The following is a 55,245-nucleotide window of genomic DNA, read 5'->3' as shown; positions in this document are numbered from 1 at the left end:
CATGATTAGAGTGGGACAAGGATTCGACGTGCATCAACTGGTGGAGGGCCGCCCGTGCATCATCGGGGGCGTGACCATCCCGTACGAGAAAGGCCTTCTCGGCCATTCCGACGCCGACGTCCTATTACATACGATCAGCGACGCGATTCTCGGGGCTTTGGGCTTGGGGGATATCGGGAAGCATTTTCCCGATACGGATCCGGCGTTTAAGGATGCCGACAGCGTGAAGCTGCTCGAGCATGTCTGGGGGCTGGCGAAGGAGCGAGGTTACAAGCTGGGCAACGCCGACGCGACGATCATCGCCCAGGCGCCGAAGATGGCGCCGTACATTCCGGCAATGGTCGCGGTTATTGCGCGCGCGCTCGAATGCGACGAGTCGCAGATCAACGTCAAGGCGACAACGACAGAGAGGCTCGGCTTCCCGGGCCGCGGCGAAGGCATCGCTTCTCAGGCGGTCGTGCTGCTGTTGAAGGAGTAAGTTTAGCTCGGCGCATCCGCTGAAGGCCAGAAAAGTGTCTCGGCTGCTCGGAGTGGGGGAAGGGCGCGTCGGTTGAAGGCCAGAAAAGTGCCTTGGGGTTGAGTGTCGGCAATGCGTGGGATGAGGAATAACGTATAACGCTCGAGCACAACGCCATATATACACGATTGTTCAAGGAGGAACGGATTATGTCCACTAAAGTCCGCGTACGTTATGCGCCGAGCCCAACGGGGCATCTGCATATCGGCAACGCGAGAACCGCTATTTTCAACTACTTGTTCGCCCGTCATCACGGGGGAGAGTTCATTATCCGCATCGAGGATACGGACGTTAAGCGCAACGTCGCGGGAGGCGAGGAAAGCCAGCTTAAGTACTTGAAATGGCTCGGCGTCGATTGGGACGAGAGCACCGACCGTCCAGGAGAGTACGGGCCGTACCGTCAGACAGAACGACTCGACATTTACCGCGCCCACACGCAGCAGTTGCTGGATCGTCAGCTTGCTTATCCGTGCTACTGCACGGAGGAGGAGTTGGAGCGGGAGCGCGAGGAGCAATCGGCGCGCGGCGAGACTCCGAAATATTCGGGCAAATGCCGTCATCTGAGCGCGGAGGACAGAGAGAAGCTGGCGGCGGAAGGCCGTGCGGCGAGCATTCGTTTTACGGTGCCGGCGGACCGGACTTATACGTTCCAGGATATCGTCAAAAGCGAAATTTCGTTCAAGTCGGAAGACTTCGGAGATTTCGTCATCGTCAAGAAGGACGGCATCCCGACATACAACTACGCGGTAGCCGTCGACGACCATCTGATGGCGATCTCGCACGTGCTGCGCGGCGAGGATCACATCACGAACACGCCTCGTCAACTGATGATCTACGAAGCGTTCGATTGGACGCCTCCGGTATTCGGGCACATGACGCTGATCGTGAACGATCAACGCAAGAAGCTGTCCAAGCGCGACGAATCCATCGTGCAGTTTATCCAGCAGTATGAAGAGCTGGGCTACTTGCCCGAAGCGCTGTTCAACTTCATTACGCTGCTCGGTTGGTCTCCTGAGGGAGAAGAGGAGATTTTCGGCAGGGAGCAGCTTATCGAAATTTTCAACGCCAATCGTCTGTCGAAGAGCCCGGCGGTATTCGATACGGCCAAGCTGAGCTGGCTCAACCAGCACTACTTGAAGCAGGCGGAGCCGGAGCGGGTGCTGGAGCTGTGCCTTCCGCATCTGAAGGCGGCCGGACGTCTGCCGGAGGCGCCAAGCGAGCAGGAGCAGCAGTGGGCTTCCGCCTTGGTGACGCTGTTCCGCGACCATCTGCGGTTCGGGGCGGAGATCGTCGCTCTGTCCGATCTGTTCTTCCAGGAGAAGCTGGTCTTCGACGACGAGGCGAGCGCGGTGCTGGCGGAGGAGACCGTGCCGACCGTGCTGCAAGCGTTCCGCGAGCAGATCGAGGCAGCTGGCGAGGAAGGCTTCACGATCGACAATATGAAGGCTCTGATCAAGGCGGTGCAGACCGCGACCGGAGTCAAAGGCAAAGGTTTGTTCATGCCGATCCGCGTTGCATTGACCGGACAGACGCACGGACCGGACCTCAACGGCACAATCTGGCTGCTGGGCCGGGACAAGGTGCTGAAGCGTCTGGCTGAGCGGCTGTGAGGCGAGAAGGCGATTTTGGCAGGCTTGCGCCGGTTTGCGAAGTGGCGAGGGAGCAGTATTAGTGGTTTGCGGGACCGTTAAGTCGGCGAGAATGCGGAAGTCTGGCAAGAGAACGGTCTGGCAGACCGCTAAATGCTCCGACGGGACTTTTTTCGTTTGATTAACGGGGATAGCATAGGCCCGAGCCCGGATAAAGTCCCGCGTCTTGTCACGGGTACGGGGTTGGGATATACTTGAGCTATATCGAAAACGTGCGACGAACAGGAGAGTAAGTTTTGCTGCAGAATGCACAGAGAGGGCGGCCATGGGCTGAAAGCCGCCTCGTTCTCGCAAAGCCGAAATGCGCCTGGGAGCTGCGCCGCCGAGCGGACGACCGGCAGGGAATGCGACGATGGTCGCGTTTGCCGCGTCTTCGTTAAGCGGTGCCGGGGGGATTCCCGTTACCGATCCGTAGAGGAGCAGGCATGCCGAATTACGGCGCTTGCTTAAGCAGAGTGGGACCGCGTCACGACGTCTCTGCAGCGATTATCGCTGCAGAGACTTTTTTTTATAGAGAAAGAGCAGGGGGGATGGGTCATGGGGATATGGCGTACGGTCAAGTCGGACATCGAGGCGGTATTCGAGAATGATCCCGCGGCCAGAAGTTGGTTTGAAGTCGTCTTTACGTATGCGGGGCTGCACGCGATATGGGCTCACCGCGTCGCGCAGTTTTTTTACCGCCGCCGGTTGTATACGATCGCCCGCATCATCTCCCAGGTCAGCCGTTTCTTCACCGGAATCGAGATTCATCCCGGGGCGAAGCTGGGCCGCAAGCTGTTCATCGACCACGGCATGGGCGTCGTCATCGGCGAGACGTGCGAGATCGGGGAAGAGGTCGTCATCTATCAGGGAGTGACGCTCGGAGGTACGGGCAAGGAGAAGGGCAAGCGCCACCCGACGATCGGCAACCGGGTCGTCATCGCTTCCGGAGCGAAAGTGCTCGGATCGTTCACGGTCGGGGATAATACGAATATCGGAGCCAACTCGGTCGTGCTGCGGGAAGTGCCGCCGAACAGCACCGTCGTCGGCATTCCGGGGCGCGTCGTCAAGCGCAACGGCAAGAAGATCGGCGACCGGCTCGACCATACGAATCTGCCGGACCCGCTCATCGAGACGTTCCGGTTCATGCAGAAGGAGATCAACGATCTCAAGGCCGAAGTTGAACGGCTCAAAAAGGGCGGCCAGGCGGACGTTCGTCCCTCGGACGGCGGTCCCGGACAACCGCAGCCGCGCAGCTCGTCCGAATACGAGCATCTGGGCGCGGAAGACGATTCCGGGCATGCCGGGAACGCGCGCGATCTCGTGCACTCGCCGGAACTAGAGAAGAAAAGGAGCTAAATCAAACGTGAACTTGAAAATATACGACAGCATGACCAGGGACTTGCAGCCTTTCGTCCCGCGCGAGCCGGGAAAAGTGAATATGTACGTATGCGGGCCGACCGTGTACGACTACATTCATATCGGCAACGCAAGGCCGGTTATCTTCTTCGACGTCGTGAGACGCTATCTGGAGGCGATCGGCTTCCAGGTCAACTACATCGTGAACTACACGGACGTCGACGACAAAATGATTCGCAAAGCGGCAGATATGAACATTACGGTGCCAGAAGTGGCGGAGAAGTTCATCGCCGCCTTCAAGGAAGACCGCGAGGCGCTCGGAGCGCTTCCTCCTACGGTGTCGCCCCGGGTAACGGAGACGATCGACGAGATCGTCGAGTTCATCCGCGAACTGGTCGAGCAGGGCAAGGCGTACGAGAGCGCGGGGGACGTGTACTTCCGCACGTCGACGTTCCCCGATTACGGGAAGCTGTCCCACAAAAATCTCGATGAATTGCAGTACGGCATCCGCATCGACGTGGACGAGCGCAAGGAAAATCCGCAGGACTTCGTCTTGTGGAAAGCGGCCAAGCCGGGCGAGATTCACTGGCCGAGCCCGTGGGGAGACGGCCGTCCGGGCTGGCACATCGAATGCTCGGCGATGGTGCGCAAGTTCGCGGGCGATACGCTCGACATACACGGAGGCGGCCACGACCTCCAGTTCCCACACCACGAGTGCGAGATCGCGCAGTCGGAGTCGCTGACGGGCGAGCCGCTGTCGCGCTACTGGATGCACAACGGCTTCGTGAACATCAACAACGAGAAAATGTCCAAGTCGCTCGGCAACGGCGTTAACGTTCGCCAGCTTCTTAAAGGTACGAGCAAGTATGCGATCCGTTATTTGATGCTGGCCACGCACTATCGCAGCCCGCTGAACTTCAGCGACGAGACGATTCGTCAGGCGGCCAACAGCGTCGATCGGCTGACCAACTGCCGCGACAACGTGAAGCACAGGCTGTCCACGGTCGCCAAGGGCAATCTCTCCCTGGCCTCCGATGCGGAGCTGAAGGCCCGTCTGGAACAGCTGCGCGCCGATTTCCACTCCCGCATGCAGGACGACTTCAGCACGCCGGACGCGATTACGGCCTGGTTCGGCGTCGTATCCGAAGCGAACGCGTATTTGCAGCGGGAAATCGTCAGCGAGACGGATCTGCTGTTCATCCGCGAGCTGATCGGCGAGATGAACGGCATTCTCGGCTTGCTCCCCGAAGAGACCGACGCGGAGCTGCTGGACGAGGAAGTGGACGCTCTGATCGCGGAGCGGACATCCGCGCGGGCGAACCGCAATTTCGCCAGGGCGGACGAAATTCGCGATTTGCTGGCGGAACGGGGCATCGTGCTGGAAGACACCCCGCAAGGCATCCGCTGGCGCCGCAAATGACGAGCCGCGCTCCAACGTCCGCCGTTCCGCCCGTCATTGCGCCGGTCGTCCCCTCGGACGTTCCGGTCAAGCTGCTGTCCCCGATCGTGCTCGCTTACGTGGGCGACGCCGTGTTCGAGGTGTACGTCCGCCAGCGGCTGATCGCGGGCAGCAGCCGCAAGCCGCACGAGCTGCACCGCGCGGCGACGAAATACGTCTCCGCCGCCGCGCAGGCGAAGCTGCTGCAGCGGTGGGCGCCGCTGCTTACGGAGGAAGAGGCCGACATCGTGCGCAGAGGGCGCAACACGAAGTCCGGTCAGCCTCCCCGCAATGCCGATCCCGCGGACTATCGCCAAGCGACCGCGCTGGAGTGTCTTGTCGGCTATCTGTATTACGAAGGGCAGAAAGAGCGCTTGGAGCAGTTGATGGAGCTGGCTTTCGCCGCCGAAACTGAATAAGCGCATTAAACGATAAAGGAAGATGGAAATGGGCAACAAAGATCCGAGATCGCCGGAAAGCCGTTCCGCTCAGGGCGGGAAGCCTGCAGCCAGAGGCAAGGGAGGGCGCAGCCTCGGCGGCGGCAACCCGCCTTGGCGAGGCGATCGCAAGGAACAGAGACCAGACGCGCGGCCGACGCGCGGCGTTCAGCCGACCGAGCACGACGATGAGCGGTGGAGCGAAGAGAGCGCGCTTAAGGGCGAAGAAGAGTACGTCGCGGGCAAGCACCCCGTTCTGGAGGCGCTCAAGGCGGGCCGCTCGATCAACAAAATATTCGTCTCCGCGCAGGCGCAGCGCTCTCTCGTGCAGCCGATTATGGAGGAGGCGAAGGCGCGCGGCATCGTCGTTCAGCAGGTGGACAAGAGCAAGCTCGACCGGCTCGTCCCCGACATGCAGCACCAGGGAGTCGTCGCCCAAGCGGCGGCCGTAGCCTACGCCGACGTGGACGAACTGCTCGCCCGCGCAGCCGAGCGGGGCGAAGCGCCGTTCCTCGTCCTTCTGGACGAGATCGAGGACCCGCACAATCTGGGCTCCATCCTGCGGACGGCAGATTGCACCGGCGTGCATGGCGTCATCGTGCCGAAGCGGCGCAGCGCCGGCCTGACCGCGGTCGTCGCCAAGACGTCGGCCGGAGCCGTCGAGTACGTCCCGGTCGCCAGAGTCGCGAATCTCGTGCAAACGATGGAGAAGCTCAAGGAAGCGGGACTGTGGATCGCGGGAGCGGACGTCGGAGCGCAAGAAGGGTTCTACGACACGAATCTGACCGGCCCGCTCGCTGTCGTGATCGGCAACGAGGGACAAGGCTTGTCCAGGCTCGTGAAGGAGAGATGCGACTTTATTCTGTCGCTGCCGATGGTCGGCCGGATCAATTCGCTGAACGCGTCCGTAGCGACGGGAGTCATTCTGTACGAAGTCGTCCGCCAGCGCGGGCAAGCGGCGAAGAGCGGGGATTCCCCGTCGCCGGTGTCCCCTACCGGTCATGCGTGAAGGCAGGACGTTCCAGAGAGAGGACGTTCTGCTCGTCGACGGCTATAACGTGATCGGGGCGTGGCCTGAGCTAAGCGCGCTCAAAGACGAGAAGCTGGAGGATGCGCGGGATCGGCTGCTGGATATGCTGTCGGACTACCAGGGCTACGCGGGACTGATCGTCATCGTCGTTTTCGATGCGTTCCGCGTGCCCGGCACCGGCAAGGAGTACCGTCCGCGCAAAAAGTTCAGCGTCGTCTACACGAGAGAGAAGGAGACCGCCGACGAATGCATCGAGCGGCTCGTCGGAGAGTGGCTGTCCGTCAAGCGCAATGTCTACGTCGCCACATCCGATCTCGTCGAGCAGCACGTCGTCTTCGGGCGCGGGGCGCTCCGTGTGTCGGCGCGCGAGCTGAGGCACGCGGTCCGGCAGAGCAGCGTCGATATCCGGACGGCCATCAGGAACGATCATCGGCTGAAGAAAAATCCGTTGGAAGGCATTTTGCCGGAGGACGTCCAATCGCGATTGGAGCGGATGAGACGGGGACTCAAAGATTCGTGACGGATTATAAGGGAAAATGTCGAATCGTGGCTTTAATTTACAATTTTACCATTCCCGCTTGAGGGCGAATAACGGCAAATCCATTGACGCTATGCGTCAGATCAAGTATATTGATAATAGTTTGGTAGAGTAAGAGGTTCCAGTACGCCAATGCAGACCGGAGGGATGTTCGTGAGCGTCGACTTGGAGAGACTGGCAACGCTTGAGTACGACTTCAGGGCCGACGAGGACATCGTTGAATTCGTTCGCTTGGGAGATAGCGGAGCGTTGGAGTACCTCATTCATAAATATCGCAATTTCGTGCGCGCCAAGGCGCGATCTTACTTCCTCATCGGCGCGGAGCGGGAGGATATCGTTCAGGAAGGGATGATCGGCCTCTACAAGGCGATTCGCGACTTCAAGGGCGACAAGCTGGCTTCGTTCAAGGCTTTCGCGGAGTTGTGCATCACCAGGCAGATCATTACCGCGATCAAGACGGCTACCCGTCAGAAGCATATTCCTCTGAATTCCTACGTTTCCCTAGACAAGCCGATCTACGACGAGGACTCGGACCGAACGCTGCTCGACGTCATCTGCGGCTCCAGGGTGTGCGACCCGGAGGAGATGATTATCAACCAAGAGGAGTTTTACGGCCTCGAGGACAAGATGACCGAGATATTGAGCGATCTGGAGCGCAAGGTGCTGATGCTCTACTTGGATGGCCGCTCCTATCAGGAAATCGCGGTTGATCTGGACAGACATGTGAAGTCGATCGACAACGCCCTGCAGCGCGTCAAGCGCAAGCTCGAACGGTACTTGGAGATTCGCGACATAGGCAGTTAGCACTGATCCGATACATCTATATGCAGTAAAGCACAAGCAGCCAATCCGAAGCTGCTTTTTTTACGGCCTTAAGGGCCAAACCGAAAGGAGCCGGGTGGAAAATGGAAACGATAAAAGGGCTGTTTATCGGCGGCGGATGGCGGGAAGCGGGACGTTGCGAGGAATTGCGTTCTCCCTATACGGGGGAGGTCGTCGCTAAGGTTCCCTCGGCTGACGAGCAAGAGACGCGCGAAGCGATTGGCGCCGCATGCGAAGCGACGGGTGCAATGGCCGCCATGCCGGCGCACGAGAGGGCGGCCATTCTGGAGCGGGTCGCGGCGCTCCTCGACGCCCGGTCCGAGGAGGCGGCTCGCTTGATCGCGCTGGAAGCGGCCAAGCCGATCAAGGCGGCGCGGGCGGAGATCGCCCGCACGGTGCAGACCTACAAGTTTGCCGCCGAGGAAGCGAAGCGGATCGGCGGGGAGACGATTCCTCTCGACGCGGCTCCGGGAGGGGAAGGTCGATTGGCGTATACGGTGCGCGAGCCGCTCGGCGTCATCGGGGCGATCACGCCGTTTAACTTCCCGTTTAATCTGGTCGCGCACAAGGTCGGACCTGCGATTGCCGCCGGCAATACGGTTGTGCTGAAGCCGGCCGAGCAGACGCCTCTGTCGGCGCTGTATATCGCCGGGCTGTTCGCCGAAGCCGGGCTGCCCTCGGGCGCGCTGAACGTCGTTCCCGGACATGGCGAGGCAGCAGGCGCGGCGATCGTCGAGGACGAGCGGGTCGCGATGATCACGTTCACCGGAAGTCCCGAGGTGGGCAAAGTCATCCGGGCGAGAGCCGGACTCAAGCGCGTCACCTTGGAGCTCGGCTCCAATTCGGCGCTGATCGTCGACAAGGACGCCGACCTGGACGCGATCGTGCCGCGCTGCGTGACCGGCGCTTTCTCCAACCAGGGCCAGGTATGCATTTCGCTGCAGCGCATCTACGTTCACGAAGAGATCTACGAGAGCTTCGTCCGCAAGTTCGCCGAGGCGGCCAAGCGATTGAAGCAGGGAGATCCGCTTGATCCGGAGACCGATCTGTCCGCAATGATCTCCGGGCGGGAGACCGAAAGGGCGCTGAGCTGGATTCGGGAAGCGACGGACGGCGGCGCGCAAGTAGCGGCGGGCGGCAGCGTCAGCAACGGCGTGCTGGAGCCGACCGTCCTTACGGAGGCGGGACGGGAGATGAAGGTGTCGTGCCGCGAGGCGTTCGCCCCGATCGTCGTGATCGGCAGCGTGAAATCGGTCGACGAGGCGATCGACGAGGTGAACGATTCGAAATACGGTCTGCAGGCGGGCATCTACACGTCCGATTTGTTCACGGCGCTTCGCGCGGCGGAACGGCTGAAGGTGGGAGGCGTCATGATCAACGACATTCCGACCTTCCGCGTCGACCATATGCCGTACGGGGGCGTCAAGGAGAGCGGCACCGGGCGCGAGGGCGTCAAATACGCGGTCGAGGAAATGACGGAAACGAAGCTGGTCGTCATCAACAAGCGCTTAAAATAGGCGGATTGGACGCTTGCTATGAAAATATTTTTCCGGGGCCGGCGATTAAATAGAACGAAAACAGGAAGAATGGTATTAACCGATGCCAGACATGCCCAGACGGTTTTCGTTGACATCGATTTGCCCCTGTGATAAATTATTTTAGTAACCTTAACGTGGTTTCTTATGCGCTGGCTCTGAATCATCGGCGAAACACCAGGAATTGTTGTCTTGATGGCTTGCCATCGGCCGACGATTTCAAACTCAGCCTTGGTTCGCCAAGCTGGAGTTTCCGCTGAATGGTTGTATTTTTATGAAGTCATGATCCCGGGAGGTGGAAGGGATGCGGGTGATCATCACGCTGGCTTGCACAAGCTGCAAGCAACGGAACTACACGTCGAGCAAGAACAAACGGACTCACGCCGATCGCATCGAGTTGAAGAAGTTCTGCAAATTTTGCAATGAACATACTCCTCATCGCGAGACGCGGTAACTCCTAGGAGGTATGAACGTGACTTTCCTGGCTAAAATGAAGCAAAACTTTGGGTCCTTTTTTTCGTTTTTTGCCGATAGCTGGAACGAACTAAAGAAAGTCCGTTGGCCCAACCGGAAAGAGCTTGTCAGCTACACGATCATCGTCATTGTGACCGTGGTTCTGGTAACGATCTACTTCTGGGTGCTGGACATCGGTATTTCATCCCTCGTCGATATGATCATCTGACGCAGGAACCAAAGGTGGCTTTTCCATGGAGAAAAGATGGTACGTAGTCCACACGTACTCCGGGTACGAGAACAAGGTTAAGGCGAACCTGGAGAAACGCGTGGAATCTATGGGTATGCAAGACAAAATCTTCCGCGTCCTCGTGCCGATGGAAGAGGAGATCGTCAACAAGGACGGCAAGAAAAAGACGGTTATGCGCAAAGTGTATCCGGGCTACGTCCTCGTGGAGATGATCCAAACGGACGATTCTTGGTACGTGGTCCGCAATACGCCGGGAGTTACCGGCTTTGTCGGCTCCACCGGATCGGGATCGAAGCCGACGGCGCTCTTGCCTGACGAGGTGGAAGGAATTCTGCGTCACATGGGCATGGACGAGCCGAAGCCGGTCATCGATTTCGAACTGAAAGAGAACGTCCGCGTCAAGGTCGGGCCTTTCGCCAATTTTGTCGGGTCCGTGGAAGAGATTCTCGCCGACAAGAGCAAGCTGAAGGTGCACGTCAACATGTTCGGCAGGGAAACCCCGGTTGAGTTGGATTTCACTCAAGTGGAGAAGATATAAGTATCTTTGCAGTTCGGGTTTCTTGAAAGAGCGGGAGGGACGAGAGTTCCGTTAAACCGCATTATGGGTCAGGGAGGTGTGCAACATGGCAAAGAAAGTGATCAAGCTGGTTAAGTTGCAAGTTAACGCGGGTAAAGCTAACCCTGCGCCGCCAATCGGTCCTGCGCTCGGTCAAGCTGGCGTTAACATCATGCAATTCTGTAAAGAGTTCAACGCTCGCACGGCGGATCAAGCCGGCCTGGTAATTCCGGTCGTCATTTCCGTATACGAGGATCGTTCCTTCACGTTCGAGACGAAAACTCCTCCGGCAGCGGTACTGCTTCGCGTAGCGGCGGGAATCCAAAAAGGTTCCGGCGAGCCGAACAAGAAGAAAGTCGCTACGGTTAAGCGCGCGAAAGTTCGCGAGATCGCCGAGCAGAAGATGCAAGACTTGAACGCGGCTTCCGTTGAAGCTGCAATGCGTATGGTCGAAGGTACGGCCCGCAGCATGGGCGTTACGATCGAAGACTAATCGCCTTGACGGCGGTTTGACGCGTCCGCACGGACGCGCTAGTGGGAGGGACAATCTGCCGTTCCCTGCAGAGGGATCGCGGATTGGAACAGACCGTTACTACCACAAAAGGAGGAGAACAACTTGGCTAAACACGGTAAGAAATTCAGAGAAGCCGCCAAGCTGATCGACCGCGACGCTACCTACGAATCGTTGGAAGCGATCGAGCTCGTGAAGAAAGCGGCAACGGCCAAATTCGACGAAACTGTCGAAGCTGCCGTCCGCCTCGGCGTTGATCCGAGAAAGCAAGACCAAGCGGTGCGCGGCGTAGTCGTCCTGCCTCACGGCACCGGCAAAACGCAACGCGTCCTCGTATTCGCGAAAGGCGAGAAGCTGAAAGAAGCTGAAGCTGCTGGAGCGGACTACGTAGGGGATGCTGACCTCATCAACAAAATCCAACAAGGATGGTTCGAGTTCGACGTCTGCGTCGCGACTCCGGACATGATGGGCGAAGTAGGTAAGCTCGGCCGTATTCTCGGGGGCAAAGGCTTGATGCCGAACCCTAAGGCTGGAACCGTAACGAACGACGTTGCGAAAGCCATCCAAGAGATCAAAGCCGGTAAAATCGAATACCGTCTGGACAAAGCCGGACAAATTCACGCTCCGATCGGTAAAGTTTCGTTCGACGCTGACAAGCTGAACGAGAACTTGAAAGCTCTGATCGACGCGCTGAACCGCGCTAAACCAGCTTCTTCCAAAGGGATTTACCTGAAGAACGTCTCGATTTCTTCGACGATGGGACCAGGCGCTCGCGTTAACGCGGCGGCATACCGCTAATCCTTCTGGCAGAGATGGCAACAAACGGTCTTTGACATCGGACCGCTTTAGTGGTAGTCTGATGAAGCTGACAAACGAATATGGATACCGTAGACCGTAGGTGCTGGGCGCATTGCCAAGCTTAATTTCCTACCGAGGTGTGTGAATAGAACTTTTCTTGTATGCCGGATGCCTAGCGCATCCGCGTGTAGAAGCGAGATCGCGTCATGCCTCCGCACAGTCTGCGGAGGCATTTCTTATGCCTCTGAGATCGTACGTGACGATATACGGTGTTATCCAAAAATCATAGGAGGTGCACACAATGGCAAATGCGAAAATCATTGCAGCGAAACAGCAAGAGGTCGACGCGATCGCAGCGAAGCTGCGCGAGAGCAGCAGCACGGTCATCGCCGATTACCGCGGTCTGAACGTGGCTCAAGTTACGTTGCTTCGGAAACAATTGCGCGAAGCCGGCGTTGAATTCCAGGTGTTGAAGAACTCCCTGGTCAGCCGCGCTGCCGCAAGCGCGGAACTGAGCGATCTGGACGCCGTGCTGACCGGACCGACTGCAGTTGCATTCGGTGCTGATGCCGTAGCTCCAGCTAAGATTCTGAGCGACTTCGCCAAGAAGAACGACGCGCTGAAGATCAAAGGCGGTATCGTAGACGGAGTATTCTACGACGCGGCTCAAGTGAAGGCGTTGGCGGATCTTCCGTCCCGCGAAGGCTTGCTGTCCATGCTGCTTAGCGTACTTCAAGCTCCTGTTCGCAACTTCGCCCTCGCTGTCAAAGCGGTGTCGGAGAAGAACGAAGCGAGCGCGTAAGACCTTTTCGAACGAATTATCAAAAAATAAGAAGATCCCAGTGATCTCAATACATGGAGGAACATCAAATGAGCAAAGAGCAAATCTTGGAAGCCATCAAAACGATGACTGTTCTCGAACTGAACGATCTGGTAAAAGCAATCGAAGAAGAATTCGGCGTAACGGCTGCTGCTCCTGTAGCGGTAGTTGCAGGCGGCGCTGCTGAAGCTGCTGCTGAGCAAACTGAGTTCGACGTTATTTTGGCCGAAGCTGGCGCTTCCAAAATCAACGTTATCAAAGCGGTTCGCGAAATCACGGGCCTCGGCTTGAAAGAAGCAAAAGACCTCGTAGACAACGCTCCGAAGCCGATCAAAGAGAAGACTTCCAAAGAAGAAGCCGACGCTATCAAAGCTAAGCTTGAAGAAGCCGGCGCTAAAGTAGAAGTAAAATAAGAAGCGGGACCTCACAAACCCCTTGAAGATTTTCTTCGAGGGGTTTGTTCATGCGCAAAGTTGATCATGCTTAGAGAAGGCAGCCTGACCGGTGTGCGGAGGAGTACAGAATGAACGATCATTACTATTCGGCCAAACCCAAATCGCAGAGCGACCGGCGCTCGTTCGAAACGACGCTGCGCGGCGTTCGTCTGAAGTTGACTTCGGACGCGGGCGTGTTTTCGCGGGACGGGGTGGACTACGGAAGTCGGGTGCTTATCGAGCATATGGACATTCCCGCGGATGCGCGGGTTCTGGATATCGGCTGCGGATACGGCCCGATCGGTCTCGTTGCGGCCCGCCTTGCGCCGCAAGGACATGTCAAGCTGATCGATATTAACGAGAGAGCGGTCGAGCTGGCTGAAATGAACGCCAGAGCGAACGGCATAGGCAACGTATCGTTCGCCCGAAGCGACTTGTACGAAGCGGTACAGGACGACAGCTTCGACGTCATTCTGTCCAATCCGCCGATTCGCGCGGGCAAAGCCGTCGTGCACCGGGTGTTCCAGGAAGCCTTCGAAAGGCTGAATCCCGGAGGAGAGCTCTGGATCGTCATTCAGAACAAGCAGGGAGCTCCCTCGGCGAGAGCCAGACTGGAAGAAATTTTTGGCGAGGATGAAGTCGCGGAAGTCGCCAAGGATAAGGGATTTCGGATTTACAAGGCCAAAAAGACGAAAAGTGAATAAAAAATTTGACTTGACATTTTCGCTATGGTATTATTAAAAAATGTCAGTATTAGGATGGGCTAATTGTCTTCAACACAAAAGCCAGCAAACTCCGGTTCTTTTCCCAGGAATAAAATCGCATCGAATGGCGTATAATGGGTTTGTTTTGGGGTAAAGGCAGGATGAGTTGCCATTGTGCCGCCAACCGGCGCATAAGTGGCTTTTCTTTATTTATGTGTTGAAGCAGACTTAAGGGGTGAGGTTAAGTTGGCAGGACATCTTGTTCAGTATGGCCGCCGTACGCGGCGCAGCTACGCCCGCATTAATGAAGTGTTGGACGTTCCGAACCTGATCGAAATCCAGCAGCAATCGTACCAGAAATTTTTGGACGAGGGTTTGCGGGAAATTTTTCAGGATATTTCGCCGATCTCCGATTTTACGGGCAACTTGGTGTTGGAGTTTATCGACTACAGCCTGGGAGAGCCCAAATATTCGGTAGACGAATCTAAGGAACGCGACGTCACCTTCGCTGCTCCGCTTCGCGTGAAAGTGCGGTTGCTTAACAAGGAAACCGGCGAAGTGAAAGAGCAGGAAGTGTTCATGGGCGATTTCCCGCTTATGACCGAGACGGGCACGTTCATTATCAACGGCGCGGAACGCGTTATCGTCAGTCAATTGGTGCGCTCCCCAAGTGTCTATTTCAGTACGAAAGTGGATAAGAACGGCAAGAAGAATTACACCGCCACCATCATTCCGAATCGCGGAGCCTGGCTTGAGCTTGAGACGGATGCTAAAGATATTATATACGTGCGGATCGATCGTACGCGGAAAATTCCCGTAACGGTGCTTCTTCGCGCGCTCGGCTTCGGTACCGACGCGGAGATTCTCGATCTGCTCGGGCAAGACGATTTTATTCGCAACACGCTCGAGAAGGACAACACGGACTCGACCGAGAAAGCGCTCATCGAAATCTACGAGCGTCTTCGTCCGGGCGAACCGCCTACGCTCGAGAACGCGCGCAGCTTGCTGATCGCCCGCTTCTTCGATCCGAAGCGCTACGATCTGGCGAACGTCGGCCGCTACAAGGTCAACAAGAAGCTGCACATCAAGAACCGCCTGTTCAATCAGCGGCTCGCCGAGACGCTTGTCGATCCTTCGACGGGCGAGATCATCGCCGAAGCCGGTCAGATGATCGATCGCAGGCTGCTTGACCAGATTCTTCCGATGCTCGAGAAGAACGTCGGCTTCAAGAACTATCGCGTCGCCGGCGGCATTCAAGAGACGGAAGACATTCCGCTGCAGACGATCAACGTGTTCTCCCCGGTGGAAGACGGCAAAGTCGTGAAGGTCATCTCCAATGGCATTATCGACAAGGCCGTGAAGAACATCACGCCGGCGGATATTATCGCGTCGATCAACTATTTCATGAACCTGCTGCAAAGCATCGGCAACACCGACGACATCGACCACTTGGGCAACCGTCGTCTGCGTTCCGTCGGCGAATTGCTGCAGAACCAGTTCCGCATCGGTCTGTCCCGGATGGAACGGGTCGTTCGCGAACGGATGTCGATCCAGGACCAGAACGCGATCACGCCGCAAGCGCTGATCAACATTCGTCCGGTCATTGCGGCGATCAAGGAGTTCTTCGGATCTTCCCAGCTGTCGCAGTTTATGGATCAGACGAACCCGCTGGCCGAGCTGACGCACAAGCGCCGTCTGTCCGCTCTCGGACCGGGCGGTCTTACGCGGGAACGCGCGGGCTTCGAAGTACGGGACGTTCACAACTCCCACTACGGCCGCATGTGTCCGATCGAGACGCCGGAGGGACCGAACATCGGTCTGATCAACTCGCTGTCGTCGTTCGCGCGGATCAACGAGTACGGCTTCATCGAAGCTCCGTACCGCAAAGTCGATCCGAACACGAACCGCGTCACCGAAGAGATCGTCTACATGACCGCGGACGAAGAGGATAACTACATTATCGCGCAAGCGAACGCGTTGCTGAACCCGGACGGTACGTTCCAGGAAGAGAACATTATCGTTCGCTACAACAAGCAGACGGACAACATCCTGACGATGCCGAGCGATCGGGTCGACTACATGGACGTTTCTCCGAAGCAAGTCGTATCGGTCGCGACGGCGATGATTCCGTTCCTCGAGAACGATGACTCCAACCGCGCGCTGATGGGTTCGAACATGCAGCGTCAAGCGGTTCCGCTGCTCATTCCGGAAGCTCCTTTCGTCGGAACGGGCATGGAGCACAAGTCGGCCAAGGACTCCGGGGTATGTATTGTATCCAAATACGACGGATATATCGAACGGGTGTCTGCCAATGAAATCCAACTGCGCCGCGTCGAGATCATCGACGGCAAGGAAGTCAAAGGCGACATCGTCAAATACAAGCTGCAGAAATTCATGCGTTCCAACCAAGGAACGTGCATTAACCAACGTCCTCTCGTTCGCCGCGGCGACGTGATCAAGAAAGGCGACATCATGGCGGACGGTCCTTCCACGGACACCGGCGAGCTCGCGCTGGGCCGCAACGTCGTCGTTGCCTTCATGACGTGGGAAGGTTACAACTACGAGGATGCGATCCTGCTGTCCGAGAAGCTCGTACGCGAGGACGTCTACACTTCGATCCACATCGAGGAGTACGAGTCCGAAGCGCGCGATACGAAGCTCGGGCCTGAAGAGATTACGCGCGACATCCCGAACGTCGGCGAGGACGCGCTTCGCAACCTTGACGAGCGCGGCATTATCCGCGTCGGCGCGGAAATCAGCGCAGGAGACATTCTCGTCGGCAAGGTTACGCCGAAGGGTGTAACGGAGCTGACGGCGGAAGAGCGCCTGCTGCACGCGATCTTCGGCGAGAAGGCGCGCGAAGTGCGCGATACGTCGCTGCGCGTTCCTCACGGTACGGACGGCATCGTCGTCGACGTCAAAGTGTTTACGCGCGAGAACGGCGATGAGCTGCCTCCGGGCGTCAACCAGCTCGTTCGCGCCTATATCGCCCAGAAGCGGAAAATTTCCGAGGGCGACAAAATGGCCGGACGTCACGGAAACAAAGGGGTTATCGCCCGCATTCTGCCGGAAGAAGATATGCCGTTCCTGCCGGACGGAACGCCTGTACAGGTCGTTCTGAACCCGCTGGGGGTTCCTTCCCGGATGAACATCGGGCAAGTGCTTGAGGTCCACCTCGGCATGGCATGTAAGCTGCTCGGCATTCACGCCGCTACGCCGGTATTCGACGGCGCATCCGAACATGACGTCTTCGACACGATGGAAGAGGCCGGCATGGCCCGCAACGGCAAATGGCGCCTGCGAGACGGACGCACGGGCGAATTGTTCGAACGCGAAGTTACCGTCGGCGTCATGTACATGATCAAGCTGGCGCACATGGTCGACGACAAGATTCACGCCCGTTCCACAGGTCCATACTCGCTCGTTACGCAGCAGCCTCTCGGCGGTAAAGCCCAGTTCGGCGGCCAGCGCTTCGGGGAGATGGAAGTATGGGCGCTCGAAGCTTACGGCGCGGCATACACGCTGCAAGAGATTTTGACCGTCAAATCCGATGACGTCGTCGGTCGCGTCAAAACGTACGAATCGATCGTCAAAGGCGAGAACGTGCCGGAGCCGGGCGTTCCTGAATCGTTCAAAGTACTGATCAAAGAGCTCCAAAGCTTGGGTATGGACGTGAAAATCCTGTCCGGCGACGAGCAGGAGATCGAAATGAAGGAAATCGACGACGAAGACGATTCCGCGGGAGATAAGCTGAATCTGAACCTCGAAGGTTCCGAAGTCGGCGTCGAATAACTTTAGGATCCGAAATCTTAGCAACGATGAAGGAGGGCTTGCTCCTTGTTAGACGTCAATAACTTTGAGTTTATGAAGATCGGTTTGGCTTCCCCCGACAAGATCAGATCGTGGTCCAGAGGCGAAGTCAAGAAGCCGGAGACGATAAACTACCGGACGCTGAAACCGGAAAAAGAAGGCTTGTTCTGCGAGAAGATTTTCGGACCGACCAAGGACTGGGAATGTCATTGCGGCAAGTACAAGAGAGTGCGTTACAAAGGCGTCGTCTGCGATCGCTGCGGCGTCGAAGTCACGCGGGCGAAAGTGCGCCGCGAGCGGATGGGGCATATCGAGCTGGCCGCTCCGGTATCGCACATCTGGTATTTCAAGGGCATTCCTAGCCGTATGGGGCTGGCGCTGGATATGTCTCCTCGTTCCCTCGAGGAGATCATCTACTTCGCTTCCTATGTCGTAACGGATCCGGGCGACACGCCTCTCGAGAAGAAGCAATTGCTCTCCGAGAAGGAATACCGCAGCTACCGCGACAAGTACGGCTACGCGTTCCATGCAGGCATGGGCGCGGAAGCGGTCAAGAAGCTGCTGCAGGACATCGATCTCGACCGCGAGCTGGAGACGCTCAAGGAAGAGCTGCGCACGGCTCAGGGCCAACGCCGCAACCGCGCGATCAAGCGTCTGGAAGTCATCGAATCGTTCCGCAACTCCGGCAACCTGCCGGACTGGATGATCCTCGACGTGCTTCCGGTTATTCCTCCGGAGCTGCGCCCGATGGTTCAGCTGGACGGCGGACGCTTCGCGACGAGCGACTTGAACGACCTGTACCGCCGCGTCATCAACCGGAACAACCGGCTGAAGCGCCTGCTCGACCTCGGAGCTCCGGACATCATCGTGCAGAACGAGAAGCGGATGCTCCAGGAAGCCGTCGACGCCTTGATCGACAACGGCCGCCGCGGCCGCCCGGTAACGGGCCCGGGCAACCGTCCGCTCAAATCCCTCAGCCACATGCTGAAAGGGAAGCAAGGCCGTTTCCGTCAGAACTTGCTCGGTAAACGGGTCGACTACTCCGGACGTTCCGTTATCGTTGTAGGTCCGAGCCTGAGAATGTACCAATGCGGTCTCCCTAAGGAGATGGCGCTGGAACTGTTCAAGCCTTTCGTCATGAAAGAGCTGGTGCTCAAAGGTCTGGCCCACAACATCAAGAGCGCGAAGCGCAAAGTCGAACGCGTGAGCCCCGAAGTGTGGGACGTGCTGGAAGAAGTCATCAAGGAACACCCGGTGCTTCTGAACCGCGCTCCGACGCTGCACAGACTGGGCATCCAAGCTTTCGAGCCAATTCTGGTCGAAGGCCGCGCGATCAAGCTTCACCCGCTCGTCTGTACGGCGTACAACGCCGACTTCGACGGCGACCAGATGGCCGTTCACGTGCCTCTGTCGGCAGAAGCCCAAGCGGAAGCGCGCTTGCTGATGCTGGCCGCGGGCAACATCTTGAACCCGAAAGACGGCAAGCCGGTCGTTACTCCGTCTCAGGATATGGTACTCGGTTGCTACTATCTGACGATGGACAACAACAAGGCTTACGGTTCCGGATTCAAATTCGCGAACGTCAACGAAGCGGTCTCCGCTTACCAACGCGGTACGGAAGGGGTTTCCCTGCACGCACGCGTCGTTATTCCGGTGAAAGAGCTGAAGAAGAAAACCTTCACGCCGGAGCAGCAGGAAGCGCTCATCGTCACGACGATCGGCAAAATCATTTTCAACGAAATTTTCCCGGACACGTTCCCTTACATCAACGAGGCGACGAAAGAAAACCTCGTTAAAGGTACACCGGATAAATATTTCATCTACGAAAAAGGCGCGGACATCTCGAAGTTTATCGAGGACCCTGCCGTTCCCGGAGCCGTCGGCAAAGAGTATCTGGGCAACATTATCGGCGAATGCTTCCGCATTTACCATACGACCCAGACGTCGGTCATCCTGGACAACATCAAGCAGCTCGGCTTTACGTACTCGACTCGCGCGGGCATTACGATCGGCGTATCCGACGTTATCGTTCCTCAGGAGAAGCAAGAAATTCTGAAGAAGTCGGAGGAGCGCGTCAAAGTCGTTACGACCCAATACCGTCGCGGTTTGATCACGAACGAAGAACGCCGCGATCGCGTTATCGAGATCTGGAGCAAGACGAAGGACGAGATTACGGACATTCTGATGAAGTCGATGGATCGTTACAACAGCATCATGCTGATGGTCGATTCCAAGGCGCGGGGCAACAAATCGCAGATCACCCAACTGGGCGGTATGCGGGGTCTGATGGCCAACCCGTCCGGACGGATCATCGAATTGCCGATCAAGTCGAACTTCCGCGAAGGTCTGACGGTCTTGGAGTACTTCATCTCCACCCACGGCGCGCGGAAAGGTCTTGCCGATACGGCTCTTCGTACCGCCGACTCGGGTTATCTGACTCGTCGTCTCGTCGACGTCGCTCAGGACGTAATCGTTCGCGAGGACGATTGCGGCACGGATAAAGGCATTACCGTCTCCCGGATCGAGGACGGCAAAGAGGTCATCGAAGATCTGTTCGACCGGATCGAAGGCCGCTACGCGTTCGAGACGATCCGTCATCCGGAGACGAAGGAAATCATCGCGCATCGCAACGATCTGCTCGATACGCCTAAGGCCGAAGAGATCGTTCGCGCGGGCATCAAGAGCATTCAGATTCGTTCCGTGCTTAGCTGCCGCGCCCGTCATGGCGTATGTAAGCTCTGCTACGGACGCAACCTGGCGACAGGCAAGCAAGTCGAGATCGGCGAATCGGTCGGTATCATCGCCGCTCAATCGATCGGCGAACCGGGAACGCAGCTCACGATGCGTACGTTCCACACCGGCGGCGTCGCCGGAGACGATATCACCCAAGGTTTGCCGCGTATTCAGGAGCTCTTCGAAGCGCGCAATCCGAAAGGTCAAGCGATCATCTCCGAGCTCGACGGCGTCATCAAGGAAATTCGCGAGACGAAGGATCGCCGCGAGATCGAATTGCAGGGCGGAGCGGAATCGAAGATCTATCCGGTCAGCTACGGCTCCCGCATTCGCGTTGTCCAAGGCCAGCAGGTCGAAGCGGGCGACGAATTGACGGACGGCTCCATCGATCCGAAAGAGATGCTGCGCATCAAAGGTATTCGCGGGGTGCAGAACTACATTCTGCAAGAGGTTCAGCGCGTATACCGGAACCAGGGCGTTGAGATCAACGACAAGCATATCGAGGTCATGATCAAGCAGATGCTTCGCAAGATCCGCATCGTCGATCCTGGCGACACGACGCTGCTCCCTGGAGCATTCGTCGACTTGCACGAGTACGAAGCGGCTAACCGCGAAGCGATCCTGTCCGACAAGGAGCCGGCGGTTGCCCGTCCGGTACTGCTGGGCATTACGAAGGCGTCCCTCGAGACCGATTCGTTCTTGTCTGCGGCGTCCTTCCAAGAGACGACCCGCGTTCTGACCGATGCCGCGATCAAGGGCAAGGTCGACCGCCTGCTCGGCCTCAAGGAGAACGTCATTATCGGGAAGCTCATTCCGGCAGGTACCGGGATGGCTCGTTACCGCAACATCAAAGTCGTCTCCCCGTTTGACGAGCAAACGGACGAAACGGCGGAGCTGGAACCGGTCGGCGTGGAATAACATCAATTGTCACAGAAGCGGATACCGGCAGCGGTATCCGCTTTTTTTGATGGATGGCGTGTCCAGCAAGCACGCATCTTCTAGCCAGCGAGAGTCTGGTTGCGGGAGGACCAAGCCTACGCGTAAGAAGTCGAAGAGTCTAAGGCGATTGAGTCGTGTTGCAGCCGGCAAACGGAGGGCTGGCGAGTCTGCAACCTCGCTCAGCCGTGTTGCAGCGGCAAACGGAGGGCCGGCGAGTCTGCAACCCTGCTCAGTCGTGTTGCAGCCGGCAAACGGAGGGACAACGAGTCTGCAACCTCGCTCAGCCGTGTTGCAGCCGGCAAACGGAGGGCTGGCGAGTCTGCAACCTCGCTCAGTCGTGTTGCAGCGGCGAGCGGTGGACCAGCGAAGCTTGCAGGTCGGCCGTATCGGGTTAAAACAGCCGCGTGGCGAATGTTCTAACGGTAAGTCGGCTGCATCGGCTTCGATTGTTGTTGCATTTTATTTCTGAAACGCTCTAGTCGAACAACGGCGCGCCAACGGGACGCCGACGGAGACGGAAGAGGAAGGAGGCGTCTTCATGCCAAATAAGCCGATCGTCCGGCTTGAGGAAGTCCGGCGAAGCTTCGCCGGTCGCATCGTGCTGGACAAGCTGTCGCTGGAGATCGGGCGGGGGGAAGTCGTTGCCTTGCTCGGGAGCAACGGATCGGGCAAGAGCACGTTGCTCAAGGCGCTAAGCGGACTGAGCGCCCTGGACGGAGGCGCCAGATTGGCGAGCATACCGCCGAATCGCATCGGATTTGCGCCGGACGGCTTCCCCAGGCTGCGTCACTCCGCGAGGGAATATTTGCTCGCAATGGCGAAAATCCGCGGTATGGAGCCGCAGGCGGCGAACGGGATCATCGACAATCTGTTCGAGCTGTTTCGGCTTCAATCGACAGAGAGGCAGCGGCTCGCAGATCTCTCCAAAGGAAATCTGCAGAAGGTTAATCTGATGCAGGCGCTGCTGGGAAGCCCGGAATTGCTTCTGCTCGACGAGCCGTTGTCGGGGCTGGATTCGCGAACGCGCGCCGAACTGACGGACGTTCTGCTGCAGCTTAAGGAAGAGGGCGCGACGATCGTCTTCTCGACGCACGAGCAGATGCTCGTAGAGCGACTCGCGGATCGGGTTGTACGGCTTCGGGACGGGACTGCAGAGCAGACCGCCGTTCGAGCGGGCTCTGTGCCGTGCAAAATCGCGGAGTTCGAGTTGGCCGACGAGGAGACGGATCGGGTGTGCGCGGTTTCGGATGGGATCATTGCGAGGTATAGAATAAGAGGAGGCTGGGGCTGCCGCATCGAAGCGGTCCGGTGCGACGCTTTCCTTCGCGCCGTTCTGGCGGCGAACGGATCGATTCGCTCGGTTCGGAACGCCGATGGGGACGCCGAACGCCGGCCGTTCGTTGATGGGGGATAATCGATGCTGGGCATTATGGCATTCTCGTTTAAGCATTACACGCGGACTTATAGATACGTCGGACCGATGCTGTTTTTCGGAATCGCACTGTTTTTTATTTATAGCGTCGTGCCCAATCCCGTCATGCCCAGCTATTCGTTAACGGCGACCTTGACGTTCCTCTTCGCCGCTTGGCTCGGCTTCGGTTACGTAGACGCGGAAGATGTGACGCAGCAGATGATCGGCTCGCTTCATGCGGGAGGACAGACGAAATACTACGCCGCGCGAGCGTCGGTGATCGCCTTCTGGACCGTCTGCTTGTCCGTCGTCGCCGTCGCGTATCCGATTCTGTTCGACAAATTCGACAGGCAGCCCGAGACCGGAGAAGCGCTGGCCGCGTTAATTGGCCACGCCGGACTGGGAATGGTTGGGGCGGCAGTCTCCTATCTGTTTACCAGCAAGCTCGTCCCGAAGCTCAGCTATGCGATCATAGGACTCTTGCTGACGGTCGCCCTATCGTTGGCCGCAGGAGGCATTGCGGATGCGCTGCCCGGTTCGCTGGCGGGGTTGATCTGGCTGCTTCCGCCCGTATTTCCGTTAATGGACGCGTTCAACCGGCACGAGGAAATCTCAGCAGGTTACCAATCTATCGTCCTTGCCGCTCCGTGGGCGTATGCGGGCATCCTGTTCGGTCTCTTTCTTAAACTGATGGACCGGAAAAAAATGTAGTCGGCGCGGAGGACAAGCATCTTCGCAAAGCGGAAATCTAGGTTCTTGACACAGCATTTTCGAAGTGATAATATGTTCTAGTGTGTGCCAGAGGTACGTCGTTCAGACGTGCCGAGACCGGTGCGGACTTAGGCGATGGTGAGCTATTATCGGCCGTTGATTTATCGAGCCGATTGAGAATAGGAATAACGGGTTTGATGCGGTTGCCGCGGATGCGGGTGTTCCGGTCGAGCCCTTTCTCGCCTCTCAAAATGAACCACCTGGATCTGTGGGCTTCGCAGTTCGCGTCGATCCGATCGCTTATTTTTCTTATTTGTACCCATCATGGGAAGGGGGTGGCAGCATGCCAACAATCAACCAGCTCGTTCGCAAAGGACGTCAATCGAAGGTCGTAAAATCGAAATCGCCGGCGCTTCAAAGAGGTTTCAACGCTCTCAAACGCGTGGAAACGGATCTGAGCGCTCCTCAAAAACGCGGGGTTTGCACCCGTGTAGGTACGATGACGCCGAAGAAACCGAACTCCGCTCTTCGTAAATACGCTCGTGTTCGTCTGACGAACCGCGTAGAGGTGACCGCCTACATCGGAGGAATCGGCCACAACCTGCAAGAGCACAGCGTCGTTCTTGTTCGTGGAGGCCGGGTTAAGGACCTTCCGGGTGTTCGTTACCACATCGTTCGCGGAGCTCTGGATACCGCTGGAGTGAACAACCGCAAACAAGCTCGTTCCAAATACGGAACGAAGAGACCGAAAGTCAAAAAATCCTAATCCGCAAGGGGCGGCTAAGCCGGCCCGAGCGTCATGAATGAGAAAGGAGGAACCTTGATGCCACGCAAAGGACCGGTTCCGAAACGGGACGTACTCCCGGATCCGCTGTACAACAGCAAACTGGTAACTCGCCTTGTCAACCGTATTATGATCGACGGTAAGAGAGGCGTAGCGCAACAGCTTCTGTATGATGCTTTCAAGTTGATTCAAGAGCGCTCCGGCAAAGAGCCGATGGAGGTTTTTGAAGCAGCGATTAAGAATATCATGCCGGTGCTTGAAGTTAAAGCTCGCCGCGTAGGCGGCGCGAACTATCAAGTTCCGATCGAAGTTAAACCTGAGCGCCGCACGTCCCTTGGACTGCGCTGGCTCGTGAACTACGCCCGCAACCGCGGCGAGAAGACGATGGAAGAGCGTCTGGCTGCAGAAATTCTGGATGCTTCCAACAACACGGGAGCAGCCGTCAAGAAGCGCGAAGACACTCACAAAATGGCGGAAGCGAACAGAGCGTTCGCTCACTACCGCTGGTAATTATCGCGAAGCTAGACATTTTGAAGGGAGACTGTATCAATGGCTAGAGAGTTCTCCTTGCAAAATACGCGCAACATCGGGATTATGGCGCACATTGATGCGGGTAAAACCACGACGACTGAACGGATTTTGTTCTACACCGGACGCGTTCACAAAATCGGCGAAGTGCACGAAGGCGCCGCTACGATGGACTGGATGGAGCAAGAGCAAGAGCGCGGCATTACGATTACGTCTGCCGCGACGACCGCTCAGTGGAAGGGTCACCGTATTAATATTATCGACACTCCGGGTCACGTTGACTTTACGGTAGAAGTCGAGCGCTCCCTGCGCGTATTGGATGGGGCCGTTGGCGTATTCAGCGCCAAAGAAGGCGTAGAACCGCAATCCGAGACGGTATGGCGTCAAGCCGACCGTTACGGCGTACCGCGGATCGCGTATGTTAACAAGATGGACATCATCGGCGCGGACTACTTGAATGTCGTCAAAGACATGAGAGAACGTCTGAACGCGAACGCCGTGGCGATCCAACTGCCGATCGGAGCCGAAGATACGTTCAAAGGCATGATCGACCTGGTTGAACAGGTTGCTTATATCTATAAGGACGATCTGGGTAAAGATCCGGAGACGGTGGCAATTCCTGAGGAGTACGCAGCGCAAGTAGAAGAGCTTCGCAACGAACTCGTAGAGAAAGTTGCCGAGCTGGATGAAGAGCTGACGATGAAATACCTCGAAGGTGAAGAACTCACCGTCGAAGAGATCAAAGCGGCTCTGCGCAAAGGCGTCTGCGAAGTGAAAATCTTCCCGGTCGTCTGCGGTTCCTCCTATCGCAACAAAGGCGTTCAGCCGATGCTGGACGCGGTTGTCGCTTACCTTCCTTCTCCGGTTGACGTTCCTGATATCAAGGGCGTTCTGGATGACGGAACGGAAACGACGCGCAAGTCTTCCGACAACGAACCGTTTGCGGCGCTTGCGTTCAAAATCATGACCGACCCTTACGTGGGCCGTTTGACCTTCTTCCGCGTATACTCCGGCGTACTGAACTCCGGTTCTTATGTCGTCAACGCGACGAAGGGCAAGCGCGAGCGCGTAGGCCGTATTCTTCAAATGCACGCGAACAGCCGTCAAGAAATCAGCGAAGTTTACTCCGGTGACATCGCTGCTGCCGTCGGTCTGAAAGACACGACGACGGGCGACACGCTGTGCGACGAGAAGAATCCGGTTATCCTCGAGTCCATGAACTTCCCTGAGCCGGTTATCCAACTCGCGGTTGAGCCGAAAACGAAGGCCGACCAAGACAAGATGGGTATCGCTCTGCAGAAGCTGGCCGAAGAAGATCCTACGTTCCGTGCTCACACGGACGAAGAGACTGGTCAAACGATCATCTCCGGGATGGGCGAGCTTCACTTGGAAATTCTCGTTGACCGTATGCTTCGCGAATTCAAAGTCGAGACGAACGTCGGTAAGCCGCAGGTTGCCTACCGCGAGACGTTCCGCACGGCTGCGAAAGTCGAAGGCAAGTTCGTTCGTCAATCGGGCGGACGCGGTCAATACGGCCACGTCTGGATCGAGTTCGAACCTCAGGAGCCGGGTGCCGGCTTCGTGTTCGAGAACAAGATCGTCGGCGGCGTCGTACCGCGCGAATATATCGCTCCGGTACAAGCCGGTATCGAAGAGTCGATGAAGAACGGCGTATTGGCCGGCTTCCCGCTCGTCGATATCAAAGCAACGATCTTCGACGGATCCTACCATGACGTCGACTCCTCGGAGATGGCGTTCAAAATCGCCGGATCGATGGCGCTTAAAGCAGCGAAGGACAAATGTGATCCTGTGTTGCTCGAGCCGATCATGAAGGTTGAAGTAACGGTTCCCGAAGAGTACTTCGGCGACGTTATGGGTATGCTGAGCTCCCGTCGCGGACGCATCGAAGGATCGGATATGCGTTTCGGCGCACAGATCGTTCGTGCGAAGGTGCCGTTGGCAGAGATGTTCGGATACTCCACAACTCTTCGTTCCGGTACGCAAGGTCGCGGCGTATTCTCGATGGAGCTTTCGCACTACGAAGAAGTGCCGAAATCCATCTCGGAAGAAATCGTGTCCAAGAGCAAGGGCGGCGCGTAAAGCTTTCCAGAAAGCGGACGGACGAATCGTCAGCTAACGCGGCGGTTCCCCGTCATCAAATAAAATCAAATCCTTTTACTCATTAAGGAGGAACAGTATCAATGGCTAAGGCTAAATTCGAACGTACAAAACCGCACGTTAATATCGGTACGATCGGTCACGTTGACCACGGCAAAACGACGACGACTGCTGCAATCACTTCGGTATTGAACAAAAAATACGGCAGCGGTGCTGCTGTAGCATTCGACCAAATCGACAAAGCTCCGGAAGAGCGCGAGCGCGGCATCACGATCTCCACGGCTCACGTTGAGTACGAGACGCCTAACCGTCACTACGCTCACGTTGACTGCCCTGGACACGCCGACTACGTTAAAAACATGATCACGGGCGCTGCTCAAATGGACGGCGCAATCCTGGTCGTATCCGCTGCTGACGGCCCAATGCCGCAAACGCGCGAGCACATCCTGCTCTCCCGCCAAGTAGGCGTTCCTTACATCGTCGTATTCTTGAACAAATGCGACATGGTTGAAGACGAAGAGTTGCTGGAACTGGTTGAAATGGAAGTTCGCGACCTGCTCAACGAGTATGAGTTCCCGGGCGACGACACTCCGATCATCCGCGGCGCTGCTCGTGAAGCTCTGGCTAACCCGGACGGCCCTTGGGCTGACAAAATCATCGAGCTGTTCGACGCTATCGACAGCTACATCCCGACTCCTGAGCGCGCGACTGACAAGCCTTTCTTGATGCCGGTCGAGGACGTGTTCACGATCACGGGCCGCGGTACGGTTGCTACTGGCCGTGTTGAGCGCGGTATCATCAAAGTCGGCGACGAAGCCGAAATCATCGGTCTGCAAGAAGAAACTCGCAAATCCGTTGTTACGGGCGTTGAGATGTTCCGCAAATTGCTGGACCAAGCTCAAGCTGGCGACAACATCGGCGCATTGCTTCGCGGCGTTGACCGTAAGGACATCGAGCGCGGTCAAGTAATCGCTAAGCCAGGTTCCGTTAAGCCTCACACGGAATTCACGGCTCAAATCTACGTCCTGACTTCCGCTGAAGGCGGCCGTCATAAGCCTTTCTTCACGGGCTACCGTCCGCAGTTCTACTTCCGGACGACGGACGTTACGGGTATCATCAACCTGCCGGAAGGCACGGAAATGGTTATGCCTGGCGATAACATCACGGTTACGGTTCAACTGATCTCCCCGATCGCTATCGAAGAAGGCACTCGCTTCGCTATCCGCGAAGGCGGCCGTACGGTAGGCGCGGGCGCAGTTGCTTCCATCCAAAAGTAAGAGCTGCAAAGCGCAAACTGTCCAGGGCATTCGCCCTGGACAGTTTTTTTTCTTCTATTATATAGTGATCGTTTAGTAAGCGAAGAACTTGGAAGTGCACAGGCTCGTTGCCAGTCCCCCGGAAGCGATCGTCGCGATGGATAGAAACAGCGTGTCGAGCGAAAACAAAAAGCCGCCGACGGCGATGACCAGCGCGTCCATGATGAGGATGAGAATGCCGACGTTGATTTTGACTTTTTTCGCGAGCAGCTTGGCCAACAGATCGACTCCGCCGGTGCTCGTGTCGAATTTTAACAGAAGTCCGAATCCAATCCCGATACAGGTTCCTCCCGCAATCGATGCGGCGAACGGGTGGAGCGCGATGATCGAGCCGAACGGATTGTACGGATCGAGCAGATCAACTGCGTAGGACAGGAAGACCATCCCGAACAAGCTGTGGAAGAAAAACGTCCTGTCCTTGAACCACGTATAGACGAAGACGGGCAGACTGCATGCCATCAAGATGATTCCGACTTTAACGCCGAACAAGTAATTGGAGATTAACGCGATTCCGATAAAACCTCCGTCCAGCACTTTGAGCGGCATAACGAAGAAATCGATACCGAAGGCGATCAGCAGGCATCCGATCACGATTACGGCGACTTTGCGAAACGAGAACAACACCGATCATCCCTTTCACTCCCAGCCTGTCTTATTTATATGGAAAAGACAGGCGGAGAATGACGTTTAACTGGAAAAAGGGGGAAAATCGATTTTCGTTAATGCGTCCGCATGGAGTCATCGTAAGGATCGAGGTACAGCTTGTTCTGGGAATCGACTTGCGCCAAGTAGATTTTGTCGGGGGACGTTCCGATTTGTTTCAGCTTGGCGGCCAGCCAATCGCGATTCAACCCGATGCGCTTCAGGGAATCCTCGAGAATCTTGCCGTCCATGATGACGGACATGCTGAACTTCTCCGGAGAGACGGGCAGATTGATATCGGAGGGAGTGAGCGGCTGATGCTCTTTCTTGAGCAGAACGTTCAGCTCGCCGCTCGTATCCATAATTGCGAACTCGACCTGGGAGACGTCGAAAATGTCTTTCGTGCGCAGCAGCTCCAGCAGCTCGTCGGAAGTGATCCGTTCCCTTTTCATGTTGGCTTCAAGAATCTTTCCGTTCTGAATAATGATCGTCGGTTTGCCATCCAGCAGCTCGCGAGCCTTTTTGCTCTTCACTTGCAGAAACTCGATGCCGAGCGACATGCTGACCCAGACGGATAGAGCGACGACTCCGAGAATCCAGTTCGTGTCGGTATCCAGCGACAGGTAGGCGGCCAAGTTGCCGATCGAGATCCCGGTTATGTATTCGAAGAGCGAGAGCTGGGAAATCTGCCGCTTGCCCAGTATCCTTGTCATGATAAAAAGAATGATGACTGCCATGACGGTACGCAGAGAAACCTCCAACCAAGCCGGCATCGTTTAGTCCTCCTCGAATCGAAATTTTGGCCGCAGCGGCGCACCTTTTAGTTTTTCCACCGGTTTTGAAAATTATTTGTTGCAATCGTTTGGGCAGATCGCTATAATAGTGAATGTTGGTCTGTGACTGTGCGATGATGTGAGAGGTTGCCGACACACCCGGCCCCTTTGCCATAAGGGCGGCCAACGGTGCAAGTCGGGTTATTCTCACGGAGTATGTCCGATTCCAAAATTGGGCGAATGAAGGAGGGAATTCTATGGCAAAGCAAAAAATCCGCATCCGTTTGAAAGCCTACGATCACCGTATCCTCGATCAATCCGCGGAGAAAATCGTAGAAACGGCAAAACGTACCGGTGCAGGCGTCTCGGGTCCGATCCCGCTGCCGACCGAAAAGCAGATCATCACGATTCTGCGTGCGGTCCACAAGTACAAGGACTCGCGTGAACAGTTCGAAATGCGTACGCACAAGCGTTTGATTGATATCGTCAATCCGACGCCGCAAACGGTAGACGCGCTGATGCGCCTTGACCTGCCGTCTGGCGTCGATATCGAAATCAAACTGTAATAAAGCTTAAAGCCAATCAGATTCATCAAGAAAAGAGGTGTCAACATGTCAGGAATCTTGGGACGTAAACTCGGAATGACGCAAATCTTCGCAGCGGACGGCAGCGTAGTGCCTGTTACTGTAGTAGAAGCGACTCCGAACATCGTATTGCAAAAGAAAACTGCGGACAACGACGGATACGAAGCAGTTCAGCTCGGCTTCGCGGACAAACGCGAAAAGCTGGCTACCAAACCCGCGATCGGCCACGCTAAGAAGGCAGGCACGGGCCCCAAGCGCTTCATCCGCGAAGTTAGCGGAATTACGCCGGCAGAAGTTGAGGTTGGTCAGGAACTTAAAGTTGACCAGTTCTCCGAAGGCGATATTGTTGACGTAACGGGGATTTCCAAAGGTAAAGGAACCGCCGGTGCGATCAAACGTTGGGGCTTCCAACGCGGTAAAATGACGCACGGTTCGAAATACCACCGCGGTAACGGTTCGCTTGCGACGATTCGCGACGCCAACCGCGTGCCGAAGGGCAAGAAAATGCACGGTCGCATGGGCGGCGAGTCGATCACGGTTCAAAACCTGGAAGTCGTCAAAGTCGACGCAGAGCGCAACGTGCTTCTGATCAAGGGCTCCGTACCGGGTGCTCGCAACAGCTATCTCAAAATCCGCTCCGCGGTGAAGAAATAATTCGTAACGTAAGAGGAAAGGAGGACCACTCATGCCGAAAGTATCCGTATTTAACGTAGACGGCAAAGAAGTCGGACAATTGGATCTGGCAGAAGGAGTATTCGGTTTGGAACCGAACCTGCACGTTCTGCACAGCGCCGTATTGCTCCAGCAAGCTGCCGTTCGTTCCGGCACGCACGACACGAAAGGACGTTCGGAAGTGCGCGGAGGCGGACGCAAGCCTTGGAAACAAAAAGGAACCGGCCGCGCTCGTCAGGGCAGCATCCGTTCGCCGCAATGGAAAGGCGGCGGCATCGTCTTCGGACCGACGCCACGCAGCTATGGCTTCAAATTGCCTCGTAAAGTTCGTCGTTTGGCCATCAAATCCGCTCTGTCCAGCAAAGTTGTGGATAACCAACTGATCGTTCTGGATCAACTGAGCCTGGCCCAACCGAAAACGAAGGAATTCGCGAAAATCTTGAACAACCTCAAAGTATCCCGCAAAGCGCTTATCGTAACTGCGGACTACGAAGAGAATGTGGCTCTGTCCGCCCGCAACATCCCAGGCGTGAAGTTCGTCGCTGCCGACGGAATCAACGTCCTCGACGTGATCAAGCACGATCAGTTGATCATCACGAAGGATGCGGTCGCTAAAGTCGAGGAGGTGTTCGCGTAATGAGAAACCCTCGCGATCTGATCAAGCGTCCGGTAATTACCGAACGTACGAGCGAATTCATCGAACAGCGCAAATACGTGTTCGAAGTTGAGCTGAAAGCTAACAAAACGGAAATCAAACAAGCCATCGAGCAGATCTTCAAAGTGAAGGTCGTTGGCGTAAATACGCTCAGAATGCCTGCCAAGCCGAAGCGCTACGGCAGACACAGCGGTTACACGTCCGAATGGAAAAAAGCGATCGTGCAGCTTTCCGAAGACAGCAAGCCGCTGGATTTCTTTGAAGCTTCCGTATAATCCAGTCTCTAAAGTAAGGAGGGAATCCAATTGCCAGTCAAAAAGTTTAATCCGACAACGGCAAGCCGTCGTCAAATGACGATCGCGACGTTCGAAGAGATTACGACGAACGAGCCCGAGAAATCGTTGCTCGCGCCGCTCTCCAAACGCGCAGGCCGTAACCACCAAGGTAAAATTACCGTTCGTCATCACGGCGGCGGACATAAGCGTAAATACCGGATTATCGACTTCAAGCGCACGAAGGACGGCATTCCCGGCCGCGTGGCTACGATCGAATACGATCCGAACCGTACGTCTTATATCGCTCTGATCAACTATGCGGACGGTGAGAAGGCTTATATCATCGCTCCGAAAGGCCTCAAAGTCGGCGACGTAATTACGTCCGGACCTGATGCCGACATCAAAGTGGGCAACGCTCTTCCGCTGGAGAACATTCCGGTCGGTACGGTTATCCACAACATCGAGCTGAAGCCAGGCAAGGGCGGACAACTTGTTCGCGCAGCCGGCACGAGCGCTCAACTGCTCGGTAAAGAAGAATCTTACGTTACGATTCGTTTGACTTCCGGCGAGATTCGCCGCATCCTGAAAACTTGCCGGGCAACGATCGGCACGGTCGGCAACCAAGACCACGAGCTGATCAACATCGGTAAAGCAGGACGCAATCGCTGGTTGGGCAAACGCCCGATCGTCCGCGGTGTCGTCATGAACCCGAACGACCACCCGCACGGCGGTGGCGAAGGACGCGCGCCAATCGGTCGCAAATCCCCGCTTTCTCCTTGGGGTCAGCCTACTCTGGGCTACAAAACGCGCAAGAAGAAAAAAGCTTCGAGCAAATATATCGTTCGCCGCCGCAGCAAGTAATCGATACTTGCTTGCCGGCACGGACGTGGAACTCTCATGCTGGTTTGAAGGGAGGAGCATTCCATGGGTCGCAGTTTGAAAAAAGGACCTTTCGTGGACGGATATCTGCTTAAGAAAGTAGAAGAGCTGTCCGGTTCGAACAAGAAAGCCGTCATCAAGACGTGGTCCCGTCGCTCGACGATTTTCCCGCAATTCGTGGGTCAGACGTTCGCGGTATACGACGGCCGCAAGCACGTGCCGGTTTATGTGTCCGAAGACATGGTCGGTCACAAGCTGGGCGAATTCGCGCCTACGCGCACGTTCAAAGGTCATACGGACGACGACAAAAAAACGGGCAAGCGATAATTTAACCCTACGAAGTGCGATCAGGCCCGAACGCTAACCGCGCTCGGAGCGATCGTCACGAGACGTACGTAAGGGAGGAGGTACACCGATGTCTCAGCAAGCGAAAGCTGTCGTGAATAACATTCGCATTCCGGCGCGCAAAGTCCGCCTGGTCGTGGACTTGATCCGCGGCAAGAAGGTCGGAGACGCCATCGCGATTCTGCGTCATACGCCTCGTTCGGCCTCTCCGGTTCTGGAGAAACTGCTGAACTCCGCGATTGCTAACGCCGAACACAACTATCAGCTCGACGTGAACAAATTGGTCGTTTCCGAAGCCTTCGTTAACGAAGGACCAACCATGAAACGGTTCCAGCCTCGTTCCCAAGGTCGCGCATTCAGCATTTTCAAACGCTCCAGCCATATTACGCTGGTCGTATCCGAGAAATAAGGAGGGACAACGTGTGGGTCAAAAAGTAAATCCCGTCGGTCTTCGCATCGGCATCATTCGTGACTGGGAATCCAAGTGGTATGCGGACAAAGATTTCGGCTCCCTCCTCATCGAGGACGTCAAAATCCGCGAATTCCTGAAGAAGAAGCTGAAAGAAGCCGCGGTTTCCAAAATCGAGATCGAACGTGCGGCCAACCGCGTCAACGTTACGATTCATACGGCTAAGCCAGGCATCGTTATCGGCAAAGGCGGCTCCGAAGTCGAAGTGCTTCGCGGCCAACTGACGAAGCTGACGAACGGCAAGAAAGTGCACATCAACATTTCCGAAATCAAAAACCCTGAACTGGACGCTGTCCTCGTTGCCGAGAGCATCGCGCAACAACTGGAACGTCGCGTTTCTTTCCGCCGTGCGATGAAACAAGCGATTCAACGCACGCAGCGCGCAGGAGCAAAAGGAATCAAGACTTCCGTTAGCGGCCGTCTGGGCGGAGCGGAAATTGCTCGTCAAGAAGGATACAGCGAAGGAACGGTGCCTCTGCACACGCTTCGCGCTGACATCGATTACGGAACGGCGGAAGCTCATACGACTTACGGCCGCATCGGCGTAAAAGTATGGATCTACCGCGGCGAAGTCCTTCCGACGAAGAAAAGAGCTGCCCAGGAAGGAGGCAACTGATCATGTTGGTCCCTAAACGCGTCAAACACCGCAAAGTACACCGCGGTAAAATGAAAGGTCGCGCCAAAGGCGGCACGGAAGTGCACTTCGGCGAATACGGCCTGCAGGCACAGGAAGCTTCTTGGGTAACGAACCGTCAGATCGAGGCTGCTCGTATCGCGATGACTCGTTACATCAAACGGGGCGGTAAAGTCTGGATCAAAATCTTCCCTTCGAAACCGATCACCCAAAAGCCTCTCGAGGTACGGATGGGTAGCGGTAAAGGTAACGTAGAAGCATGGGTTGCCGTTGTGAAACCGGGCAAAGTAATGTTCGAGCTCGCAGGGGTATCCGAGGAGATCGCACGCGAAGCAATGCGTCTCGCCGCGCACAAGCTGCCGGTTAAGACGAAGTTTGTGAAACGTGAAGAACTGGGTGGTGAAGCAAATGAAAGCCAGTGAATTTCGCAACCTGACATCGGCGGAACTCGAGCAGAAGATCGCCGGCTTCAAGGATGAACTGTTCAACCTCCGCTTCCAACTGGCTACCGGCCAACTGGACACCCCGCATCGTCTTGGCGAACTGCGGAAAGAAATCGCTCGGGCCAAAACCATTTTGCGCGAGCGTGAACTCGGCATCGGCTAAAACCCGGGAAAAGGAGGATGACCATGAGCGAACGCAACAATCGCAAAGTGCAAATCGGCAAAGTCGTCAGCGATAAGATGGACAAAACGATTGTGGTAGCTGTTGAGACGTACAAGAAGCACAGCCTGTACCACAAGCGGATCAAATACACGAAGAAATTCAAAGCGCACGACGAGAACAACGAAGCGCAAATCGGCGACACTGTGAAAATCATGGAGACCCGCCCGTTGTCGAAAGACAAAACATGGCGCTTGGTCGAAATCGTCGAGAAAGCCGTTCTGGCTTAAGTCGACGCACCCGTTACTGAAAGGAGGACCTTGCGATGATTCAACCGTTTACGCGTCTGAAAGTTGCCGACAACTCCGGCGCGAAAGAATTGATGTGCATCCGCGTGCTTGGTGGTACAGGACGCCGCGTAGGACATATCGGTGATATGATCGTATGCTCCGTTAAACAAGCAACACCAGGCGGCGTTGTCAAAAAAGGCGACGTAGTCAAATGCGTTATCGTTCGTACGAAACGTTCGGTACGCCGCAGAGACGGATCCTACATCGCGTTCGACGAGAACGCGGCCGTAATCGTTAAAGAAGACAAGAGCCCACGCGGCACCCGGATCTTCGGACCTGTTGCCCGCGAGCTTCGCGAACGTGACTTCATGAAAATCATTTCCCTGGCACCCGAAGTTCTGTAAGACTCCGGAGCGCACCGATGGAGAAACACTCAAGGAGGTGTACCCATGCCCCGTCTGAAAAAAGTGCTGGAATCGCACAACAATAAACTGCACGTGAAGAAGGACGATAACGTCATCGTCATCTCCGGCAAAGACAAAGGCAAGAAAGGCCGCATCATCGCCGCCTATCCGCGCGAGAATCGCGTTCTTGTCGAAGGCGTGAACATGATCAAGCGTCATACTCGCCCGAATCCGCAAAACCAACAAGGCGGTATCATCGAACGCGAAGCGGCAATTCACGCTTCGAACGTCATGCATATCGATCCTAAGAGCGGCAAGCCGACTCGTATCGGTTACCAAACGCTCGATAACGGCAAGAAAGTCCGGGTCGCAAAACGTTCCGGAGAATCGATCGACTAATCGGAGTAACAACGGAAAGGAGGTCATTGTGACTCATGGCAGCAAGAATGAAGGAACGTTTCCTGAATGAAATCACTCCTGCGCTGATGCAGAAGTTTAGCTACAAATCCGTCATGCAAGTGCCGAAAATCGAGAAAGTCGTCATCAACATGGGTGTCGGCGAGGCGGTTTCCAACTCCAAAATCATCGATTTCGCAGTTGAAGACATGCAGAAGATTTCCGGTCAAAAGCCTGTAGTTACGCGGGCCAAGAAATCGATCGCGGGCTTCCGTCTGCGGGAGAACTTGCCGATCGGCGTCAAGGTTACGCTGCGCGGCGAACGGATGTACCACTTCCTGGATAAGCTGTTCAACATTTCTCTTCCACGCGTGCGCGACTTCCACGGCGTATCGACCAAATCGTTCGACGGCCGCGGGAACTACACGCTCGGTCTGAAAGAGCAGCTGATCTTCCCGGAGATCGAATACGATAAGATCGATAAAGTTCGCGGGATGGACATCGTCATCGTCACGACGGCACAATCGGACGAAGAAGCGCGTGAGCTGCTCACCCAATTGGGTATGCCGTTTGCGAAGTGACCCTGGTCGTCGACTTCGTCGACTGCTCGCCTGGTCGGGAACTTCGTTCCCTGCTCGGCCATGCATCCAGGGGTATGCGTCCTACGATACCCCGTCAATAGCAAAAGGTTACCTAATGGAGGTGTGAAAGCAAGTGGCAAAAACATCGATGAAAATCAAGCAACAACGCGCGCCGAAGTTTAAAGTCCAAGCTTACACGCGTTGCGAACGTTGCGGCCGTCCGCATTCCGTATTGCAAAAATTCAAGATCTGCCGGATCTGTTTCCGCGAGTTGGCATATAAGGGCCAGATTCCTGGCGTTAAAAAAGCGAGCTGGTAATCAGCCTAGTTCGGGAAGGAGGTTTACCCCATGGTTATGTCTGATCCTATTGCAGATATGTTGACGCGCATTCGCAACGCGAATCTGGTGCGTCATGAGTCTGTGGAATTGCCTGCGTCTACGGTGAAGAAGCAAATTGCTGAAATCCTGAAGCGCGAAGGCTTTATCCGCGACGCCGAGTACGTCGAAGACAACAAGCAAGGCTTGATCCGCATTTTCCTGAAATACGGACCGAACAACGAGCGCGTTATCACGGGTCTTAAACGCATTAGCAAGCCAGGCTTGCGCGTTTATACGAAGTCGACCGAAGTGCCGCGTGTGTTGGGTGGCCTCGGAATCGCGATCATTTCCACATCCAAAGGCATCGTCACCGACAAGGAAGCCCGTCAAGGCAAATCCGGCGGCGAAGTTCTCTGCTACGTTTGGTAATTTAACTGTCACACGATTGGAGGTGTACCCATGTCCCGTATTGGACGCAAACCGATTCAGGTGCCTAACGGCGTGAACGTGAACCTGGACAACAACGTAATTACGATCAAAGGACCGAAAGGAACTTTGTCCCGCGCACTGCACGGAGATATGAAAGTTTCGTACGAGTCCGATGTCATTACCGTTGAACGTCCTTCCGATAACAAGCTTCACCGTGCGTTGCACGGAACGACTCGCAGCGTAGTGGCCAACATGGTCAGCGGCGTAACCGACGGTTATGCTAAAAACCTTGAGCTGGTCGGCGTAGGTTACCGTGCGAGCAAGTCCGGCGAGAAGCTGGTACTGAACGTCGGTTATTCCCACCCGGTTGAGTTCTTGCCTGAGAATGGCATTGAATTCGAAGTTCCGGCACAGAACAAGATTATCGTTAAGGGCATCAATAAAGAAGCCGTTGGCGAGATCGCTGCTAAAATTCGCGCCGTTCGTCCTCCCGAGCCTTACAAAGGCAAAGGAATCAAGTACGAAGGCGAGCGCATCCTTCGCAAAGAAGGTAAAGCAGGCAAGAAGAAATAAGACGCACGCGGCGGCCTAAGCGCCGCTGGGCGTTAATGAGATGAAGGGAGTGTAAATGCGGATGATTACTAAAGCCGATAAAAACAAGGCTCGTCTGAAAAGACACCTTCGGGTTCGTAAGAAAATCAGCGGGACAAGCGAACGTCCACGTCTGTCCGTGTTTCGTTCTTCCAAGCATATCTATGCTCAATTGATCGATGACGTTCAAGGCGTAACGCTGGCAAGCGCATCGACGGTCGACAAGGAGCTTGCAGGAATCGGAAACGGCGGCAACGTGGAAGCTGCACGCAAGGTTGGCGAATTGATCGCCAAGCGCGCGAAGGAAAAAGGACACGAGAATGTCGTGTTCGATCGCGGCGGTTACCTGTATCACGGACGTATTCAAGCACTGGCGGATGCTGCACGCGAAGCCGGTTTACAGTTTTAATTCACTTTTGACACAAGGAGGTAAACGACTTGCGTGTAGATCCGAACACATTGGAACTGACGGAGAAAATGGTGCAAATCAACCGTGTCTCCAAAGTCGTCAAGGGCGGACGTCGCTTTAGCTTCAGCGCACTCGTCGTTGTCGGAGACGGCAAAGGCTGGGTTGGCGCCGGCATCGGCAAAGCGTCCGAAGTTCCTGACGCGATTCGCAAAGGCGTCGACGACGCCAAGAAGAACTTGGTCTTCGTACCACTCGTTGGAACAACGATTCCACACGCCGTTACGGGAAGTTTCGGCGCCGGCAAAGTGTTGTTGAAACCAGCTTCGGAAGGTACGGGCGTTATCGCGGGCGGTCCTGTCCGGGCGGTGCTCGAACTGGCTGGAGTCGGCGATATTTTGACGAAATCGCTGGGATCCTCCAACTCCATTAACATGGTCAATGCGACGTTGGAAGGGTTATCCCGACTGAAACGCGCCGAAGACGTAGCGAAACTGCGCGGCAAAACCGTAGCAGAGCTATTCCGTTAAGGAGGGGAAACAGATGGCACAGCTTCAAATTACCCTCGTTCGTAGCTTGATCGGCCGTCCTGAGAATCAGCGTCAAACGGTGAAATCTCTGGGCCTGGGCAAGCTGCATTCGTCCGTAGTCAAGGAAGACAATGTCGCGATCCGCGGCATGATCAATACGGTCAGTCACTTGATCGAAGTTAAAGAAGTCTAAGATAAATACCAAGCATAAAAATCAAGGAGGTGCGACGTACGATGAAATTGCATGAGCTGTCTCCTAACGCAGGCTCCAAATCCACTCGTAAGCGGGTAGGACGCGGCGCCGGCAGCGGCCTCGGCAAAACGTCCGGTCGCGGTCACAAAGGGCAGAACGCTCGTTCCGGCGGCGGTGTGCGTCCCGGATTCGAGGGCGGACAAAACCCGTTGTACCGTCGGGTTCCTAAGCGCGGTTTCAACAACGATCGGTTTGCTACTGTATTCGCGATCGTCAATCTTGACCAGTTGAACCGTTTTGCGGCTGGAACGGAAGTAACGCCGGAACTGCTTCTGAGCGAAGGCATTCTGAAAAATCCGAAAGACGGAATTAAAATTCTGGGCAATGGCGATCTGAACGTGCAGCTGACTGTTAAAGCTCATAAGTTCTCTCAGTCTGCAGCAGAAAAAATTCAAGCCGCCGGCGGTAAAACCGAGGTGATCTAATGTTCGCGACCGTCACTAACATTTGGAAAGTTGAGGACCTTCGATCGAGGATCCTCTTCACCCTTTTCATCCTGTTAATCTACCGTATCGGTTCCTTCATCCCGGTCCCGAACATTAATAAAGACGTGCTGACGATGGCCGACCAATCGGGTGCCGACCTGTTCGGCCTTCTGAACACGTTCTCCGGCGGCGCGCTGTTCAATTTCTCCATCTTTGCTCTGGGGATTACGCCGTATATCACGGCGTCGATCATCGTTCAATTGCTTTCCATGGACGTCATTCCGAAGTTCTCGGAGTGGCAGAAGGAAGGCGAGAACGGCAAGCGCAAGCTCGCTCAGATCACTCGTTACGGAACGATTATTCTGGGGCTTATCCAAGCTTTCGCTACGGCAATCGGCTTTAACCGGATGTATGCTTATGAAATGGTCATCGATGCGAATGTGGCGACGTATCTTATGATTGCCATCGTATTGACGGCAGGTACCGCGTTCCTGATGTGGTTAGGCGAGCAGGTCAACGAAAAAGGCATCGGCAACGGTATCTCGATCTTGATCTTCGCGGCGATCGTCGCTTCTATCCCTAAACATATCCGCGATATCTACGAAAGCCAGTTCATCGATTCGAGCCAATTGTTCTTGAACATCGTGAAGATGCTCATCATCCTGCTCGTAATCATCCTGATTATCGCAGGCGTCATCTTCATCCAGCAAGGCGTGCGCAAGATTCCGGTTCAATACGCGAAACGGGTTGTCGGACAGAAGATGTACGGCGGCCAATCGACGCACATTCCGCTTAAAGTGAATGGCGCCGGCGTTATCCCGGTTATTTTCGCGGTATCGCTGCTGATGTTCCCGATCACGATCGCTCAATTCTGGGCGAACCAGACCTGGGCGCAATGGATCATTAGCCACTTGTACTACGACAAGCCGCTCGGCATGGTCCTGTACGTGCTTCTGATTATCGGATTTACGTTCTTCTACACGTTCGTTCAGTTCAACCCTCAACAGTTGGCGGATAACATGAAGAAGAACGGCGGCTACATTCCGGGCATTCGTCCTGGCAAGCCGACTGCAGGCTTCCTGACGCGGGTCATCACCCGCATCACGCTCGCAGGCGCGGTCTTCCTGGCTCTGATCTCGGTTCTGCCGGTATTCTTCGGCGCACTCGCAGATCTCCCGAAATCGGTTCAATTGGGCGGCACCTCGCTCCTGATCGTAATCGGGGTTGCTCTTGAGACGATGAAGCAAATCGAGAGCCAACTGATCAAACGCCACTACAAAGGGTTTATCAATAAGTAATCTACGAGACGGACAGGAGGAACAGCAATGAACATTTTGTTTATGGGGCCTCCTGGCGCCGGCAAAGGAACGCAAGCAGAGCGGATCGTCGAGCAATTCGGCATTCCGCACATCTCGACCGGTGATGCGTTTCGCTTAGCCATGAAGCAAGGCACGCCGCTGGGACAGAAGGCCAAGGAGTACGTCGACCAAGGCCTTCTCGTTCCGGACGAAGTGACGAACGGCATCGTGCGCGATCGTCTCGCCGCTGAAGACTGCACGGGCGGATTTCTGCTCGACGGTTTTCCGCGGACGATCGCCCAGGCCGAAGCGCTGGACGGCATGCTCGCCGAAATGGGTCGCAAGATCGACCATGTCATCAACCTCAAGGTGGACCGCGGTTTCTTGCTGGCCCGCTTGACCGGAAGACGGATTTGCAAAGCTTGCGGCACAACGTATCATATTGTTTTCAACCCTCCGAAGCAGGAAGGCATCTGCGACAAGGACGGGGGAGAGCTGTATCAGCGTTCCGACGATACGGAAGAGAAGGTGGGCACGCGTCTTGACGAGTACTCGAACAAGACGGCTCCGCTGCTGACGTATTACGGCGACAAAGGTTTGCTCCGCGAAGTAGACGGGGAGAAGGATATCGATGCGGTAACGGCCGATATTGCTTCCCTACTCAGAGGGTAATCGGCCATGATCGTGATCAAGTCCGAGAAAGAGTTGAACTTGATGCGGGAGGCGGGCCGGATCGTGGCGGAGACGCATCGCTTGATGAAGCAAGCGATCGTTCCCGGCGTGACGACCGCCGAACTCGATCGGATCGCGGACGCGTTCATTCGAAGCCAAGGCGCCGTTCCCTCTTTCAAAGGTTATAACGGTTTTCCGGCCAGTATATGCGCCTCCACGAACGAGGAACTCGTACACGGGTTTCCCGGACCGCGGAAGCTCGTAGAAGGCGACATCATCAGCATCGATATCGGCGCACAGTATCAAGGATATCACGGAGACTCCGCATGGACGTACGGAGTCGGCCAGATCAGCGATGAGGCGCAGAGACTGCTGGACGTGACCGAGGCTTCCCTCTTTGCGGGGCTTGCGTTGGTCCGCCCGGACGTCAGACTGTTTACGATCTCCCACGGAATTCAGAAGGTTATCGAAGACGCGGGTTTCTCCGTCGTCAGAGAATATGTCGGTCATGGCGTAGGCGCGGCTCTTCACGAGGAACCGCAAATTCCGAATTACGGAGCGCCGGATCGGGGACCAAGGCTGAAGCCGGGGATGACGCTCGCGATCGAACCCATGGTTAACGTGGGAGAACGCTACGTAAAGACTTTGTCCGACAATTGGACGGTCGTTACGGTGGACGGATCCTTGTGCGCGCATTTCGAGCATACGATTGCCGTGACCGATGACGGGTACGAAATACTGACCCGTGCGTAAAGCCAGGTGAAGGATATGACGGTAAACGTGAAGCTTGCGCCCGGCGACATCGTAAGAAGCCGGCGCGGAAAAGACGAAGGTGAGCTAGCGATCGTGATCGCACTCGTCGAGGAGCGAATCGCGCTCGTGGCCGACGGCGATAAACGCCGGTTCGATCGGCCCAAACGCAAAAACGTGCTGCATCTCGAACGGATCGGTATCCGAAGCGAGGAAGTCGCCAGCAGCATTCGCGACACTGGACGCGTAACCAACGCGAAGCTTCGGTACGCTATCGGTCAAATCGATCGGCTCATGGAGAGCGACAAGCGGGAGCAAGACGCCGCGACATCGCTATCGCTCGAAACGCATGCTGAAGAGAAAGGAGAATGACGGTGGCCAAAGAGGACGTCATTGAGGTAGAAGGAACAGTCATAGAGCCGTTGCCGAATGCCATGTTCAAGGTTGAGCTCGAGAACGGACATCAAATCCTTGCACATGTTTCCGGCAAGCTCCGGATGCATTTCATACGGATTCTGACGGGGGATAAAGTGGTTATCCAATTGTCACCCTATGATCTGACGCGCGGTCGTATCACTTACCGTAAATAAGTTCGTTTTCTATCCGTTCGCGCGACGAACGCTCGATCGCACGATCGTGATGACTGAACGCGACGTTTAGCGACGCGATCTATCAGTCACACTTTAAGGAGGGTATTATCATGAAGGTGAGACCTTCGGTCAAGCCGATTTGCGAAAAATGCAAAGTCATTCGCCGCAAAGGCAACGTGATGGTTATCTGCGAAAACCCGAAGCATAAACAAAAACAAGGCTAACGATAGAAGGAGGTGCCTCTAACTATGGCACGTATATCTGGTGTTGACCTCCCGCGCGACAAGCGTGTGGAAATCGCCCTGACGTACATCTTCGGAATTGGCAAGTCCACTTCCCAGAAGGTGCTGGCGTCCACTGGCGTCAATCCCGACACTCGCGTTCGTGATCTGACCGAAGACGAGCTCGCTCGTCTGCGCGAAACGATCGACAAAGAAGTGAAGGTCGAGGGCGACCTGCGTCGCGAAATTGCACTAAACATCAAACGGCTGATCGAAATCGGCTGCTATCGTGGCATCCGTCACCGCCGCGGTCTTCCGGTTCGCGGACAACGTTCGAAGACGAACGCTCGTACACGCAAAGGTCCGCGTCGTACGGTAGCGAACAAGAAGAAATAAGGGGGGATAACAAAACATGGCACAAAAGGGCAAGAAAGTCGTTCGTACCAAGCGTCGTGATCGGAAGAACATCGACTCCGGCGTGGCACATATCCGTTCCACGTTCAACAATACGATCGTTACGATTACGGATCCGCATGGTAACGCGGTTTCCTGGGCTAGCTCCGGTAACCTTGGCTTCAAGGGCTCCCGTAAGAGCACGCCGTTCGCGGCTCAGATGGCCGCCGAATCCGCAGCACGCGCTGCGATGGAACACGGCATGCGTTTGGTCGAAGTATCCGTTAAAGGTCCTGGCGCAGGCCGCGAAGCCGCGATTCGTTCGTTGCAAGCTGCCGGTCTTGAAGTCAGCATGATCCGAGACGTAACGCCGATCCCGCATAACGGTTGCCGTCCTCCGAAGCGCCGCCGCGTCTAACAACGTTGCTGTTGTGGTATCAAACAAGAACAACTTGAGAATAATGGTTGTAACGGTTAGGCATACTACACGGTTTACCCCATAAACATTGCTGAACCATTTCATTGGGTGAACAAAGGCAACGTCAGCGACGTTTTGAAGGAGGTTTTGGTTATGATAGTGATCGAGAAACCAAAAATCGATTCCGTGGAAATTCATGATGACAAGAGATACGGGCGTTTTGTCGTAGAGCCGCTCGAACGCGGCTACGGCATGACGCTCGGCAACTCTCTTCGCCGCATTCTGCTGTCGTCCTTGCCGGGCGCAGCCGTCGTATCGGTGCAGATTGACGGCGTCCTTCATGAATTTTCTACGATTCCGGGTGTTATCGAGGATGTAACGCAAATCATCCTCAATCTGAAGCGTCTGTCGCTGAAGATCCACTCGGACGAGGAGAAAGTGCTCGAGATCGATGCGGAAGGCGACGGCATCGTGACGGCCGGCGATATTCGCGCGGACAGCGACGTCGAAATTCTGAATCCGGATTTGCACATCGCGACTCTGGCTTCGGGAGCCCGGCTGCACATGCGCATTTTCGCTCGCGTAGGCCGCGGTTACGTCCCTTCGGATCGGAACAAGAAGGAAGATCAGCCGATCGGCGTCATTCCGGTCGATTCGATCTATACCCCAATTACCCGCGTCAACTATCAAGTCGAGAATACGCGTGTCGGTCAGGTCACCAACTACGACAAGCTTACGCTTGAAGTATGGACCGACGGCAGCATTCGGCCTGAAGAAGCGGTGAGCTTGGGCGCGAAAATTCTGACCGACCACCTCTCCTTGTTCGTAGGGCTTACGGACGAGGCTAAAGATACCGAGACGATGAAGGAAAAAGAAGAGGACAAGAAGGAAAAAGTGCTCGAGATGACTATCGAAGAGCTCGATCTCTCCGTCCGTTCTTACAACTGCCTGAAGCGCGCCGGCATCAACACCGTTCAAGAGCTGATCACGAAAACCGAAGAAGACATGATGAAGGTCCGCAACCTGGGCCGCAAGTCTTTGGAGGAAGTTCAAGAGAAGCTCGAAGAGCTCGGACTCGGCTTGCGCTTCGAGGAGTAGCATCGTTACCAGCAGCAAAGGAGGGAAAACAAAATGGCTTATCAAAAACTGAGTCGCGATTCCAGCGCGCGGAAAGCTTTGTTCCGCGATCTGACGACCGACCTGTTCCTGTACGAGCGTATTCAGACGACCGAGGCGAAAGCCAAGGAAGTTCGCTCGATCGCAGAACGTCTGATCACTTTGGCTAAGCGCGGCGACCTGCACGCTCGTCGTCAAGTGGCGGCGTTCGTTCGTCGTGAAACCCTGAATGGCGAGCAAGACGCCATCCAAAAACTGTTCTCCGAGCTCGCTACGCGTTACGCGGAGCGTCCGGGCGGATATACGCGCATTCTGAAGCTGGGACCTCGCCGCGGAGATTCGGCTCCGATGGTGTATCTCGAGCTGGTAGACCGCGCATAAGAGCGGAGCAAAGAAGGATGGCCCGAATCACGTATTCGGATCATCCTTTTTTTGTGGTTTGGAGGGGATCAAGTGCGCAATATCGCTCTTATCGTCAGCTATGACGGGACGGACTACTACGGATTTCAGAGCCAGCCGGGCGGCAATACGGTTCAGGACAAGCTCGAAGAAGCGATCGCCAAGCTGGCGGGAGAGCGCGTGCCTATTATGGGGTCCGGACGAACGGACGCCGGCGTGCACGCCAGATGCCAGGTCGTGAATTTCACAACGTCGTCGAGCATCCCGATCGAGCGCTGGGCTATCGCGCTGAATACGAGGCTGCCCGGAGACATCGTCGTTCAGAGCGCCTACCTCGTTCCGGACGAATTCCATGCCCGTCATCACGCCTTGAGCAAAACCTACCGGTACACGATCAATTGCAATCGGGTGCCCGACTTGTTCCGCAGGCGCTATGAATTCCATCATCCTACGCCGCTTGACGTAGAAGCGATGAGGGAGGGATTGGCGCATCTCATCGGCAAGCACGACTTCTCCACGTTTACGTCGCCCCTCTCCACGAAGCCGAACCATGTCCGCACCATTCTGAGGGCAAGCTTGGCGCTGGAGTCCAGGACGGAGGCGGACAGCCTGTATTCGAACCCGGTTTACAATCGAGAGTGGGACCAGCGGCAGCATCCGGGCAAATCGAGGGGAGTCATTCATCTCTACGTGACCGGCACGGGGTTTCTGTACAATATGGTTCGCATCATCGCCGGAACGTTGATCCAGGTCGGCGAAGGCAAGCGTTCTCCCGAGAACATAGCGGACATTCTCGCCGCCCGCGATCGGGCGTTGGCCGGACCGACGGCGATTCCCCAAGGCTTGTCGCTGTGGGAAGTCGTGTATGAGCATTTGCCGTCCGAAACGTAGCAAGACTTTTTTTGCAAATGTTTGCTTGCATATACGCCTGATTTCATGTACAATAGGCTTTGTGCTTTCTGCGTGGCTTCCCACGGCCCCAGCGCAGAAGTGTCGCGCTTTTTGGTGTGTTTGACGGAATCGGCCTCGTGCGGTTTCCAACATCCAAGTCGAACGCATCGTTGTATGGCAAGTCCCAACTAGAATAATGAATTTGTAACGAATGTAATTGACGTACCACATAAAGCAGGGAAATTACCGAAGGAGGATGTTTCATGCGTACAACTTACATGGCCAAACCGCTTGAAGTCGAGCGCAAATGGCATATCATCGACGCCGAAGGCAAAACTCTCGGTCGTCTGGCCAGCGAAGCCGCTACTCTGATCCGCGGCAAACACAAACCTGAATTCACTCCGCATGTCGATACGGGAGATTTCGTTATCGTCATCAACGCCGAGAAGATCGTTCTGACCGGCAAGAAGCTGCAACAGAAGAAATACTACACGCACTCCCACTATCCGGGCGGACTGAAAACGACGACCGCTCAGGAAATGCTGAACAGAAAGCCTGCCCGCATTATCGAATTGGCGGTATACGGCATGCTTCCTAAGAACAAGCTTGGACATCAGCTGCAAGGCAAGCTGAAAGTGTACGCAGGCAGCGAACATCCACATCAAGCCCAACAACCTGAAGTTTACGAACTTCGCGGATAATAAAAGGAGGACTTTCGAATGGCTCAAGTGCAATATTTAGGAACGGGTCGCCGCAAGCACTCCGTTGCGCGGGTTCGTCTCGTGCCGGGTGAAGGCCGCATCATTATCAACAAACGTGAAATCAACGATTACTTCGACGTAGAGACGTTGAAGCTGATCGTTAAGCAACCGTTGAACCTGACTGAAACGGGCAGCAAGTACGACGTTCTGGTCATCGCTCACGGCGGCGGTACTTCCGGCCAAGCCGGCGCAATCCGTCACGGCATCTCCCGCGCTCTTCTTAAAGCGGACCCGGAGCTTCGCTCCCCGCTGAAGAAAGCCGGATTCCTGACTCGCGATCCGCGCATGAAGGAACGTAAGAAATACGGCTTGAAAGCGGCTCGCCGCGCGCCTCAATTCTCCAAACGTTAATTTTATCTTCGCAACAAAGCCCTTGGCCCTTGGCGGCCAGGGGCTTTTCTGCATTTTTCGCAGCTTGCGTCAAGGATTCGCTTCCAAAAAAAGTTTAATCTATTTTGGATTGAAGTATTCCGACTGTCGGCGTATAATGGATGTATTCATACTTAAATACTAGGGTTTAAGTGGAGGTCATGAAGATGAACTTGATCGAAAAAGAAAATCTGATTCGCGTCAAAGCGGAAGAGTTCGAGAACGCATCTCCGGAGACCGTCATCGCGTGGGCGATCGAGACGTTCCCGAATATCACGTTCGCGTGCAGCTTCGGCGCTGAAGACGTCGTACTGGTGGATATGATCCAGAAGATCAGCCCTTCGACGGATATTTTCTATCTGGACACGGATTTTCACTTCAAAGAAACCTACGAGACGCGCGATCGCATTGCCGAGAGGTACAACCTGAAATTCGTCGAGGTCAAATCCAAGCTGACGCCGGAAGAGCAAGAAGAGAAATACGGCGCCGAGCTGTGGAAGAGCGATCCTACCGGCTGCTGCAACCTTCGTAAAGTCGAGCCGCTGACTCGGATTTTGTCTCAGTACGAAGCGTGGATTACCGGCATTCGCCGCGACCAGGCGCCTACCCGCGCGAACGCGAAGAAGGTGGAGTACGACACCAAGTTCGGACTGGTCAAGTTCAACCCGATTGCCTCCTGGACGACGGAAGACGTATGGGCCTACATTCGGGAGAACGATCTGATTTACAACCCGCTGCACGATCAGAACTTCCCGAGCATCGGCTGCGAATACTGCACGAAGCCGGTCATGCCCGGCGAAGACCCTCGGTCCGGACGTTGGGCCGGCAACGAGAAGACGGAATGCGGTCTGCATAAATAAGAAGGTACGGAAATTTATCGCTTAACGAAGGAGCTACTCAGAAGATGAGCGCAATTTTGCCGCATGGCGGAACATTGATTAACCGGGTAGTCGAAGGACAGGAGCGCGAAGCTCTGCTGGCCCAGGCGGCCGACTGGGTGTCCATCCCTGTCAACGCTTGGACGATCTCCGACCTCGACCTGATCGGCGTCGGGGCGTTCAGCCCGCTGACGGGATTTATGAACGAAGACGATTATCTGTCGGTCGTGAACGATATGAAGCTGACCAGCGGCGCGATCTGGAGCATTCCGATTACGCTGGCGGTATCCGAAGACTACGCGAAGAAGCTGTCCGTCGGCCAGAAAGCCGCCCTCGTGGGAGAGAACGACGGCGTCGTATACGGCGTGATCGACGTGGAGAGCATCTACAAGGTGGATAAGCGGCATGAGGCTGTACAGGTGTTCAAGACGGACGACATGGAGCACCCGGGCGTCGTGAAGCTGTTCGACCGTCCGGACACCTATATCGGAGGATCGGTTCAAGTGCTGAACCGTCCCGTTCCGGAGAAGTTTAACGAGTTTTATTTCGACCCGTCGGAAACCCGGCGCATCTTCGCGGAGAAAGGATGGAAGACCGTCGTCGGCTTCCAGACCCGCAATCCGGTGCACAGAGCGCATGAGTATATTCAGAAAGCGGCGATGGAGATCGTCGACGGCCTGTTCCTGAATCCTCTCGTCGGCGAGACGAAGTCGGATGACGTTCCGGCCAATGTGAGAATGAAGAGCTACCTCGCCCTGCTGGAAAACTATTATCCTCAAGATCGGGTTTTCCTGGGCGTGTTCCCGGCAGCTATGCGTTACGCGGGGCCGCGCGAAGCGATCTTCCATGCGCTCGTGCGCAAAAACTACGGCTGCACCCATTTCATCGTCGGCCGGGATCATGCGGGCGTAGGCGATTACTACGGCACGTATGAGGCGCAGGAGCTGCTGAAGTCGTTTGCTTCGGAGCAATTGGGCATCACGCCGCTCTACTTCGAGCACAGCTTCTTCTGCACGAAATGCGGCAATATGGCGTCCAGCAAAACTTGCCCGCACGGCAAGGAAGACCATCTGACACTGTCCGGCACGAAGGTTCGCGCGCTGCTGCGCGACGGAATTTGCCCGCCGCCGGAGTTCTCCCGTCCGGAAGTGGCGGCGATTCTGATCGAAGGAATGGCCGAAGCGAGCAAAAGCTACTCGATCTAATTCATAAAAATCCACCTTGTCCCATAAGATGTAGGGAGCTTTCCCTGGGACGAGGTGGATTTATTTTGTTAAACGGACATCGTAAATCATGGCTTCACATGCTGAAGGGGCGCAAGCGGCTGGTCGTCTGGATGACGAGGCAGGCTCTGCTGCGGCTTGGAATCGTCGTCTGCTTGATCGCCTTGACCGCGACTCTGTTCCTGAGCGAAATTCCGTCGTCGCGTACGTGGACGCATTGGACCTTGCCGCTGTCAGGCAAGGTGATCGCGCTGGACGCCGGACACGGAGGGGCGGACGGAGGGGCGATCAGCCGGGACGGAGTCATCGAGAAGGACCTGAATCTGGCGATCGTGCTTTATCTGAGAGACTATCTGCAGCAGGCTGGAGCTCTGGTGCTCCTGACGCGGGAGGGCGATTACGATCTGGCGCAGCCCGATACGAAGGGCTATTCCCGCCGCAAGACGGAGGATCTGCTGCGCAGAGCCGATCAGGTGAGCAAGCAGCAAGCCGATCTGACCGTCAGCATCCATATGAACAGCATCCCGTCGCCCAGATGGTCCGGCGCCCAAACGTTCTATTCGGCCAATAACGCGGAGGGGAAACGGCTGGCGTCGGACATTCAGACCGAGCTGCGGAACGTGCTGGGCAACACGCAGCGGATCGCCAAGCGGGCCGATACGGTGTATCTGCTCAAGACGCTCAAGATGCCGACGGCGCTCGTCGAGGTCGGATTTCTGTCGCATCCGGAAGAGGCCAGTCTGCTTGCCGACGAAGAGTATCAGAGGAAGGTGGCCGCCTCTATCTACCGCGGAATTCTGAAATTCGCGTCCGAACAGCCGGAATCCTCGCCGCAGTCCGGTGAATCGGGCAAGCCTGTGCTATAATGGCTATAGTAAAGGCATGCAATACTAAGTGATGGAGGTCGACTTGTGGTCACTAAGGAAAATGTACTGGAGGCTCTGCAGCCCGTGCTTGAGCCTACGCTTAAACGGGGCTTAACGGCGCTGGGGCTGATTCGAGATATGATGATTCGGGAAGCGTCCGTCTCGCTGACCGTCGTGCTTCATCCGGACAGCATGGGACAGGCCGCCGGCGTGGAGCAGGACGTCGTTAACGCGCTCTCTGGCCTGATCGAAGGCAAGCCTCATATTCGCATTCGCGCGATGACGGAGCGCGAGCAGGCGGAAGCGCAGGGCGGCCAGGGGGAGGCGGGTTCCGCGTCCGCGGGTTCACAGGCGAAAGCGCAGGAAGCGCCGGTCAGAGGACACGGAGCAGGTCTGGAGCGGCACACGATTCTTCACCCGGAGAGCGGCGTAGAGTTCATCGCGATCGCCAGCGGCAAAGGCGGCGTGGGCAAGTCGACCGTTACGGTGAATCTGGCGGTCGCCCTGGCGCGCCAAGGCAAGCGCGTGGGCTTGATCGACAGCGATATCTACGGGTTCAGCGTGCCGGATATGATGGGGATCGAAGAGCGTCCGGTGCAGGTCGGAGACAAGATCAAACCGATCGAGCGCTTCGGAGTGAAGGTCATCTCGATGGGGTTCTTCGTCGAAGACAACAGCCCGATCGTATGGCGCGGCCCGATGCTTGGGAAGATGCTGCGCAACTTCTTCGCCGAGATCGACTGGGGCGAGCTCGATTACTTGCTGCTCGACTTGCCGCCGGGAACGGGAGACGTAGCGCTCGACGTCCATCAGATGATCCCTCAGAGCAAGGAGATCATCGTAACGACGCCGCACGCGACGGCCGCTTTCGTCGCGGCCCGCGCCGGGGCGATGGCGATCAAGACGAATCACGAGATCATCGGCGTCGTCGAAAACATGTCTTATTTCGAGAGCAAAGCGACGGGGGAGAGGGAGTACGTATTCGGCCGGGGAGGCGGAGGCAAGCTGGCCGAGACGCTGGGCACCGACTTGCTGGCGCAGTTCCCGCTTGGGGCTCCCGACAACCACCCCGCCGAACCCGACTTCTCTCCGTCGGTCTACAAAGCCGATTCGGAGATCGGGCGGGAGTACCTCGCTCTGGCGCAAACGATCATCGAACGCTGCGGTAAATAAACGAAGAGAAGGGCTGCTCCTCTCGGCGATTGGCGCCGATCAGGAACAGCCCTTTTTCTCCATTACGACTCGCTTTCGCCGCCGCCCTCGCCTTCCGACTCACCCTCGCCGCCTTCGCCTTCTCCGCTTTCCTCGCCGCCGCCTTCTCCGCCTTCCTCCTTCTTTTCCTCTTTTTTCTGAGGCTTAGGAGTCAGCTCTTCCTTCACGACGCTTTGCAGCAGCTTCATGATCTCCAGCTTGAACAGCGGATTCTGCATCTGCTCGGTGACCGAACCCATGATCACTTTGCGGACGTCGGGATTTTTCATCGAATCGCTAAGGACTTTCGCCATTTCCGGCGTCTTAAACATATCTACGAGTTCCTTCTGATAAGACGGATCCTTCATCAAGTCCTTATGAATCTGCTTGTTGTCCTTGCTGACCGCTTTGGCGAATTCTCCCGCGAACTTGGGGTCGCGCATAATGCTTTCCAGTACGGTGGAATATTCCGGCGCGGTCAGGACGTCCTTGACGGCCAATCTGACCTGAGCCTGATCCGAAGGGGTCATGCTTTTCATCTGCAGCGTGCTTTCGCCGTATTGAGCGGTGGAGGCTTTCTCCATCGCCTTCTGGGCTTCTTCGGAACCGAGGATGTCAATGACCATCGATTTGACTTCTTTGTAGCTGACTTGTCCGCCGCCTCCGCCTCCGGACTCCTGACCGCAAGACGTCAACAGGAGGGAAGCGCCAAGCAGACATCCGAACCATCGCAAGCGATATCGCATACCGACCACTCCCATCATAGGGTTTATGGCTGTAGTATGCTTCGACAACCTTGTGAATATAAGGAGTTGTTCATGGCTTTTTAGCTTGTTCATGGTAAAATGTAAGTTGATCACTTAGAGGAGGTTTCCGGACTTGAGCTTACGCAAATGGATGAAATTATTCGGCATGACGATTCTGATCGGTGCCATCGTTACTGTAGTCGGAAGCGTGTGCATTCAATTGTTCAATCCCGACTTTCGCAACGTCGAGGCGAGCGGGTGGCTGTCTTACGTGCTGATGATGGCACTGATCGGAATGACTTTCGGCGCTTTCGCGCATATGGGCTTTTTCGCATATATGATGTTGAATTATATCGCGCGCAGCATTTTCAAGCGTCCTTATTATTGGGTGGCGATTCAAGGGTTTGTGGCATTATTCGTTCTGATCGAGATCGGCTATTGGACATACGACTCGAATTTTCCGACGATGACGTTCTGGGTCGTTCCGCTGGCTCTGTTGGCCGGTTCGGCGCTGGTCGCATGGTTTAAGGTCAGTCAGACGTCCGGCGGAGCCTGGATTCCGACGATCTTCTTCATGGTCGCGATCACCGTGCTCGAATCGATTCCCGCGTTCAGAACGGGCGATATCTCTTCGCTGCTGTACCAGCTGATTCCGCTGTTCATCTGCAACGGATACCAGATCATGCAATTGCACAAAATATTGGGCCAACGCGCCGAAGCTCAGCCTGTCGCAGCGCCCGCTAAATAAAGTACGGGGAAGCGAGCTCGTTCCAGGCGGAACGGTCCTGCACGACTTTGCTCTTCGTCTCCGTCTGGTTGATCAGCTGGGATACGGTTACGAATTCGTATCCTTTGGCGCGCAATTGGTCGATGATGACCGGCAGCGCCTCGTGCGTCTGCTTGCTGGAGTCGCTGGCGTGCAGCAGGACGATATCGCCTTCGTGAGCGCTCTCGACGACCCGGTTCACGATCGTATCCACCCCGGGGTTTTTCCAATCCAAGGAATCGGTATCCCACTGAATGACTTTATAATTGAGCTCGTCGGCGATGCGCAGCACGCGCTTGTCGAAATCTCCATTAGGAAGTCGGATCAGCGTAGGGGACTTGCCGGTAGCCTCCCGCAAAATGCCGTCCGCTATCGTAATTTGCCGGCGAATTTCCTCGTCGCTGTATTGACTGTAGTTATCGTGCTTATGGCCGTGGCTGCCGATCTCGTAACCGGCCTCCGCGATCTTTTTGACGAGGTCGGGATGGGCTTTGCTCCAAGGTGAAGACAGGAAAAAGGTGACGTTCTGCACGTTCTTCGCCTTAAGCACCTCAATAATCGGTTCGGCCCGCTTCTCTCCCCAGCTGATGTCGAACGTCAGCGCAATCACTTTGCGGTCCGTCGGCACGTTGTACACGGCAGCCGGGGGATGGGGAGCGAAGACGCTCAGATTGTTTTTCTCGACCCAAATGACGGCTATGGATAGAATGGCCGCCACGGTCAGAAAAAATGCTTTTTTAATGCGCCGTCCGTTAAATACGAAAAAATGATTCATGGATTCGATCGGCTCCTTTCCGGAGTGGGGTGGTCTAACGGCTTGGCCTTCGCGTATATCACGGACTAGCCGCCGACTTGGATACTATCAATGTATGCTTGACCCATAGAGATATTCATATAGCGGCAGTTCGAAAAGCCCGCTTTTGATCACGCACGTTGAGAATGGTCGATTAGTAGGCCGAATGGGGGAAGGTTATGTTTACGCGCGCAGGACTGCTGCTTACATGGAAGGAAATTCGTCCGTATTTCATATTCTCGATCATTTTGTTTTTCGCCGGAATGGTCATCGGGGGAACGCCGAATGCGCCAACGGAATATCTGGAGCAGCAGATGAAGGGGCTCGAAGGCATCTCGAATTCGATCCGCACATCCGACAATCCGGAATGGACGGCTTTCCTGCTCATCACCGCGAACAACATTCTTAAGACGATTATGGCGATGGGATTCGGGATCGTGGCCGGCTTGATGCCGATCTCCATGCTGGTGCTCAACGGAATGATCCTGGGCTACTTGTTGTCGGGCTTCTCCGCGAGCGGGGAGAACGTATTCATGCTTGTCGTAAAAGGGTTGCTTCCGCACGGGATTCTGGAGCTGTCTGCGGTATTTCTGGCGTGCGCGTTCGGGATCAGATTCGGTTTGACTCTGCTCGGGGGGATTTTCGGGTCCGCCTTCGGGAGGAAAGAGCCTTGGCAGCCGTTCGTTCGGACGGCGACGGGGTCGGTGCCGGCATTGATTGTTATCGTCGTATTTCTGCTGCTTGGGGCGGTCGTAGAGAGCACGATCACTTATTGGCTAATGAAGCCTTAACGCCGAGTCGAGCGAATTCCATGAGCCGATGTCATAAAGTTGCCAGAAAAGGAGCATAACAGTAGAACACGCCGGAGCGTTCCCAACGAGGTCATCGCAGTGCGAAAGTTCCGGCCCTCTAAGCTGCTTAATCACGGGAGGATTCGCGCTCTATGCTCGGTATGATGTTTACGGACAAGGAATGCAAGGAATTCGACTATTTGCTCCGCAAGGAGATGGACGAGATGCTGCTCGATATGAGCGATCGCCGGTTGGACGGACCGGTGAAGGACGCCATTACAAGGCGGTATAAGATCATCTTCCGCATGTACGCCCGTATCGCTCCGCCGCGGGAATTATCCCGGTATGCGCTGGGTCTGAAGCCGAAAAGCCATAAATCTTGAGAAAATCGAATTTAAGGCTTGACCGGCATGGGCGATCTGTGATAAATTAGCTTTCGCCCCGCTTTTGAGGGGACGAGCTGACAAGCTTCGAAATGGCGGCCAAAAAGATGTTTGAAAAAAAGTGTTGCCAAGAGGTAGTCAGTTGTGATACATTATAAAGGTCGCTGTTAACGCGGTGACGAAATAAAGAAACACCGATTGTTCTTTGAAAACTGAACATTGAGCGTAAGAAACAACAAGCAATACCAGTTGTAAATCATGAGCCTCAAAGGCTCTGTGATTAAGAAGCTTCGGCTTCAACTTTCATGGAGAGTTTGATCCTGGCTCAGGACGAACGCTGGCGGCGTGCCTAATACATGCAAGTCGAGCGGAGTTAGGAGGGAGCTTGCTCCCAA

At 55.7% G+C, this 55,245-nt stretch carries 69 protein-coding genes, 1 rRNA gene, 1 pseudogene and 1 other annotated feature; of the genes and pseudogenes, 67 read left to right on the top strand and 4 right to left on the bottom strand.

Translation table 11 applies throughout. The annotated features are described in order from the left end of the window. The first annotated feature begins 1 nt into the window (after position 1). The 25 genes and pseudogenes from ispF to tuf all read left to right on the top strand — a co-directional run bounded on the left by ispF (position 2) and on the right by tuf (position 28,141). Positions 2-478, top strand: a complete 477-nt coding sequence (ispF, locus tag B0G52_RS32795) for a 2-C-methyl-D-erythritol 2,4-cyclodiphosphate synthase (protein WP_094050652.1) — start codon at positions 2-4, stop codon at positions 476-478. 188 nt (positions 479-666) lie between these two features. Beyond that, entirely contained in the window at positions 667-2,127 is a 1,461-nt protein-coding gene (gene gltX / locus B0G52_RS32790) for a glutamate--tRNA ligase (RefSeq protein ID WP_094050651.1), read from the top strand. A 576-nt stretch (positions 2,128-2,703) separates the two neighbouring features. Beyond that, a complete protein-coding gene (gene cysE, locus B0G52_RS32785) occupies positions 2,704-3,504 on the top strand; it encodes a serine O-acetyltransferase (protein ID WP_094050650.1) in 801 nt (266 codons plus the stop codon). Between the two features lie 7 nt (positions 3,505-3,511). After that, positions 3,512-4,924, top strand: coding sequence for a cysteine--tRNA ligase (gene cysS, locus B0G52_RS32780; protein ID WP_094050649.1), 1,413 nt, complete (start codon positions 3,512-3,514; stop codon positions 4,922-4,924). Beyond that, positions 4,921-5,361 carry a Mini-ribonuclease 3 gene (locus B0G52_RS32775; protein WP_094050648.1) on the top strand — a complete coding sequence of 147 codons (441 nt, stop codon included), beginning with the start codon at positions 4,921-4,923 and terminating at the stop codon, positions 5,359-5,361. The genes cysS and B0G52_RS32775 overlap by 4 nt, the downstream gene beginning before the upstream one ends. A gap of 241 nt (positions 5,362-5,602) precedes the next feature. Then, a pseudogene (rlmB, locus tag B0G52_RS32770) lies at positions 5,603-6,388 on the top strand (23S rRNA (guanosine(2251)-2'-O)-methyltransferase RlmB); the annotation flags it as partial. Continuing rightward, the gene (locus B0G52_RS32765) at positions 6,381-6,929 is read left to right on the top strand and encodes an NYN domain-containing protein (RefSeq protein ID WP_094050647.1); all 549 of its coding nucleotides are present in this window, start codon (positions 6,381-6,383) and stop codon (positions 6,927-6,929) included. The pseudogene rlmB and the gene B0G52_RS32765, both read left to right, overlap by 8 nt. Before the next feature lie 171 nt (positions 6,930-7,100). Continuing rightward, complete coding sequence (gene sigH, locus B0G52_RS32760; RefSeq protein WP_094050677.1) at positions 7,101-7,751, top strand: RNA polymerase sporulation sigma factor SigH; 651 nt, start codon at positions 7,101-7,103, stop codon at positions 7,749-7,751. A 101-nt stretch (positions 7,752-7,852) separates the two neighbouring features. Further along, positions 7,853-9,286, top strand: a complete 1,434-nt coding sequence (locus tag B0G52_RS32755; protein WP_094050646.1) for an aldehyde dehydrogenase family protein — start codon at positions 7,853-7,855, stop codon at positions 9,284-9,286. 322 nt (positions 9,287-9,608) lie between these two features. Beyond that, positions 9,609-9,758 (top strand): 50S ribosomal protein L33, encoded by a 150-nt coding sequence (gene rpmG / locus B0G52_RS32750; RefSeq protein ID WP_094050645.1) that lies wholly within the window; start codon positions 9,609-9,611, stop codon positions 9,756-9,758. A gap of 18 nt (positions 9,759-9,776) precedes the next feature. Continuing rightward, a complete protein-coding gene (gene secE / locus B0G52_RS32745; RefSeq protein ID WP_094050676.1) occupies positions 9,777-9,986 on the top strand; it encodes a preprotein translocase subunit SecE in 210 nt (69 codons plus the stop codon). A 25-nt stretch (positions 9,987-10,011) separates the two neighbouring features. After that, positions 10,012-10,545, top strand: coding sequence for a transcription termination/antitermination protein NusG (gene nusG, locus B0G52_RS32740; RefSeq protein ID WP_094050644.1), 534 nt, complete (start codon positions 10,012-10,014; stop codon positions 10,543-10,545). An 85-nt stretch (positions 10,546-10,630) separates the two neighbouring features. Continuing rightward, entirely contained in the window at positions 10,631-11,056 is a 426-nt protein-coding gene (gene rplK / locus B0G52_RS32735; protein ID WP_094050643.1) for a 50S ribosomal protein L11, read from the top strand. A gap of 123 nt (positions 11,057-11,179) precedes the next feature. After that, positions 11,180-11,872: a 50S ribosomal protein L1 gene (rplA, locus tag B0G52_RS32730; RefSeq protein ID WP_094050642.1), complete on the top strand. Its 693-nt coding sequence runs from the start codon at positions 11,180-11,182 to the stop codon at positions 11,870-11,872. 69 nt (positions 11,873-11,941) lie between these two features. Beyond that, positions 11,942-12,118: a sequence feature (ribosomal protein L10 leader region), on the top strand. A gap of 55 nt (positions 12,119-12,173) precedes the next feature. Then, entirely contained in the window at positions 12,174-12,674 is a 501-nt protein-coding gene (rplJ, locus tag B0G52_RS32725; RefSeq protein ID WP_094050641.1) for a 50S ribosomal protein L10, read from the top strand. 68 nt (positions 12,675-12,742) lie between these two features. Further along, on the top strand, positions 12,743-13,105 hold the full coding sequence (gene rplL, locus B0G52_RS32720) for a 50S ribosomal protein L7/L12 (RefSeq protein ID WP_094050640.1): 363 nt from the start codon (positions 12,743-12,745) through the stop codon (positions 13,103-13,105). Between the two features lie 110 nt (positions 13,106-13,215). After that, complete coding sequence (locus B0G52_RS32715) at positions 13,216-13,830, top strand: class I SAM-dependent methyltransferase (protein WP_094050639.1); 615 nt, start codon at positions 13,216-13,218, stop codon at positions 13,828-13,830. A 246-nt stretch (positions 13,831-14,076) separates the two neighbouring features. Further along, complete coding sequence (gene rpoB / locus B0G52_RS32710) at positions 14,077-17,622, top strand: DNA-directed RNA polymerase subunit beta (RefSeq protein ID WP_094050638.1); 3,546 nt, start codon at positions 14,077-14,079, stop codon at positions 17,620-17,622. 45 nt (positions 17,623-17,667) lie between these two features. Then, complete coding sequence (gene rpoC / locus B0G52_RS32705; RefSeq protein WP_094050637.1) at positions 17,668-21,291, top strand: DNA-directed RNA polymerase subunit beta'; 3,624 nt, start codon at positions 17,668-17,670, stop codon at positions 21,289-21,291. A gap of 559 nt (positions 21,292-21,850) precedes the next feature. Further along, positions 21,851-22,726, top strand: coding sequence for an ATP-binding cassette domain-containing protein (locus B0G52_RS32700; RefSeq protein ID WP_094050636.1), 876 nt, complete (start codon positions 21,851-21,853; stop codon positions 22,724-22,726). Positions 22,727-22,729: 3 nt separating this feature from the next. Further along, positions 22,730-23,434, top strand: a complete 705-nt coding sequence (locus B0G52_RS32695) for a hypothetical protein (RefSeq protein WP_094050635.1) — start codon at positions 22,730-22,732, stop codon at positions 23,432-23,434. Positions 23,435-23,777: 343 nt separating this feature from the next. Next, positions 23,778-24,200 (top strand): 30S ribosomal protein S12, encoded by a 423-nt coding sequence (rpsL, locus tag B0G52_RS32690; protein WP_094050634.1) that lies wholly within the window; start codon positions 23,778-23,780, stop codon positions 24,198-24,200. Positions 24,201-24,257: 57 nt separating this feature from the next. After that, positions 24,258-24,728 carry a 30S ribosomal protein S7 gene (gene rpsG, locus B0G52_RS32685; RefSeq protein ID WP_094050633.1) on the top strand — a complete coding sequence of 157 codons (471 nt, stop codon included), beginning with the start codon at positions 24,258-24,260 and terminating at the stop codon, positions 24,726-24,728. A gap of 39 nt (positions 24,729-24,767) precedes the next feature. Then, positions 24,768-26,846, top strand: a complete 2,079-nt coding sequence (fusA, locus tag B0G52_RS32680; protein ID WP_094050632.1) for an elongation factor G — start codon at positions 24,768-24,770, stop codon at positions 26,844-26,846. A gap of 101 nt (positions 26,847-26,947) precedes the next feature. Further along, complete coding sequence (gene tuf / locus B0G52_RS32675) at positions 26,948-28,141, top strand: elongation factor Tu (protein WP_094050631.1); 1,194 nt, start codon at positions 26,948-26,950, stop codon at positions 28,139-28,141. A 72-nt stretch (positions 28,142-28,213) separates the two neighbouring features. On the opposite strand, the gene B0G52_RS32670 is transcribed toward tuf, so the two are convergent. After that, positions 28,214-28,801: a YitT family protein gene (locus B0G52_RS32670; protein WP_094050630.1), complete on the bottom strand. Its 588-nt coding sequence runs from the start codon at positions 28,799-28,801 to the stop codon at positions 28,214-28,216. A 98-nt stretch (positions 28,802-28,899) separates the two neighbouring features. Further along, the gene (locus tag B0G52_RS32665) at positions 28,900-29,595 is read right to left on the bottom strand and encodes a DUF421 domain-containing protein (RefSeq protein ID WP_094050629.1); all 696 of its coding nucleotides are present in this window, start codon (positions 29,593-29,595) and stop codon (positions 28,900-28,902) included. A gap of 257 nt (positions 29,596-29,852) precedes the next feature. On the opposite strand from B0G52_RS32665, the gene rpsJ reads away from it, so the two are divergent. The 38 genes from rpsJ (at position 29,853) to B0G52_RS32475 (ending at position 51,353) form a co-directional block, all read left to right on the top strand. After that, positions 29,853-30,161 (top strand): 30S ribosomal protein S10, encoded by a 309-nt coding sequence (gene rpsJ / locus B0G52_RS32660; RefSeq protein ID WP_027087350.1) that lies wholly within the window; start codon positions 29,853-29,855, stop codon positions 30,159-30,161. 45 nt (positions 30,162-30,206) lie between these two features. Beyond that, a complete protein-coding gene (gene rplC / locus B0G52_RS32655) occupies positions 30,207-30,833 on the top strand; it encodes a 50S ribosomal protein L3 (protein WP_094050628.1) in 627 nt (208 codons plus the stop codon). Between the two features lie 31 nt (positions 30,834-30,864). Beyond that, a complete protein-coding gene (rplD, locus tag B0G52_RS32650; RefSeq protein ID WP_094050627.1) occupies positions 30,865-31,488 on the top strand; it encodes a 50S ribosomal protein L4 in 624 nt (207 codons plus the stop codon). Next, entirely contained in the window at positions 31,488-31,781 is a 294-nt protein-coding gene (gene rplW, locus B0G52_RS32645; protein ID WP_094050626.1) for a 50S ribosomal protein L23, read from the top strand. Before rplD ends, rplW begins: the two co-directional genes overlap by 1 nt. A 30-nt stretch (positions 31,782-31,811) precedes the next feature. Continuing rightward, entirely contained in the window at positions 31,812-32,642 is an 831-nt protein-coding gene (gene rplB / locus B0G52_RS32640; RefSeq protein ID WP_094050625.1) for a 50S ribosomal protein L2, read from the top strand. Positions 32,643-32,705: 63 nt separating this feature from the next. Next, the gene (gene rpsS, locus B0G52_RS32635; RefSeq protein ID WP_094050624.1) at positions 32,706-32,987 is read left to right on the top strand and encodes a 30S ribosomal protein S19; all 282 of its coding nucleotides are present in this window, start codon (positions 32,706-32,708) and stop codon (positions 32,985-32,987) included. A gap of 88 nt (positions 32,988-33,075) precedes the next feature. Further along, positions 33,076-33,414, top strand: coding sequence for a 50S ribosomal protein L22 (gene rplV, locus B0G52_RS32630; protein ID WP_094050623.1), 339 nt, complete (start codon positions 33,076-33,078; stop codon positions 33,412-33,414). A gap of 13 nt (positions 33,415-33,427) precedes the next feature. After that, positions 33,428-34,090, top strand: coding sequence for a 30S ribosomal protein S3 (gene rpsC / locus B0G52_RS32625; protein ID WP_094050622.1), 663 nt, complete (start codon positions 33,428-33,430; stop codon positions 34,088-34,090). 2 nt (positions 34,091-34,092) lie between these two features. Next, positions 34,093-34,530, top strand: coding sequence for a 50S ribosomal protein L16 (rplP, locus tag B0G52_RS32620; RefSeq protein ID WP_094050621.1), 438 nt, complete (start codon positions 34,093-34,095; stop codon positions 34,528-34,530). Next, positions 34,517-34,714 (top strand): 50S ribosomal protein L29, encoded by a 198-nt coding sequence (gene rpmC / locus B0G52_RS32615; RefSeq protein ID WP_094050620.1) that lies wholly within the window; start codon positions 34,517-34,519, stop codon positions 34,712-34,714. The genes rplP and rpmC overlap by 14 nt, the downstream gene beginning before the upstream one ends. Positions 34,715-34,737: 23 nt before the next feature. Then, positions 34,738-35,001, top strand: coding sequence for a 30S ribosomal protein S17 (gene rpsQ, locus B0G52_RS32610; protein ID WP_094050619.1), 264 nt, complete (start codon positions 34,738-34,740; stop codon positions 34,999-35,001). Between the two features lie 35 nt (positions 35,002-35,036). Beyond that, positions 35,037-35,405: a 50S ribosomal protein L14 gene (rplN, locus tag B0G52_RS32605; protein ID WP_094050618.1), complete on the top strand. Its 369-nt coding sequence runs from the start codon at positions 35,037-35,039 to the stop codon at positions 35,403-35,405. A gap of 45 nt (positions 35,406-35,450) precedes the next feature. After that, on the top strand, positions 35,451-35,804 hold the full coding sequence (gene rplX, locus B0G52_RS32600; RefSeq protein ID WP_094050617.1) for a 50S ribosomal protein L24: 354 nt from the start codon (positions 35,451-35,453) through the stop codon (positions 35,802-35,804). Between the two features lie 35 nt (positions 35,805-35,839). After that, entirely contained in the window at positions 35,840-36,382 is a 543-nt protein-coding gene (rplE, locus tag B0G52_RS32595) for a 50S ribosomal protein L5 (protein WP_094050616.1), read from the top strand. 133 nt (positions 36,383-36,515) lie between these two features. Next, complete coding sequence (locus tag B0G52_RS32590; protein WP_027087364.1) at positions 36,516-36,701, top strand: type Z 30S ribosomal protein S14; 186 nt, start codon at positions 36,516-36,518, stop codon at positions 36,699-36,701. Between the two features lie 30 nt (positions 36,702-36,731). After that, positions 36,732-37,130 (top strand): 30S ribosomal protein S8, encoded by a 399-nt coding sequence (rpsH, locus tag B0G52_RS32585; protein WP_094050615.1) that lies wholly within the window; start codon positions 36,732-36,734, stop codon positions 37,128-37,130. Between the two features lie 30 nt (positions 37,131-37,160). Further along, positions 37,161-37,703, top strand: coding sequence for a 50S ribosomal protein L6 (rplF, locus tag B0G52_RS32580; RefSeq protein WP_094050614.1), 543 nt, complete (start codon positions 37,161-37,163; stop codon positions 37,701-37,703). Positions 37,704-37,764: 61 nt separating this feature from the next. Beyond that, positions 37,765-38,130, top strand: coding sequence for a 50S ribosomal protein L18 (rplR, locus tag B0G52_RS32575; protein ID WP_094050675.1), 366 nt, complete (start codon positions 37,765-37,767; stop codon positions 38,128-38,130). A 29-nt stretch (positions 38,131-38,159) separates the two neighbouring features. Then, positions 38,160-38,657 carry a 30S ribosomal protein S5 gene (gene rpsE, locus B0G52_RS32570; RefSeq protein ID WP_094050613.1) on the top strand — a complete coding sequence of 166 codons (498 nt, stop codon included), beginning with the start codon at positions 38,160-38,162 and terminating at the stop codon, positions 38,655-38,657. A gap of 13 nt (positions 38,658-38,670) precedes the next feature. Continuing rightward, positions 38,671-38,850 (top strand): 50S ribosomal protein L30, encoded by a 180-nt coding sequence (gene rpmD, locus B0G52_RS32565; protein WP_094050612.1) that lies wholly within the window; start codon positions 38,671-38,673, stop codon positions 38,848-38,850. 41 nt (positions 38,851-38,891) lie between these two features. Next, positions 38,892-39,335 (top strand): 50S ribosomal protein L15, encoded by a 444-nt coding sequence (gene rplO, locus B0G52_RS32560; RefSeq protein ID WP_094050611.1) that lies wholly within the window; start codon positions 38,892-38,894, stop codon positions 39,333-39,335. Beyond that, positions 39,335-40,633, top strand: coding sequence for a preprotein translocase subunit SecY (gene secY, locus B0G52_RS32555; RefSeq protein WP_094050610.1), 1,299 nt, complete (start codon positions 39,335-39,337; stop codon positions 40,631-40,633). Before rplO ends, secY begins: the two co-directional genes overlap by 1 nt. A 27-nt stretch (positions 40,634-40,660) precedes the next feature. Beyond that, the gene (locus B0G52_RS32550) at positions 40,661-41,305 is read left to right on the top strand and encodes an adenylate kinase (RefSeq protein ID WP_094050609.1); all 645 of its coding nucleotides are present in this window, start codon (positions 40,661-40,663) and stop codon (positions 41,303-41,305) included. Between the two features lie 6 nt (positions 41,306-41,311). After that, positions 41,312-42,058, top strand: coding sequence for a type I methionyl aminopeptidase (gene map, locus B0G52_RS32545; protein WP_094050608.1), 747 nt, complete (start codon positions 41,312-41,314; stop codon positions 42,056-42,058). Positions 42,059-42,073: 15 nt separating this feature from the next. After that, complete coding sequence (locus B0G52_RS32540) at positions 42,074-42,427, top strand: KOW domain-containing RNA-binding protein (RefSeq protein WP_094050607.1); 354 nt, start codon at positions 42,074-42,076, stop codon at positions 42,425-42,427. Between the two features lie 2 nt (positions 42,428-42,429). Next, complete coding sequence (gene infA, locus B0G52_RS32535; protein WP_035121186.1) at positions 42,430-42,645, top strand: translation initiation factor IF-1; 216 nt, start codon at positions 42,430-42,432, stop codon at positions 42,643-42,645. 110 nt (positions 42,646-42,755) lie between these two features. Then, positions 42,756-42,869: a 50S ribosomal protein L36 gene (gene rpmJ, locus B0G52_RS32530; protein ID WP_003333770.1), complete on the top strand. Its 114-nt coding sequence runs from the start codon at positions 42,756-42,758 to the stop codon at positions 42,867-42,869. Positions 42,870-42,893: 24 nt separating this feature from the next. Further along, entirely contained in the window at positions 42,894-43,262 is a 369-nt protein-coding gene (gene rpsM / locus B0G52_RS32525) for a 30S ribosomal protein S13 (RefSeq protein WP_094050606.1), read from the top strand. Positions 43,263-43,278: 16 nt separating this feature from the next. Further along, the gene (gene rpsK / locus B0G52_RS32520; protein ID WP_094050605.1) at positions 43,279-43,677 is read left to right on the top strand and encodes a 30S ribosomal protein S11; all 399 of its coding nucleotides are present in this window, start codon (positions 43,279-43,281) and stop codon (positions 43,675-43,677) included. Positions 43,678-43,830: 153 nt separating this feature from the next. Continuing rightward, complete coding sequence (locus B0G52_RS32515; protein ID WP_094050604.1) at positions 43,831-44,775, top strand: DNA-directed RNA polymerase subunit alpha; 945 nt, start codon at positions 43,831-43,833, stop codon at positions 44,773-44,775. Positions 44,776-44,808: 33 nt separating this feature from the next. Next, the gene (gene rplQ / locus B0G52_RS32510; RefSeq protein WP_094050603.1) at positions 44,809-45,174 is read left to right on the top strand and encodes a 50S ribosomal protein L17; all 366 of its coding nucleotides are present in this window, start codon (positions 44,809-44,811) and stop codon (positions 45,172-45,174) included. A gap of 72 nt (positions 45,175-45,246) precedes the next feature. Further along, the gene (gene truA / locus B0G52_RS32505) at positions 45,247-46,083 is read left to right on the top strand and encodes a tRNA pseudouridine(38-40) synthase TruA (RefSeq protein ID WP_094050602.1); all 837 of its coding nucleotides are present in this window, start codon (positions 45,247-45,249) and stop codon (positions 46,081-46,083) included. A 263-nt stretch (positions 46,084-46,346) separates the two neighbouring features. Beyond that, positions 46,347-46,784 carry a 50S ribosomal protein L13 gene (gene rplM / locus B0G52_RS32500; RefSeq protein ID WP_094050601.1) on the top strand — a complete coding sequence of 146 codons (438 nt, stop codon included), beginning with the start codon at positions 46,347-46,349 and terminating at the stop codon, positions 46,782-46,784. Between the two features lie 18 nt (positions 46,785-46,802). Further along, positions 46,803-47,195: a 30S ribosomal protein S9 gene (gene rpsI, locus B0G52_RS32495; RefSeq protein WP_094050600.1), complete on the top strand. Its 393-nt coding sequence runs from the start codon at positions 46,803-46,805 to the stop codon at positions 47,193-47,195. Positions 47,196-47,380: 185 nt separating this feature from the next. Next, positions 47,381-48,073: a phosphoadenylyl-sulfate reductase gene (locus B0G52_RS32490; RefSeq protein WP_094050599.1), complete on the top strand. Its 693-nt coding sequence runs from the start codon at positions 47,381-47,383 to the stop codon at positions 48,071-48,073. Positions 48,074-48,117: 44 nt separating this feature from the next. Continuing rightward, positions 48,118-49,296 carry a sulfate adenylyltransferase gene (sat, locus tag B0G52_RS32485; RefSeq protein WP_094050598.1) on the top strand — a complete coding sequence of 393 codons (1,179 nt, stop codon included), beginning with the start codon at positions 48,118-48,120 and terminating at the stop codon, positions 49,294-49,296. 98 nt (positions 49,297-49,394) lie between these two features. After that, the gene (gene cwlD, locus B0G52_RS32480) at positions 49,395-50,180 is read left to right on the top strand and encodes an N-acetylmuramoyl-L-alanine amidase CwlD (protein WP_094050674.1); all 786 of its coding nucleotides are present in this window, start codon (positions 49,395-49,397) and stop codon (positions 50,178-50,180) included. Positions 50,181-50,225: 45 nt separating this feature from the next. After that, the gene (locus tag B0G52_RS32475; protein ID WP_094050597.1) at positions 50,226-51,353 is read left to right on the top strand and encodes a P-loop NTPase; all 1,128 of its coding nucleotides are present in this window, start codon (positions 50,226-50,228) and stop codon (positions 51,351-51,353) included. A 62-nt stretch (positions 51,354-51,415) separates the two neighbouring features. On the opposite strand, the gene gerD is transcribed toward B0G52_RS32475, so the two are convergent. Next, positions 51,416-52,117: a spore germination lipoprotein GerD gene (gene gerD / locus B0G52_RS32470; RefSeq protein WP_094050596.1), complete on the bottom strand. Its 702-nt coding sequence runs from the start codon at positions 52,115-52,117 to the stop codon at positions 51,416-51,418. A gap of 133 nt (positions 52,118-52,250) precedes the next feature. Between gerD and B0G52_RS32465 the strand changes: the two genes are divergently transcribed. Further along, a complete protein-coding gene (locus tag B0G52_RS32465; RefSeq protein ID WP_094050595.1) occupies positions 52,251-52,865 on the top strand; it encodes a KinB-signaling pathway activation protein in 615 nt (204 codons plus the stop codon). Here the strand turns inward: B0G52_RS32465 and pdaB are convergent. Then, positions 52,858-53,658, bottom strand: coding sequence for a polysaccharide deacetylase family sporulation protein PdaB (gene pdaB, locus B0G52_RS32460; RefSeq protein WP_094050594.1), 801 nt, complete (start codon positions 53,656-53,658; stop codon positions 52,858-52,860). The genes B0G52_RS32465 and pdaB overlap by 8 nt on opposite strands. A gap of 197 nt (positions 53,659-53,855) precedes the next feature. On the opposite strand from pdaB, the gene B0G52_RS32455 reads away from it, so the two are divergent. The 3 genes from B0G52_RS32455 to B0G52_RS32445 form a co-directional block, all read left to right on the top strand. Beyond that, positions 53,856-54,467, top strand: coding sequence for a stage II sporulation protein M (locus B0G52_RS32455; protein WP_094050593.1), 612 nt, complete (start codon positions 53,856-53,858; stop codon positions 54,465-54,467). A gap of 152 nt (positions 54,468-54,619) precedes the next feature. Continuing rightward, entirely contained in the window at positions 54,620-54,850 is a 231-nt protein-coding gene (locus B0G52_RS32450) for a hypothetical protein (protein WP_094050592.1), read from the top strand. Between the two features lie 302 nt (positions 54,851-55,152). Then, a 16S ribosomal RNA gene (locus B0G52_RS32445) occupies positions 55,153-55,245 on the top strand; the annotation flags it as partial.

This window comes from Cohnella sp. SGD-V74 (assembly GCF_003001675.1).
Taxonomy (GTDB): domain Bacteria; phylum Bacillota; class Bacilli; order Paenibacillales; family Paenibacillaceae; genus Cohnella.
The sequence above is the reverse complement of the archived record's forward strand: the minus strand, read 5'-3'. Positions and strand labels throughout refer to the sequence as shown.

Bases quoted from the DNA above. Each gene is read 5' to 3' on its own strand.
- rpsI (WP_094050600.1), top strand. From the start codon at position 46,803: ATGGCTCAAGTGCAATATTTAGGAACGGGTCGCCGCAAGCACTCCGTT.
- rpsH (WP_094050615.1), top strand. From the start codon at position 36,732: ATGGTTATGTCTGATCCTATTGCAGATATGTTGACGCGCATTCGCAAC.
- rplV (WP_094050623.1), top strand. From the start codon at position 33,076: ATGTCTCAGCAAGCGAAAGCTGTCGTGAATAACATTCGCATTCCGGCG.
- fusA (WP_094050632.1), top strand. From the start codon at position 24,768: ATGGCTAGAGAGTTCTCCTTGCAAAATACGCGCAACATCGGGATTATG.
- B0G52_RS32765 (WP_094050647.1), top strand. From the start codon at position 6,381: ATGCGTGAAGGCAGGACGTTCCAGAGAGAGGACGTTCTGCTCGTCGAC.
- rpsS (WP_094050624.1), top strand. From the start codon at position 32,706: ATGGGTCGCAGTTTGAAAAAAGGACCTTTCGTGGACGGATATCTGCTT.
- B0G52_RS32550 (WP_094050609.1), top strand. From the start codon at position 40,661: ATGAACATTTTGTTTATGGGGCCTCCTGGCGCCGGCAAAGGAACGCAA.
- rpsG (WP_094050633.1), top strand. From the start codon at position 24,258: ATGCCACGCAAAGGACCGGTTCCGAAACGGGACGTACTCCCGGATCCG.
- rplX (WP_094050617.1), top strand. From the start codon at position 35,451: ATGCCCCGTCTGAAAAAAGTGCTGGAATCGCACAACAATAAACTGCAC.
- B0G52_RS32450 (WP_094050592.1), top strand. From the start codon at position 54,620: ATGCTCGGTATGATGTTTACGGACAAGGAATGCAAGGAATTCGACTAT.
- rplK (WP_094050643.1), top strand. From the start codon at position 10,631: ATGGCAAAGAAAGTGATCAAGCTGGTTAAGTTGCAAGTTAACGCGGGT.
- rplJ (WP_094050641.1), top strand. From the start codon at position 12,174: ATGGCAAATGCGAAAATCATTGCAGCGAAACAGCAAGAGGTCGACGCG.
- rpmD (WP_094050612.1), top strand. From the start codon at position 38,671: ATGGCACAGCTTCAAATTACCCTCGTTCGTAGCTTGATCGGCCGTCCT.
- B0G52_RS32540 (WP_094050607.1), top strand. From the start codon at position 42,074: ATGACGGTAAACGTGAAGCTTGCGCCCGGCGACATCGTAAGAAGCCGG.
- rpmJ (WP_003333770.1), top strand. From the start codon at position 42,756: ATGAAGGTGAGACCTTCGGTCAAGCCGATTTGCGAAAAATGCAAAGTC.
- rpmG (WP_094050645.1), top strand. From the start codon at position 9,609: ATGCGGGTGATCATCACGCTGGCTTGCACAAGCTGCAAGCAACGGAAC.
- gerD (WP_094050596.1), bottom strand. From the start codon at position 52,117: ATGCGATATCGCTTGCGATGGTTCGGATGTCTGCTTGGCGCTTCCCTC.
- ispF (WP_094050652.1), top strand. From the start codon at position 2: ATGATTAGAGTGGGACAAGGATTCGACGTGCATCAACTGGTGGAGGGC.
- rpmC (WP_094050620.1), top strand. From the start codon at position 34,517: ATGAAAGCCAGTGAATTTCGCAACCTGACATCGGCGGAACTCGAGCAG.
- rplO (WP_094050611.1), top strand. From the start codon at position 38,892: ATGAAATTGCATGAGCTGTCTCCTAACGCAGGCTCCAAATCCACTCGT.
- rpsK (WP_094050605.1), top strand. From the start codon at position 43,279: ATGGCACAAAAGGGCAAGAAAGTCGTTCGTACCAAGCGTCGTGATCGG.
- cysE (WP_094050650.1), top strand. From the start codon at position 2,704: ATGGGGATATGGCGTACGGTCAAGTCGGACATCGAGGCGGTATTCGAG.
- sat (WP_094050598.1), top strand. From the start codon at position 48,118: ATGAGCGCAATTTTGCCGCATGGCGGAACATTGATTAACCGGGTAGTC.
- B0G52_RS32490 (WP_094050599.1), top strand. From the start codon at position 47,381: ATGAACTTGATCGAAAAAGAAAATCTGATTCGCGTCAAAGCGGAAGAG.
- rplE (WP_094050616.1), top strand. From the start codon at position 35,840: ATGGCAGCAAGAATGAAGGAACGTTTCCTGAATGAAATCACTCCTGCG.
- B0G52_RS32700 (WP_094050636.1), top strand. From the start codon at position 21,851: ATGCCAAATAAGCCGATCGTCCGGCTTGAGGAAGTCCGGCGAAGCTTC.
- rplF (WP_094050614.1), top strand. From the start codon at position 37,161: ATGTCCCGTATTGGACGCAAACCGATTCAGGTGCCTAACGGCGTGAAC.
- B0G52_RS32515 (WP_094050604.1), top strand. From the start codon at position 43,831: ATGATAGTGATCGAGAAACCAAAAATCGATTCCGTGGAAATTCATGAT.
- rplW (WP_094050626.1), top strand. From the start codon at position 31,488: ATGAGAAACCCTCGCGATCTGATCAAGCGTCCGGTAATTACCGAACGT.
- B0G52_RS32665 (WP_094050629.1), bottom strand. From the start codon at position 29,595: ATGCCGGCTTGGTTGGAGGTTTCTCTGCGTACCGTCATGGCAGTCATC.
- map (WP_094050608.1), top strand. From the start codon at position 41,312: ATGATCGTGATCAAGTCCGAGAAAGAGTTGAACTTGATGCGGGAGGCG.
- rpsM (WP_094050606.1), top strand. From the start codon at position 42,894: ATGGCACGTATATCTGGTGTTGACCTCCCGCGCGACAAGCGTGTGGAA.
- B0G52_RS32455 (WP_094050593.1), top strand. From the start codon at position 53,856: ATGTTTACGCGCGCAGGACTGCTGCTTACATGGAAGGAAATTCGTCCG.
- B0G52_RS32715 (WP_094050639.1), top strand. From the start codon at position 13,216: ATGAACGATCATTACTATTCGGCCAAACCCAAATCGCAGAGCGACCGG.
- rplC (WP_094050628.1), top strand. From the start codon at position 30,207: ATGTCAGGAATCTTGGGACGTAAACTCGGAATGACGCAAATCTTCGCA.
- rplD (WP_094050627.1), top strand. From the start codon at position 30,865: ATGCCGAAAGTATCCGTATTTAACGTAGACGGCAAAGAAGTCGGACAA.
- rplQ (WP_094050603.1), top strand. From the start codon at position 44,809: ATGGCTTATCAAAAACTGAGTCGCGATTCCAGCGCGCGGAAAGCTTTG.
- rplL (WP_094050640.1), top strand. From the start codon at position 12,743: ATGAGCAAAGAGCAAATCTTGGAAGCCATCAAAACGATGACTGTTCTC.
- rpsQ (WP_094050619.1), top strand. From the start codon at position 34,738: ATGAGCGAACGCAACAATCGCAAAGTGCAAATCGGCAAAGTCGTCAGC.
- rplN (WP_094050618.1), top strand. From the start codon at position 35,037: ATGATTCAACCGTTTACGCGTCTGAAAGTTGCCGACAACTCCGGCGCG.
- rplR (WP_094050675.1), top strand. From the start codon at position 37,765: ATGATTACTAAAGCCGATAAAAACAAGGCTCGTCTGAAAAGACACCTT.
- secY (WP_094050610.1), top strand. From the start codon at position 39,335: ATGTTCGCGACCGTCACTAACATTTGGAAAGTTGAGGACCTTCGATCG.
- pdaB (WP_094050594.1), bottom strand. From the start codon at position 53,658: ATGAATCATTTTTTCGTATTTAACGGACGGCGCATTAAAAAAGCATTT.
- rplP (WP_094050621.1), top strand. From the start codon at position 34,093: ATGTTGGTCCCTAAACGCGTCAAACACCGCAAAGTACACCGCGGTAAA.
- gltX (WP_094050651.1), top strand. From the start codon at position 667: ATGTCCACTAAAGTCCGCGTACGTTATGCGCCGAGCCCAACGGGGCAT.
- B0G52_RS32775 (WP_094050648.1), top strand. From the start codon at position 4,921: ATGACGAGCCGCGCTCCAACGTCCGCCGTTCCGCCCGTCATTGCGCCG.
- cwlD (WP_094050674.1), top strand. From the start codon at position 49,395: ATGCTGAAGGGGCGCAAGCGGCTGGTCGTCTGGATGACGAGGCAGGCT.
- rpsJ (WP_027087350.1), top strand. From the start codon at position 29,853: ATGGCAAAGCAAAAAATCCGCATCCGTTTGAAAGCCTACGATCACCGT.
- B0G52_RS32755 (WP_094050646.1), top strand. From the start codon at position 7,853: ATGGAAACGATAAAAGGGCTGTTTATCGGCGGCGGATGGCGGGAAGCG.
- rpsL (WP_094050634.1), top strand. From the start codon at position 23,778: ATGCCAACAATCAACCAGCTCGTTCGCAAAGGACGTCAATCGAAGGTC.
- nusG (WP_094050644.1), top strand. From the start codon at position 10,012: ATGGAGAAAAGATGGTACGTAGTCCACACGTACTCCGGGTACGAGAAC.
- tuf (WP_094050631.1), top strand. From the start codon at position 26,948: ATGGCTAAGGCTAAATTCGAACGTACAAAACCGCACGTTAATATCGGT.
- B0G52_RS32695 (WP_094050635.1), top strand. From the start codon at position 22,730: ATGCTGGGCATTATGGCATTCTCGTTTAAGCATTACACGCGGACTTAT.
- rplM (WP_094050601.1), top strand. From the start codon at position 46,347: ATGCGTACAACTTACATGGCCAAACCGCTTGAAGTCGAGCGCAAATGG.